53 protein-coding genes and 2 pseudogenes (2 of these 55 running past the window's edge) are annotated in these 55343 nt (G+C 73.8%); 19 read left to right on the top strand and 36 right to left on the bottom strand.

The window, feature by feature from the left end:
* Together AC067J_RS16530 and AC067J_RS16525 are read right to left on the bottom strand one after the other, a co-directional pair.
* A protein-coding gene (locus tag AC067J_RS16530; RefSeq protein WP_478300091.1) for an aldehyde dehydrogenase family protein crosses the window boundary here: on the bottom strand, nt 1-196 show its start. It extends 1121 nt beyond the left edge of the window; 196 of the gene's 1317 nt are visible here — the first part of the coding sequence; the start codon lies at nt 194-196; its stop codon lies off the left edge, out of view.
* Between the two features lie 125 nt (nt 197-321).
* Complete coding sequence (locus AC067J_RS16525; RefSeq protein ID WP_478299730.1) at nt 322-1743, bottom strand: glutamine synthetase family protein; 1422 nt, start codon at nt 1741-1743, stop codon at nt 322-324.
* Between the two features lie 153 nt (nt 1744-1896).
* Between AC067J_RS16525 and AC067J_RS16520 the strand changes: the two genes are divergently transcribed.
* Nucleotides 1897-2634 (top strand): gamma-glutamyl-gamma-aminobutyrate hydrolase family protein, encoded by a 738-nt coding sequence (locus AC067J_RS16520; RefSeq protein ID WP_478299728.1) that lies wholly within the window; start codon nt 1897-1899, stop codon nt 2632-2634.
* Nucleotides 2635-2724: 90 nt separating this feature from the next.
* Here AC067J_RS16520 and AC067J_RS16515 read toward each other — a convergent pair whose 3' ends face one another.
* The 7 genes from AC067J_RS16515 to chrA form a co-directional block, all read right to left on the bottom strand.
* A complete protein-coding gene (locus tag AC067J_RS16515) occupies nt 2725-3588 on the bottom strand; it encodes an SGNH/GDSL hydrolase family protein (RefSeq protein ID WP_478299726.1) in 864 nt (287 codons plus the stop codon).
* A gap of 97 nt (nt 3589-3685) precedes the next feature.
* Nucleotides 3686-4924 carry a beta-ketoacyl-[acyl-carrier-protein] synthase family protein gene (locus AC067J_RS16510; RefSeq protein WP_478299724.1) on the bottom strand — a complete coding sequence of 413 codons (1239 nt, stop codon included), beginning with the start codon at nt 4922-4924 and terminating at the stop codon, nt 3686-3688.
* On the bottom strand, nt 4921-5295 hold the full coding sequence (locus tag AC067J_RS16505; protein WP_478299722.1) for an acyl carrier protein: 375 nt from the start codon (nt 5293-5295) through the stop codon (nt 4921-4923). Before AC067J_RS16505 ends, AC067J_RS16510 begins: the two co-directional genes overlap by 4 nt.
* Before the next feature lie 46 nt (nt 5296-5341).
* Nucleotides 5342-6793, bottom strand: a complete 1452-nt coding sequence (locus AC067J_RS16500) for an MFS transporter (protein WP_478299720.1) — start codon at nt 6791-6793, stop codon at nt 5342-5344.
* A 91-nt stretch (nt 6794-6884) separates the two neighbouring features.
* Nucleotides 6885-7790 carry a class I SAM-dependent methyltransferase gene (locus tag AC067J_RS16495; RefSeq protein WP_478299718.1) on the bottom strand — a complete coding sequence of 302 codons (906 nt, stop codon included), beginning with the start codon at nt 7788-7790 and terminating at the stop codon, nt 6885-6887.
* Nucleotides 7791-7916: 126 nt separating this feature from the next.
* Nucleotides 7917-8870: an acyl-ACP desaturase gene (locus AC067J_RS16490; RefSeq protein WP_478299716.1), complete on the bottom strand. Its 954-nt coding sequence runs from the start codon at nt 8868-8870 to the stop codon at nt 7917-7919.
* A gap of 77 nt (nt 8871-8947) precedes the next feature.
* Entirely contained in the window at nt 8948-10108 is a 1161-nt protein-coding gene (gene chrA, locus AC067J_RS16485; protein ID WP_478299715.1) for a chromate efflux transporter, read from the bottom strand.
* 173 nt (nt 10109-10281) lie between these two features.
* Here chrA and AC067J_RS16480 point away from each other — a divergent pair, with 173 nt between their 5' ends.
* The 5 genes from AC067J_RS16480 (at nt 10282) to AC067J_RS16460 (ending at nt 14174) form a co-directional block, all read left to right on the top strand.
* Nucleotides 10282-11319 (top strand): cation diffusion facilitator family transporter, encoded by a 1038-nt coding sequence (locus AC067J_RS16480; protein WP_478299713.1) that lies wholly within the window; start codon nt 10282-10284, stop codon nt 11317-11319.
* Nucleotides 11320-11433: 114 nt separating this feature from the next.
* A complete protein-coding gene (locus AC067J_RS16475; RefSeq protein ID WP_478300089.1) occupies nt 11434-12339 on the top strand; it encodes a 5'-3' exonuclease in 906 nt (301 codons plus the stop codon).
* A gap of 147 nt (nt 12340-12486) precedes the next feature.
* Nucleotides 12487-13281 carry a hypothetical protein gene (locus AC067J_RS16470; protein ID WP_478299711.1) on the top strand — a complete coding sequence of 265 codons (795 nt, stop codon included), beginning with the start codon at nt 12487-12489 and terminating at the stop codon, nt 13279-13281.
* Entirely contained in the window at nt 13278-13682 is a 405-nt protein-coding gene (locus tag AC067J_RS16465; protein ID WP_478299709.1) for a winged helix-turn-helix domain-containing protein, read from the top strand. Before AC067J_RS16470 ends, AC067J_RS16465 begins: the two co-directional genes overlap by 4 nt.
* Nucleotides 13683-13856: 174 nt before the next feature.
* Nucleotides 13857-14174, top strand: a complete 318-nt coding sequence (locus tag AC067J_RS16460; RefSeq protein WP_478299707.1) for a hypothetical protein — start codon at nt 13857-13859, stop codon at nt 14172-14174.
* Between the two features lie 210 nt (nt 14175-14384).
* On the opposite strand, the gene AC067J_RS16455 is transcribed toward AC067J_RS16460, so the two are convergent.
* The 3 genes from AC067J_RS16455 to AC067J_RS16445 all read right to left on the bottom strand — a co-directional run bounded on the left by AC067J_RS16455 (nt 14385) and on the right by AC067J_RS16445 (nt 15709).
* Nucleotides 14385-14576, bottom strand: coding sequence for a DUF397 domain-containing protein (locus AC067J_RS16455; RefSeq protein WP_478299705.1), 192 nt, complete (start codon nt 14574-14576; stop codon nt 14385-14387).
* Nucleotides 14577-14661: 85 nt separating this feature from the next.
* Nucleotides 14662-14853, bottom strand: coding sequence for a DUF397 domain-containing protein (locus AC067J_RS16450; RefSeq protein WP_478299703.1), 192 nt, complete (start codon nt 14851-14853; stop codon nt 14662-14664).
* On the bottom strand, nt 14846-15709 hold the full coding sequence (locus AC067J_RS16445; RefSeq protein WP_478299701.1) for a helix-turn-helix domain-containing protein: 864 nt from the start codon (nt 15707-15709) through the stop codon (nt 14846-14848). The genes AC067J_RS16450 and AC067J_RS16445 overlap by 8 nt, the downstream gene beginning before the upstream one ends.
* 294 nt (nt 15710-16003) lie before the next feature.
* Here AC067J_RS16445 and AC067J_RS16440 point away from each other — a divergent pair, with 294 nt between their 5' ends.
* The 3 genes from AC067J_RS16440 to AC067J_RS16430 are packed head-to-tail and all read left to right on the top strand — an operon-like array spanning nt 16004 to nt 16886.
* Nucleotides 16004-16369: an ATP-binding protein gene (locus AC067J_RS16440; RefSeq protein WP_478299699.1), complete on the top strand. Its 366-nt coding sequence runs from the start codon at nt 16004-16006 to the stop codon at nt 16367-16369.
* Nucleotides 16366-16614 (top strand): hypothetical protein, encoded by a 249-nt coding sequence (locus AC067J_RS16435; RefSeq protein ID WP_478299697.1) that lies wholly within the window; start codon nt 16366-16368, stop codon nt 16612-16614. The genes AC067J_RS16440 and AC067J_RS16435 overlap by 4 nt, the downstream gene beginning before the upstream one ends.
* The gene (locus AC067J_RS16430) at nt 16611-16886 is read left to right on the top strand and encodes a hypothetical protein (RefSeq protein ID WP_478299695.1); all 276 of its coding nucleotides are present in this window, start codon (nt 16611-16613) and stop codon (nt 16884-16886) included. The genes AC067J_RS16435 and AC067J_RS16430 overlap by 4 nt, the downstream gene beginning before the upstream one ends.
* Before the next feature lie 266 nt (nt 16887-17152).
* Here the strand turns inward: AC067J_RS16430 and AC067J_RS16425 are convergent, their stop codons facing one another.
* A complete protein-coding gene (locus tag AC067J_RS16425; RefSeq protein WP_478300087.1) occupies nt 17153-20008 on the bottom strand; it encodes a DEAD/DEAH box helicase in 2856 nt (951 codons plus the stop codon).
* Between the two features lie 262 nt (nt 20009-20270).
* Here AC067J_RS16425 and AC067J_RS16420 point away from each other — a divergent pair, with 262 nt between their 5' ends.
* Together AC067J_RS16420 and AC067J_RS16415 are read left to right on the top strand one after the other, a co-directional pair.
* On the top strand, nt 20271-20645 hold the full coding sequence (locus AC067J_RS16420) for a hypothetical protein (protein ID WP_327675891.1): 375 nt from the start codon (nt 20271-20273) through the stop codon (nt 20643-20645).
* 37 nt (nt 20646-20682) lie between these two features.
* A pseudogene (locus tag AC067J_RS16415) lies at nt 20683-21006 on the top strand (ArsR/SmtB family transcription factor); the annotation flags it as partial.
* 226 nt (nt 21007-21232) lie between these two features.
* Here AC067J_RS16415 and AC067J_RS16410 read toward each other — a convergent pair.
* The gene (locus AC067J_RS16410; RefSeq protein WP_478299693.1) at nt 21233-22402 is read right to left on the bottom strand and encodes an aminotransferase class V-fold PLP-dependent enzyme; all 1170 of its coding nucleotides are present in this window, start codon (nt 22400-22402) and stop codon (nt 21233-21235) included.
* A 93-nt stretch (nt 22403-22495) separates the two neighbouring features.
* Here AC067J_RS16410 and AC067J_RS16405 point away from each other — a divergent pair, with 93 nt between their 5' ends.
* Nucleotides 22496-24583, top strand: a complete 2088-nt coding sequence (locus AC067J_RS16405; RefSeq protein ID WP_478299691.1) for a S9 family peptidase — start codon at nt 22496-22498, stop codon at nt 24581-24583.
* A gap of 24 nt (nt 24584-24607) precedes the next feature.
* Here the strand turns inward: AC067J_RS16405 and AC067J_RS16400 are convergent, their stop codons facing one another.
* Nucleotides 24608-25768 (bottom strand): LLM class flavin-dependent oxidoreductase, encoded by a 1161-nt coding sequence (locus AC067J_RS16400; protein ID WP_478299689.1) that lies wholly within the window; start codon nt 25766-25768, stop codon nt 24608-24610.
* 85 nt (nt 25769-25853) lie between these two features.
* Entirely contained in the window at nt 25854-26447 is a 594-nt protein-coding gene (locus tag AC067J_RS16395) for a MarR family winged helix-turn-helix transcriptional regulator (RefSeq protein WP_478299687.1), read from the bottom strand.
* A 117-nt stretch (nt 26448-26564) separates the two neighbouring features.
* On the opposite strand from AC067J_RS16395, the gene AC067J_RS16390 reads away from it, so the two are divergent.
* Nucleotides 26565-28940: an immune inhibitor A domain-containing protein gene (locus tag AC067J_RS16390; RefSeq protein ID WP_478299685.1), complete on the top strand. Its 2376-nt coding sequence runs from the start codon at nt 26565-26567 to the stop codon at nt 28938-28940.
* A gap of 91 nt (nt 28941-29031) precedes the next feature.
* On the opposite strand, the gene AC067J_RS16385 is transcribed toward AC067J_RS16390, so the two are convergent.
* Entirely contained in the window at nt 29032-30486 is a 1455-nt protein-coding gene (locus tag AC067J_RS16385; protein ID WP_478299683.1) for an MFS transporter, read from the bottom strand.
* A 176-nt stretch (nt 30487-30662) separates the two neighbouring features.
* Between AC067J_RS16385 and soxR the strand changes: the two genes are divergently transcribed.
* Nucleotides 30663-31145, top strand: coding sequence for a redox-sensitive transcriptional activator SoxR (gene soxR / locus AC067J_RS16380; RefSeq protein WP_478300085.1), 483 nt, complete (start codon nt 30663-30665; stop codon nt 31143-31145).
* A gap of 347 nt (nt 31146-31492) precedes the next feature.
* Here soxR and AC067J_RS16375 read toward each other — a convergent pair whose 3' ends face one another.
* From AC067J_RS16375 to AC067J_RS16355, 5 genes are read right to left on the bottom strand one after another with little or no spacing between them, the layout of a single operon-like run.
* A complete protein-coding gene (locus AC067J_RS16375) occupies nt 31493-32470 on the bottom strand; it encodes an ABC transporter ATP-binding protein (RefSeq protein ID WP_478299681.1) in 978 nt (325 codons plus the stop codon).
* Nucleotides 32467-33468, bottom strand: a complete 1002-nt coding sequence (locus AC067J_RS16370) for an ABC transporter ATP-binding protein (RefSeq protein WP_478299679.1) — start codon at nt 33466-33468, stop codon at nt 32467-32469. The genes AC067J_RS16375 and AC067J_RS16370 overlap by 4 nt, the downstream gene beginning before the upstream one ends.
* Nucleotides 33468-34454 carry an ABC transporter permease gene (locus tag AC067J_RS16365; protein ID WP_478299677.1) on the bottom strand — a complete coding sequence of 329 codons (987 nt, stop codon included), beginning with the start codon at nt 34452-34454 and terminating at the stop codon, nt 33468-33470. Before AC067J_RS16365 ends, AC067J_RS16370 begins: the two co-directional genes overlap by 1 nt.
* Entirely contained in the window at nt 34451-35413 is a 963-nt protein-coding gene (locus AC067J_RS16360; protein WP_478299675.1) for an ABC transporter permease, read from the bottom strand. Before AC067J_RS16360 ends, AC067J_RS16365 begins: the two co-directional genes overlap by 4 nt.
* Nucleotides 35414-35426: 13 nt before the next feature.
* Nucleotides 35427-37181 (bottom strand): ABC transporter substrate-binding protein, encoded by a 1755-nt coding sequence (locus AC067J_RS16355; RefSeq protein WP_478299673.1) that lies wholly within the window; start codon nt 37179-37181, stop codon nt 35427-35429.
* A gap of 274 nt (nt 37182-37455) precedes the next feature.
* Here AC067J_RS16355 and AC067J_RS16350 point away from each other — a divergent pair, with 274 nt between their 5' ends.
* The gene (locus tag AC067J_RS16350; RefSeq protein WP_478299672.1) at nt 37456-38931 is read left to right on the top strand and encodes an aminopeptidase P family protein; all 1476 of its coding nucleotides are present in this window, start codon (nt 37456-37458) and stop codon (nt 38929-38931) included.
* A 31-nt stretch (nt 38932-38962) separates the two neighbouring features.
* Here AC067J_RS16350 and AC067J_RS16345 read toward each other — a convergent pair whose 3' ends face one another.
* Both AC067J_RS16345 and AC067J_RS16340 read right to left on the bottom strand, forming a co-directional pair.
* A complete protein-coding gene (locus tag AC067J_RS16345; RefSeq protein ID WP_478299670.1) occupies nt 38963-39292 on the bottom strand; it encodes a helix-turn-helix domain-containing protein in 330 nt (109 codons plus the stop codon).
* Complete coding sequence (locus tag AC067J_RS16340; protein WP_478299668.1) at nt 39289-39633, bottom strand: type II toxin-antitoxin system RelE/ParE family toxin; 345 nt, start codon at nt 39631-39633, stop codon at nt 39289-39291. The genes AC067J_RS16345 and AC067J_RS16340 overlap by 4 nt, the downstream gene beginning before the upstream one ends.
* 144 nt (nt 39634-39777) lie before the next feature.
* Between AC067J_RS16340 and AC067J_RS16335 the strand changes: the two are divergent.
* A pseudogene (locus tag AC067J_RS16335) lies at nt 39778-40119 on the top strand (MerR family transcriptional regulator); the annotation flags it as partial.
* Between the two features lie 40 nt (nt 40120-40159).
* On the opposite strand, the gene AC067J_RS16330 reads toward AC067J_RS16335, so the two are convergent.
* The 3 genes from AC067J_RS16330 to AC067J_RS16320 form a co-directional block, all read right to left on the bottom strand.
* Nucleotides 40160-41224, bottom strand: a complete 1065-nt coding sequence (locus tag AC067J_RS16330) for an NAD(P)H-dependent flavin oxidoreductase (RefSeq protein WP_478299666.1) — start codon at nt 41222-41224, stop codon at nt 40160-40162.
* A gap of 66 nt (nt 41225-41290) precedes the next feature.
* Complete coding sequence (locus AC067J_RS16325) at nt 41291-41941, bottom strand: response regulator (RefSeq protein WP_478299665.1); 651 nt, start codon at nt 41939-41941, stop codon at nt 41291-41293.
* Entirely contained in the window at nt 41938-43185 is a 1248-nt protein-coding gene (locus AC067J_RS16320; protein ID WP_478299663.1) for a sensor histidine kinase, read from the bottom strand. Before AC067J_RS16320 ends, AC067J_RS16325 begins: the two co-directional genes overlap by 4 nt.
* A 164-nt stretch (nt 43186-43349) precedes the next feature.
* Between AC067J_RS16320 and AC067J_RS16315 the strand changes: the two genes are divergently transcribed.
* Entirely contained in the window at nt 43350-44426 is a 1077-nt protein-coding gene (locus tag AC067J_RS16315) for an ABC transporter permease (RefSeq protein ID WP_478299662.1), read from the top strand.
* Nucleotides 44423-45103 carry an ABC transporter ATP-binding protein gene (locus AC067J_RS16310; protein WP_478299660.1) on the top strand — a complete coding sequence of 227 codons (681 nt, stop codon included), beginning with the start codon at nt 44423-44425 and terminating at the stop codon, nt 45101-45103. The genes AC067J_RS16315 and AC067J_RS16310 overlap by 4 nt, the downstream gene beginning before the upstream one ends.
* A 12-nt stretch (nt 45104-45115) precedes the next feature.
* Here AC067J_RS16310 and AC067J_RS16305 read toward each other — a convergent pair whose 3' ends face one another.
* The 3 genes from AC067J_RS16305 to AC067J_RS16295 form a co-directional block, all read right to left on the bottom strand.
* Nucleotides 45116-45712, bottom strand: coding sequence for a Uma2 family endonuclease (locus tag AC067J_RS16305; protein ID WP_478299658.1), 597 nt, complete (start codon nt 45710-45712; stop codon nt 45116-45118).
* A gap of 97 nt (nt 45713-45809) precedes the next feature.
* Nucleotides 45810-46523, bottom strand: a complete 714-nt coding sequence (locus tag AC067J_RS16300; protein ID WP_478299656.1) for a GntR family transcriptional regulator — start codon at nt 46521-46523, stop codon at nt 45810-45812.
* Nucleotides 46524-46687: 164 nt separating this feature from the next.
* Complete coding sequence (locus AC067J_RS16295) at nt 46688-47686, bottom strand: NAD(P)-dependent oxidoreductase (protein WP_478299654.1); 999 nt, start codon at nt 47684-47686, stop codon at nt 46688-46690.
* Nucleotides 47687-47792: 106 nt separating this feature from the next.
* On the opposite strand from AC067J_RS16295, the gene AC067J_RS16290 reads away from it, so the two are divergent.
* Nucleotides 47793-48371 (top strand): TetR/AcrR family transcriptional regulator, encoded by a 579-nt coding sequence (locus tag AC067J_RS16290; protein WP_478299652.1) that lies wholly within the window; start codon nt 47793-47795, stop codon nt 48369-48371.
* Nucleotides 48372-48719: 348 nt separating this feature from the next.
* Here the strand turns inward: AC067J_RS16290 and AC067J_RS16285 are convergent, their stop codons facing one another.
* The 6 genes from AC067J_RS16285 to AC067J_RS16260 all read right to left on the bottom strand — a co-directional run.
* Nucleotides 48720-49751 (bottom strand): ornithine cyclodeaminase family protein, encoded by a 1032-nt coding sequence (locus tag AC067J_RS16285; RefSeq protein ID WP_478299650.1) that lies wholly within the window; start codon nt 49749-49751, stop codon nt 48720-48722.
* Complete coding sequence (locus AC067J_RS16280; RefSeq protein WP_478299648.1) at nt 49748-50785, bottom strand: proline racemase family protein; 1038 nt, start codon at nt 50783-50785, stop codon at nt 49748-49750. Before AC067J_RS16280 ends, AC067J_RS16285 begins: the two co-directional genes overlap by 4 nt.
* On the bottom strand, nt 50785-52158 hold the full coding sequence (locus tag AC067J_RS16275) for an aldehyde dehydrogenase family protein (protein ID WP_478300083.1): 1374 nt from the start codon (nt 52156-52158) through the stop codon (nt 50785-50787). Before AC067J_RS16275 ends, AC067J_RS16280 begins: the two co-directional genes overlap by 1 nt.
* A 34-nt stretch (nt 52159-52192) precedes the next feature.
* Complete coding sequence (locus AC067J_RS16270) at nt 52193-53197, bottom strand: proline racemase family protein (protein WP_478299647.1); 1005 nt, start codon at nt 53195-53197, stop codon at nt 52193-52195.
* A gap of 93 nt (nt 53198-53290) precedes the next feature.
* Nucleotides 53291-54154, bottom strand: coding sequence for a dihydrodipicolinate synthase family protein (locus AC067J_RS16265; RefSeq protein WP_478300081.1), 864 nt, complete (start codon nt 54152-54154; stop codon nt 53291-53293).
* A gap of 118 nt (nt 54155-54272) precedes the next feature.
* Nucleotides 54273-55343 carry the 3' portion of an FAD/NAD(P)-dependent oxidoreductase gene (locus AC067J_RS16260; RefSeq protein ID WP_478299645.1) on the bottom strand. The gene runs 456 nt beyond the window's last position, so 1071 of the gene's 1527 nt are visible here — the last part of the coding sequence; the start codon falls outside the window, past its right edge — the gene reads right to left on this strand; the stop codon is at nt 54273-54275.

The raw sequence follows: 55343 nt of genomic DNA, 5'->3' as shown, positions 1-55343 counted from the left end.
TGCCGGTGGTGTGGCCGGCCTCGGCGACCTCCAGGGCGGCGAGTTCGGGGATGTGCACCTCGACCTGGTCGGCGAAGCGCCGCAGCAGGCGGGCCCGTTCGCCGGGGGCGAGGGCGGCCCAGCCCTGCTGCGCCTTGACGGCCCGCTGGACGGCGGCGTCCAGCCGGTCGGGGGTGGTGTCCGGGAGGGTGGCCAGGGTCTCGCCGGTGGCGGGGTTGAGGACGGTGGAGGTGGCGGGCCCGGTGCTCGGGCCCGCGGGGTCGGCGGTCTCGGTGGTGGTGCCGGTGGTGCCGGCGGTGCCGTTGGTGGTCTCGATGGTGGTCACATCCGCTCGAAGGATCGGTAGCGCTCCCAGTCGGTGATGGCGCTGTCGTACGCGGCCTGTTCGACCCTGGCCATGTGCAGGTAGTGCTCGACCACGTCGTCCCCGAACGCGGCCCGGGCCGTCTCGCCGGCGCCCCACAGGTCGGCCGCCTCGCGGAGCGAGCCGGGCACCCGGGCGTAGTCGTCGACGGCGTAGGCGTTGCCCAGGCAGGGTGCGGGCAGCTCCAGCTTCTGCTGTACCCCGTGCAGCCCCGCGGCGATCATGCCGGCCACCGCGAGGTAGGGGTTGACGTCCCCGCCGGGCACCCGGTTCTCCATCCGCAGGCCCGGGCCGTGGCCGACCACCCGGTACGCGCAGGTGCGGTTGTCCCGGCCCCAGGCGACCGCCGTCGGGGCGAAGGAACCCGGGCGGTACCGCTTGTAGGAGTTGATGTTGGGCGCGTACAGCAGGGTGAACTCGCGCAGGGCGAGCAGCTGCCCGGCCAGGAAGTGCCGCATGGTGTCGGTCATCCGCCCGTCGGCGTCGGCGAAGGCCGGCGCGCCGACGGCGTCGCGCAGCGAGAGGTGGATGTGGCAGCTGTTGCCCTCGCGCTCGTCGTACTTGGCCATGAAGGTGAGCGCGCAGCCGAGTTGGGCGGCGATCTCCTTGGCGCCGGTCTTGTAGACGCTGTGCTGGTCGCAGGTGGTGAGGGCGTCGGCGTAGCGGAAGGCGATCTCGTGCTGGCCGAGGTTGCACTCGCCCTTGGCGGACTCCACGACCAAGCCGGCGCCGGCCATCTCGGTGCGGATCCGGGAGAGCAGCGGCTCGACCCGGGCGGTGCCGAGCAGCGAGTAGTCGACGTTGTAGAGGTTGGCCGGGGTCAGGCTGCGGTAACCGCCCTGCCAGGCCTGCTCGTAGGTGTCGCGGAAGACCAGGAACTCCAGCTCGGTGCCGATGTCGGCGGCCAGGCCGTGCTCGGCCAGCCGCTCGATCTGGCGGCGCAGCAGTTGGCGGGGTGCGGCCTCGACCGGGCGGCCGCCGTGCCGGGCGAGGTCGGCGGTGACCTGGGCGGTGCCGGGCTGCCAGGGGGTGAGCCGGAGGGTGGCGAGGTCGGGGCGCATCGTGAAGTCGCCGTAGCCGGTCTCCCAGGAGGAGAGCGCGTAGCCGTCCACCGTGTTGAGGTCGACGTCGACGGCGAGCAGGTAGTCGCAGGCCTCCGCGCCGTTCTCGGCCACTTCGTCGAGGAAGAATCGGGCGGCGAAGCGTTTGCCCTGGAGCCGGCCCTGCATGTCGGTGAAGGCGAGGGCGACGGTGTGGATCTCGCCCGCGTCGACCAGGGCGCGCAGCTCGTCCAGGGGGAGCGGGGCGCGGGGCGGCGCACCCGGGGTGGCTCCTGCGGGCGCGGCGGCGCTGCCGGGCGCGGCGGCGTGGTCGGACATGGCCGGCCTCCTCCTCCATCACGCTGCGAGATCGTTCGGTCACAGCGAACCGTACGGCCTGCCACTGACAGCACGGAAGAGGGCGGGCGGGTGTGGCGCGCCGATATGCGTGGTTGGCGGTGTATCGGGTGGTGCGGGAGGAGAATGCCCGCCATGGATCGCAGGCCTTTTGTCGGCGTCAGCACCTATCTGGTGGACGCGAGTTGGAGCGACTGGAGGGACCGCCGGGTGGCCCTGGTGCCCGAGCGGTACACCTCGTACGTACGGGAGTCGGGCGGGATCGCGGTGCTGCTGCCGCCGGACGCCCCGGAGCGGGCGCCGGAGGTGCTGGCCCGGCTGGACGCCCTGGTCATCGCGGGCGGGCCGGACATCGACCCGGCCTACTACGGGCAGCGGCCGCACCCGCTCACCGATGTGGACACGGGCGAGCGGGACGTCTGGGAGTGCGCGCTGCTGCGGGCGGCGCTCGCGGCCGGCATGCCGCTGCTGGGCATCTGCCGGGGCATGCAGGTGTTGAACGTGGTCTGCGGCGGGACGCTGGTGCAGCACCTGCCGGACGTCGTCGCGGTGGACGTGCACACCGGCTCGCCCGGCAAGTACGGGACGCACGTGGTGCGGCCGGTGCCCGGGACGCTGCTCGGCGGGCTGCTTCCGGAGCCCGAGCTGACCGTGCCCACCTTCCACCACCAGGCGGTGGACCGGCTCGGTGCGGGCCTGCGGGTCGGCGCGCACGCGCCGGACGGGACGGTGGAGGCGGTGGAGGGGCCGGGGTTCACGCTGGGCGTGCAGTGGCACCCGGAGCAGGGCGACGACCTCCGGGTGATGCAGGCGCTGGTCCGGGCGGCCACCGCGGCGCGGGCGGTGCAGCTGGAGGCCGTCGAGGTCGGGTAGCCGCCGCCCGTCCGCCCGCGCCCGCGCCGGCTCCCCCGACGGGTGCGGGCGCGGGCGCGGGTGTGCGGACGGCTGACGCCCCACCGGCGCTCAGGCGGTGGCCGTCGCCGGGCCGCCCGCGGCCGCGGTCGCCGTCGCCCCGGCCGCGGGCAGCCGGGCGGCGGCGGCGAGGAGGGCGGGGAGCATGCGGGCGGCGTGCTCTGCGTAGCCCCGGGGGCTGGGGTGGACCCCGTCGGGGCCGAGCAGGTCCGCGCGGTCCCGGAACTCGGGGCCGGAGGACGGGGCGAGCTGCGTGCCGGAGCGCTCGGCGGCGCGGGTCTGCCGGCGGGCGAGGCGCCGGGAGCGGTGCCCGCCGAGCAGGCGGGCGGGGATGCGGAAGCCGGGCGCGTGGCCGGGGTCGGGGCAGGGCACGACGACCGGCTGCCAACCGGTCTCGCGGAGCCGCCCGAGCAGCAGGGCGAAGCGGCGGGCCGAGCGGCCGAGGGGCAGCGGGAGGAGGACGTCGTTGCCCCCGACGATCACCACCGCGAGCCCGGGCCGCAACCGCGCCGCCCTGGCCACCTGGTGGCTCAGGCCGGTCGTGGTGGCGCCGACCCGGGCGAGGACGCGCAGCTCGACCGGCCGGTCGAGCCGTTCGCCGAGGGCCTGGGCGAGCCGGGCGCCGAGCGTCTCCTCGGGGCGGCCGGCGCCGAGGCTCCGGGCGAGCGAGTCGCCCAGCATGAGCAGGGTGACGGGCCGCTCGTCGGCGGGTTCGGCCGGGCCGTAGCGGCCGTCGGCGAGCGGCGCCGACCAGTCGGCGGGCGGGCGGCGCATCAGCAGCCGGCTGTAGAGCCGGGTGGCGGCGAGCCGGGCCCGTACCAGGGGGCGTCGGGCGGCGGGGGCGGTCCGGCGGGCGGCGGGGGCGGCTGCGGCGTCCGGGGTGGTCGGGGTGACCGGTGCGGTCGGGGCGGGCATGGCGGGGCTCCGGGGCAGGCGGACAGGCGGACAGGCGGACAGGCGCGAGGCGAGAGGCAGGAAGACGGGCAGACGGGCAGGGGCGTTCGGACGGAGGTCAGCCGGAGGTCAGGACGACGGCCGCGTTCTGGCCGCCGAACCCGCTGGAGACCGAGACGGCGGCCTGGAGCCGCACGCGCCTCGGCACCTTGGTGACCACGTCGAGGTCGATCGCGTCGTCCGGCCGGTCGAGGTTGGCGGTGGGCGGGATCAGTCCGTGCTGCAGGGTCAGGACGGTGACCGCCGCCTCGATGGCGCCGGCCGCGCCCAGGCAGTGCCCGATCACGCTCTTGACCGCCGTGACCGGGGGCGGCTCGCGGAAGACCTGCCGCAGGGCGGCCGCCTCCGCGAGGTCGTTGAGCGTGGTGCCGGTGCCGTGCGCGTTGACGTGCCCGATCTCGTGCGGGGCCAGTCCGGCGTCGGCGAGCGCGACCCGGACGGCGCGCGCCAGGCCCGCACCGTCGGGGCGGGGCGCCGTGAAGTGGTGGGCGTCGGCGGCGGAGCCGTGGCCGGCCAGGTGGGCGTGCGGGCGGGCACCGCGGGCCCGGGCGTCCGCGGCGCGTTCCAGCACCAGGACGCCCGCGCCCTCGCCGAGCACGAAGCCGTCCCGGTCCGCGTCGAACGGCCGGGAGGCGCCGGCCGGGTCGTGCCGGCGGCGGGAGAGCGCGCCGAGCCGGTCGAAGGAGGTCGCGACCATCGGGGTGCGGCCGCTCTCCGCGCCGCCGGCCAGCACCACGTCGCAGGTGCCGGCCCGGAGCAGGTCGCAGGCGATGCCGAGGGCGGTGGTGCCGGACGCGCAGGCCGTGCTGGTGACCAGGTTGGGCCCGCGCGCGCCGAGGTCCAGACCGACCTCGCCGGCGGCCATGTTGGGGATGGAGCGCGGCACCATCAGCGGGGAGACCCGGTCCGGCCGGCCGTCCGCGAGCCGTCCGTACTCGGTGGCGTGGGTGTCCGTGCTGCTGGCGCTCACCCCGAGCACCACGCCGACCCGGTCCGCGTCCCATCCGGCCGGGTCGAGTCCGGCGTCGGCGACGGCCTCCCGGGCGGCCAGGACGGCGAGTTGGGCGAACCGGTCGAGCCGCCGGGCCAGCCGTCCGCCGAGCAGCGCGACCGGGTCGAAGTCTCCGGCCTGGCAGGAGAAGTCGACGTTCAGCCCGGCGAGGCGCGGGTCGGCCCGGGCGGTCGGCCCGCCGCCGAGCAGGTGCTCCCAGCCGGCCGCCACGCCGAAGCCGGCGGGGGTGACCAGGCCGAGCCCGGTCACCGCCACCGACCGGGCGGCCGCCGTGTGAGCGCTCAACTGACGGCGCCCGCGGTCAGATCGGCGCCGGCCAGCGGGACGCCACCGGGAGCCGGCACCGTTCCCGCGGCCGTCCCCGCAGCCCTTCCCGCGGCCGTTTCCGCAGCCGTCCCGGAGGGCGGGCCGGACGGCGGGACGGCGCCGACGGTCAGGACGCCGTCGGCGTGGGCGAGCAGCCCGCCGAGCGTGGAGTCCGGCCGGATGTCGCTGACCGTGACGCCGATCCGCTCCTCGACCAGCAGGGAGAGTTCGACCAGCGCGAGGCTGTCCAGCTCCAGCGAGGCCGCCGTCGCGTCGGGCGTGACCAGCTCGGCCGGGACGTCAAACTCCTCGACCAGGCAGTCGCGCAGGACGGTGAAGGCATCGGACATGGGGCGTTCCTTTCGATGGCGAGGAAGGTGTGAACGGCCGGGCCGTTCAGTCCGGTTCGGGGACGAGGACGGGCCCGGGCACGGGGTGGCGGCCCGGCAGCCGGAACCAGGCGAGCGGGACGGCGACCGCGGCCACGGCCCCGCCGACCCGGGCGGCGGCGGTGAGCCCGGTGGTGAACGCGGCCGGATCACCGGTCGCCGCGTCGGCCGTGCCGGGAGCGACGGTCGCGGCGGTGGCCAGCACGGAACCGAGCACCGCCACGCCGAGGGTCGAACCGACCTGCCGGGTCGCGTCGTTGAGGGCCGATCCGACCCCGGCCATGGCGGCCGGCACGGCGCTCATCACCAGCTCGGTGGCGACCGGCGCCAGCAGCCCGGCGCCGAACCCGGAGACGGCCTCGAAGGCGAACACCGGCGCGTCCCCCGACTCCACGCCGAGGCGGCCGAGTTGGACGAACCCGGCGGCGATCAGCAGCTGCCCGGCGGCCACCGGGACGCGCGCGCCGGCATGCCGGGCGACCACCGGGCCGAGGACGGCGCCGACCGCCAGGCCCAGCGAGAGCGGGACCATCCGCACCCCGGCCTGCCAGGCCGAGAGGCCGCGGACCTGCTGGAGGTAGAGGGTCAGCAGGAACATCGCGCCGAACATCGCGAAGGACATCAGCGCCAGGCAGAGCGTGGCCGGCCAGACCGGCCCGTCGCGCAGCAGCCGGACCGGCACCATCGGCGCGGCGCAGCGGAGTTGGCGCAGCACGAAGAGGGCGAGCAGCAGCCCGGCGGCGGCGAGTGCGGCGAGCACCTCGGGGCTGGTCCAGCCGCGCCCGGGCGCCTCGATGATCCCCCAGACCAGGGCGAGCAGGGCGGCGCAGGAGAGCGGTGCGCCGAGCCGGTCCAGCGGCCGCGCCTCGGGGTCGCGCGACTCGGGGACCACCGGGGTGGCCGCCAGGATCGCCGCCACCACGGGGACGTTGAGCCAGAACGCGGCCTGCCAGCCGTGCCGTTCGACCAGCCAGCCGCCGACCACCGGGCCGAACAGCGCGCCGACGCCGGCCACCGCCGCCCAGAGCCCGATCGCCCGCCGCCGGTCGTCCGCCCCGGGCAGGACGTGCACGACGGTGGAGAGCGTGGCGGGCATGAACAGGGCGGCGCCGACGCCCATCGCGCAGCGGGCGGCGACCAGCGGGGCCGGGCCGTCGCCGAGCGCGCCCGCCACCGAGGCGAGCGCGCACACGGCGAGCCCGGTGGCGAAGGCCCTCCGGCGGCCGTACCGGTCGCCGAGTGCTCCGGCGGCGAGCACGCAGCCGCCGAGCGCGAGCGCGTAGCCGTCGACGATCCACTGGGTCTCGGCCAGGGTCGGGCCGAGGTCGGCGCGCAGGCCGGGGATCGCCACGTTGAGGACGGTGAAGTCGAGTCCGAGGAGGAAGAGGGCGGCGCAGACGACGGCCACCGCCGCCCACGCCCGCGGCCTGGCCACCGGCCCGGCCGACGGCGCGGTCACCGGGTCGGCCGACGATCCGGCCGACGGCGCGGCTTCCGGTCCGGGCCCGCCTTCTCCGGTTCCGGTTCCGGTCGAGGGGTCCACGGGGGCCTCAGACCGGCAGCCGGAGCGGTTCGTCGCGCCGCCGGAAGCCGATCCGGTAGAGCGTGGCGGCGCCGCGCAGGAAGGTGACCTCGCAGGCGCGCAGGTAGCGGCGGTAGCGGCGGAAGCCGTCCGGGCCGACCAGTTCCTCGGCCTCGGCGCGGGCCCGCAGCAGCCGGGCGGACCAGGCGCCCAGGGTGCGGGCGTAGTCCTCGGCCGAGGCGCGGACGGCGGTGACCGCGAAGTACGGGTCGCAGGCGGTGACGATCTCGCCGAGCCGGGGCAGCACCGCGCCGGGGAAGATCTCGGCGGCGACGAAGGAGCCGACCGGGCCGTCGCCCCCGGCCACGCCGTCGTACGCGATGGTCTGCAGCGACATCCGGGCGCCGGGGCGCAGCCAGCCGTGGCAGCGTTCGAAGTAGCCGCGGTAGGCGGCGAGCCGTTCGGCGGCGTCCATGTCGGCGGTGGCGAAGTGCTCGAAGGCGCCGATCGAGACGATGCCGTCGTAGGGCCGCTCGGGGCGGTGGCCGTCCCAGCTCTCCAGCCGGACGTCGACGCCGGGCAGGCCGAGCGCCCGCACGTGGGCGTGCTGGGCGCGGGAGAGGGTGAGCCCGGCGGCCTCGCCGGCCCGGCCGGTGAGGACGGCGTGGGTGAGCAGGCCGCCCCAGCCGCAGCCGACGTCGAGCAGGCGGAACCCGGCGTCGGAGGTGGCGCCGGCCAGGTCGAGGTGGAGGTCGAGCTTGGCGCGCTGGGCGCGGGGCAGTGCGGTGGTGTCGGGCTCGCCGGGGGCGATGCCGTCCCAGACGGCGGCGGAGTAGCTGAGCGTCTCGTCGAGCCAGAGGGCGTAGAACTCGTTGCCGAGGTCGTAGTGGAACTCGATGTCGGCGGCGCTGGTGCCGACGGTGGTGGTGGTCATGCCTCTCCTGTTCGGGGTCGGGCGGGCGGCACCGGGAGGGCGACGCGGGACGGGCGGCGCGTGGGCCGGCGCCGCGTGGGCTGGACGGAACGGCGGCCGGGCGGCCCGGCGGTGCGGCTGGACGCCTCAGGCGGTGGCGGCCTGCTCACGGCGGGCCCGGACGGCGAGCGCGTGGTCGCGGCGTTCGACGAACCGGGCGGCCCGGGCGTCGAGCCCCTCCAGGTGCGCGGCGATCCGCTCGCGGGCCTGCTCACCGTCGGGGCCGAGGCCGGTCAGTTCGAGGACCTTGAGCGAGCGGAGCAGCGGGACGAGCACCTCGTCGTGGTGGACCCGCAGGTCGTACACGCCCGCGACGGCGATCTCCCCGGCCAGGCGGGCGAAGCCTGGCATGCCCTGGCCGGGCATGGCGAAGCCGCGGACGGTGGCGTCGAGGGTGACGAGCACCCGGTCCGCGTCCAGTTCCAGTGCGGCCCGCAGCAGTTCGCGGTAGAAGACCATGTGCAGGTTCTCGTCCTGGGCGACCCTGGCGAGCAGGCGGTCGCAGACCGGGTCGCCGCTGAGCCGGCCGGTGTTGCGGTGGCTGACCCGGGTGGCGAGCTCCTGGACGGCCGCGTAGGCGACGATGCCGAGCACGCCGGCCGGTTCGGGGACGGCGCCGGCGGCGACCTGGGCCATCCGGGCGCGTTCCAGGGCGATCGGGTCGACGGCGCGGGAGGCGTGCAGGTAGGCGCGGATGGCGGCGGCGTGCCGGTCCTCCTCGGCGGTCCAGTGGTGCAGCCAGGCTCCCCAGGCGCCGTCGCGGGAGGTCTGCGAGGCGATGGTCCAGTGGTAGCCGGGGAGGTTGTCCTCGGTGAGCAGGTTGACCACCAGGGCGGAGCGGACGGCGGGGGCGAGTGCGGAGTGCTCGGGCCGCCAGGGTTCGCCGTCGAGCGGGCCGTCGAAGTCCCGGCCGAGGCTCCACGGCACGTACTGGTGCGGGAACCACTCGCGCGCCGAGTCGATGTGACGATTCATCAGTTCTTCGGCGGCGGGCTCCAGCTCGACGAGCCAGTGGACGGCTTCCGCCGTGGTGATCTTCACGGGCGCCGATCGTTGCGCAGGCGCACGGGGGCGCGCAAACCGGCTTCACCCGGTCGGGTGAGCCCCTTCCGGAGGATTCACGCCACTGGCAGACCGGCCGCCGAGGCGAGCGCGCCGGCCGCTCCGGCGGCCAGCAGGGCGAGCACGACTCCGCGCCGGGCCGCGACCAGCCAGAGCAGTGCCCCGGCCAGGACGCCCCACTGCCAGGCGTGGTCCAGCGCGGCGGCCAGCGGCACGGCCGATCCGGCGATGGCGCCGATCACGGCCGGCCCCGCGCCGGTGAGGAAGTCCTGCACCCGCCGGTCGGCGCGGAGCCGGTCGAAGTGCCGGCCGCCGAGGATCACGAAGAGGAAGGACGGTGCGAAGGCGACCGCCGCCGCCAGCAGTCCTCCGACGATCCCGGCGGCCGCGTAGCCGACCACGGCGACGGTCTGCACCACCGGGCCGGGGGTGACCTGGCCGAGGGCGACGGCGTTGAGGAACTGTCCGTCGGTCATCCAGTGGTAGCGGTTGACCGCGTCGTCCCGCATCAGCGGGATGATCACGAAGCCGCCCCCGTAGGAGAGCGCCCCCACCTTGAACGCCACCCAGGCGACCGCGCCCAGCCCGCCCAGCGCGGGCAGCCCGACGGCGAGTGGCAGTCCGGCGGCCGCTCCGGGCCGCAGACCGCCGGCCCGGGACCGGACGGCGGCCTCGGCCAGCCCCGACGCGACCAGGACCAGCACCAGCCAGGGCCCGGTCGCGATCGCGGCCACGGCGCCCGCCAGCGCGTACCCGGTCCAGCGGGCCCGGGCGGCCCGCCCCCGCCCGGCCCGGCCGAAGCTCGCGGGGATCAGCGAGGTGGCGGCCTGGGCGGCTACCGCCGGGACCGCCGCCCCGGCGCCGGCCGCCGCACCGAGCACCGGGAGCGGCGGGTCGCCGGCCAGGAAGAGCACCGCCAGCGCGAGGATCAGCGCCAGCCCGGGGGCGATGAAGCAGACCCCGCCGACCAGCGCGCCGGGCGTGCCGCGCAGCCGCCAGGCGGTGAACACCGCCAGCTGGGTGGAGGCCGGCCCGGGCAGCAGGTTGGTCGCCGCGATGCCGTCCTCGAACTCGGCGGGGGTCAGCCAACCGCGCCGCTCCACGCAGAGCCGCCGCAGCAGCAGGATGTGCGCGGGCGGCCCGCCGAAGCCGAGCACCCCGATCCGGCCCCACTCCCGGGCCACCACGCCCAGACTCACCCGACCGGTCCGGTCCATGCGCGACTCCCCTGTTCGACGGCGGCGCGAGGATACCGGGCGGGGGTTACGGCACGGCAATGACAACGGTCTCCAGTGCAGCCTTTGGATCTTCGTTCGATCTGAGGTTCACTTTCGGAGGCAGGGCAGTTGCGCCCCCTTCCCCACCCCCGCACGTCCAGGAGAGGACTTCGATGGCCGGGCACGAGCACTCCCATGATGATCATGCTCATGACCACAAGCAGGCGCACGGCGGCCACGGCGGCCACTCGCACGGCGTGGCCGCCGACGCCGACCGCCGCTGGCTGCTCAGCGCACTCGCACTGATCGTGGTGTTCATGGCCGGCGAGGTGGCGGTCGGCTTCGCCGCCGACTCGCTGGCACTGATCTCCGACGCCGCGCACATGCTCACCGACGCCGCCTCGATCGTGCTCGCCCTGATCGCCATGCGGCTCTCCGCCCGCCCGGCCCGCGGCGGCTACACCTACGGACTCAAGCGCGCGGAGATCCTCTCCGCGCAGGCCAACGGCGTCACGCTGCTGGTCCTCTCCGCCTGGCTCGGCTACGAGGCGATCACCCGGCTGTTCGAGCCCCCGGAGGTGGCCGGCACGCTGGTGCTGGTCACCGCGCTGATCGGGATCGTCGTCAACATCGCCGCCACCTGGTGCATGTCCAAGGCCAACCGCAGCTCGCTCAACGTCGAGGGCGCCTTCCAGCACGTACTGACCGACCTGTACGCGTTCATCGCGACCGCCGTCGCCGGTGTGGTCATGGTGACCACCGGCTTCGCCCGGGCCGACTCGATCGCCTCGCTGATCGTGGTGGCGCTGATGCTCAAAGCCGGCATCGGCCTGGTGCGCGACTCCGGGCGGATCTTCCTGGAGGCCGCCCCGGCGGGCATCGACCCGGACGCGGTGGCGGACCGGCTGGTCGCCCAGCCGCTGGTCGAGGAGATCCACGACCTGCACATCTGGGAGATCACCTCCAACCAGCCGGCCCTCTCCGCGCACATCCTGGTCACCCCCGGCGGGGACTGCCACGCCGTCCGCCGCGAGCTGCAGCGCAAGCTCTCCAAGGAGTACGGGATCTCGCACAGCACCCTCCAGGTCGACCACGTCGGCGAGGACGAGGCCGGCGCACTGCTCCAGATCACCACCCCGGGCGACCTCTCCCCCGAGCACTGCGCCGACTCCCACGGCCCCGTCCACCGGGCCGGTCCGCACGAGCACTGAGACCGCCCGGGCCGACGGCCCGCCGGTTCCGGTCCACGCGCCCGGCCCGCGCACCGGAACCGGCGGGCTGTCCGCCCGGTACGGCATGATCGGAGGGTGACCGCACCGCGACTGATGCTGCTCGACTCCGCCAGCCTCTACTTCCGCGCCTACTTCGGCGTCCCGGACACCCTGCGCTCCCCGCAGGGCGAGCCGGTCAACGCCGTCCGGGGCCTGCTGGACTTCATCGCCCGGCTGGTCCACGACCACCGGCCCGACCAGTTGGTCGCCTGCATGGACGCCGACTGGCGCCCGCAGTGGCGGGTGGACCTGATCCCCTCCTACAAGACGCACCGGCTCGCCGAGGCGGCCGAGGACGGCGAGGAGGAGGTGCCCGACACGCTCGCCCCGCAGGTCCCCGTGATCGAGCAGGTGCTGGACGCCCTCGGCATCGCCCGGATCGGCTCCCCCGGCTACGAGGCGGACGACGTGATCGGCACGCTCACCGCCCGCGCCACCGGCCCGGTCCAGATCGTCACCGGCGACCGCGACCTGTTCCAGCTGGTCGACGACGCACGGGAGATCACCGTGCTCTACCCGGTCAAGGGCATGGGCAACCTGCAGGTCACCGACGACGCCCTGCTGGTGGAGAAGTACGGCGTGAACGGCGCGCAGTACGCGGACATGGCCGCCCTGCGCGGGGACGCCAGCGACGGCCTGCCGGGCGTCAAGGGCATCGGCGAGAAGACGGCGGCCCAGCTGATCCACGAGTACGGCGACCTGGCCGGCATCCGCGCCGCCGCGCTCGACGTGGGCTCGCGGCTCACCCCGGCCCGGCGCCGCAACCTGGTCGAGGGCTCGGCCTACCTGGACGTCGCCCCGACCGTGGTCCGGGTCGCCTCCGACGCGCCGCTCCCGGACTTCGACCCCGCCCTCCCGTCCGAGCCGCTCGACCCGATGACCCTGGAGGAGCTCTCCGCCCGCTGGGGCCTCGGCACCTCGCTGGAGCGCGTCCTGGAGACCCTGGCCGCCACCCGCTGAACCCGTCCGAAGGGGCCCGCCGCACCTGCGGCGGGCCCCTTCGGCGTTCCCGGACACCTCATGGCTTTGCCCTGGCGTGAACTCTTGACCGCAATGCACTTTGCGATGCAAAGTGACTCTCACGATCAAGCACACCAGGGGTGGATCATGGAAACACTGCACCGGGGCGACCCGGCCGAACTGCTGGCCGCCACCGAAGGGCTGCGGTCCCGCACCCGCACCCGGCTACGCGGCGCCGGGGTGCCGCTGCTGGGCTTCGGCCTGCTCTCACTGGCGGCCGTACCGTTCGCCCGCGAGGCCTACAACTTCGGCGCAAACGGCCGGAGCATCGAGTCGTATCCCGCCTTCGCCTACGCGCAGCTGACCGACCTCTGCGTGGTCCACGCGCCGGACGCCCCCTGCGACGCCCACGAGTTCGACGGGGCGGTCCTGCGCTTCCTCGGCTGGGGGATCTGGTTCGCGCTGCTCCCGCTGGCCTGGCTGGTGCTGGCCCGCTGGTACAAGCGGCGCGGCGAGGCACGCGGCATCGTCCCGCACCGCAACGCCTGGCTCGGCGCAACGGCCGGTGCCGGCGTCCTGGTCACCGCCGTGCTGCTCGCGCTGCTCTTCTCCGACCGGACGCCGTTCACGCTCTCCCTGCTCGCGAACAGCTACGCCTCGCCCTGGTACGTGGTCGGCATCGGTCTGCTCGTCCTCGGCCTGACCGAGCGCAGCCCGCTCGTGGCCGGCGCCGGCCTCGCCCACACCGCGCTGCTGACCGGCTACCTCTCGGCGGCTTGGGACAGCGGCTGGCTGCCGTGGCTCGACCGCGGCGACGGCGGCTGGACCGACGGCGCGCAGCCCAAGGCACTGCTGCTGGCCGCGATCCTGCTGGCCGGCGGGCTGGCCCAGTGGGCCGCGGCCCGGCGCGAACCGGCACCGTCCCGTACGGTCACCCCATGAGCGTTGCGCAGGTGCCCGGTGGAACGGGCGACGAGGAACAGGACGAGGCCGAGCGGCCGCACCCGACCCTGGAGCTGGACGACACCGTCCACCAGCGGGTCCGGCTCGGGGTCCTGACCGTCGCCCGCGAGGCCGAGAGCGTCGAGTTCGGCTTCCTCAAGCAGGAACTGGGCCTCACCGACGGCAATCTGTCCCGGCACCTGAAGGTCCTGGAGGACTCCGGCCTGATCGTGGTGAACAAGGGCTACGCCGGCCGCCGGCCGCGCACCTGGATCACCCTCACCACGCAGGGCGCGCAGGCCCTGGACCGCGAGCTCCGCGCCCTGCGCGAACTGGTCCGCCGCCTCGAAGCCGCCGGCGCGGCAAAACCCGCCGAGGCACCGGGCCAACTCCCCGCATAGGAAGTCGGATCGGCCGACTTCCTGTGCACCCGGCGCCTTTCAGGCCGATGCTTCGAAAGGACTCGCTGCGCAATGCACTTCAGGGCACTCGGATTCTGGTCCTCGCCGGAGTCCCCCGACCTTCCGAATCCGTCGGCTCTGATCGACCCGGACTGGAGCGAGTCGGAGCGACTGATGGTTTTCGACTACCTGGCGGGCGGACAGCCGACCCGCCAGTTCATGGGCGTTTCACGGTGTCGGATCTGCGGAATCGCCAATGGCAGCGCAGAACTGACCGATGGCGAGTTCATCTGGCCCGAAGGCCTCGGACACTACGTGCTCAAGCATTCCGTGAGACTCCCCCTGGGCTTTCTCGCCCACGCTCTCGCGCGTCTCGCCGATCTGGAGGAGGCGAGCGTGGATCGGCCCTGGTGGCTGGCCAACGCACAGGATGTCCACCACCGAGACGCCCGCCTCGACGAACAGCATCGGCGACAGCGGCCAAGGACCTGAACAGCGTTGGCGAGCCCCCTCCGAAAGCGCGAGAACCTAGGGGCCGCTCGAACGCCACGAGCCGAAGCCATCGTGCACAGGAAGTCGGACCGGTCGACTTCCTGTGCACGCTTCACTTTCACACGGGGGTTCAGAGGATCCTGAGAGTGAGGGGCGGGAGGTCGAAGGACAGGCGGCGCCTCGCTCCGGGAGAGCGAGGCGCCGCAGAAGTCACGCCTGGTGGTCGAGTTCGCCGGCCTTGATCGCTCGCAGGAGATCGGCGAAGGCACCCGGAGTGGTGCGGATGATGACGTCGCCGTCGTCGGACTCCCGGAGTTCGACCAGCCCGGCTCCTCCACGGACCTCGATGCAGTTGGCTTGGTCTCCGCTGAAGCTGGACTTCTGCCAATTCCGATCAGACATCGTTCCCCTCCACAACTCGGCTACTGAGCGGCCCTTGAAGGTTCGTTCGGTGGCCCGGGCTCGATTCGAGCGCGGGCCACAAAGACTACGCGTGGTGGTCGAGTTCGCCGGCCTTGATCGCTCGCAGGAGATCGGCGAAGGCACCCGGAGTGGTGCGGATGATGATGTCGCCGTCGTCGGACTCCCGGAGCTCGACCAACCCACCGCTCGTACGGACCTCCACACACTCGTTACTCGAAGCGCTGAAGCTGGACTTCCGCCACGTGGACTCAGACATTGGTGGGCTTCACTTCCTTCATGACAGCCAGGATGAACTCGCGTGACTCATCTTCGGCGAGGGCCGTGGAGTCGAGGCGCGAGAAGATCGCTCGATGGTTGGCCAGATCGGTTGGCGAATCGAGGAACAACGCGCCCTGGGAGACATCCATCTCGATGGTGTCCAGTTCAGGAATCGGCCCTTCGGCGAAGGTGAGGTTCTCGCCGGCTCCCGGGAAGGTGTCGACGGTGAACGGCACGACGCGCACAGAGATCCCGGGCCGCTCGGTATCGGCCAGGAGTACCCCGAGTTGCTCCACGAGCACCTTGGGTCCGCCGAACTGCATGCGCAGCGCAGCTTCGTGGATGAACGTTCGCAGCGGGGTGACACCGGAGCGAACGATCTCCTGGCGCCTGATTCGAAACGTGGTCCTGGTGTCGATCTCGTGCGAGGAAAGTGGGGGAAACAACCGAGCGAAGACCGCCGACGCGTAGGCGCTCGTCTGGAGCAGGCCCGGCATGTAGGCAGTGGTGCAGAACGTCAGCCGTGTGGCATGGGCCTCAAGCTCGGCGACCTCCAGGAAGTCGGTCGTCAGGACTCCGCGGAACTCCTCCCACCACCCCTTGCCCCGTTCCGTCGCCATGTGCGCCAGGGCGTCGATCAGCGGCTCATTGGCGCAGTTGCACGCCGAAGCGACCAGTCGGAGACGTTCCGGACTGACGCCGATCTTAGCCATCTCCATCTGATTCACCTGGGCAGGACTGATGCCGAGGATTCGAGCGAGCTGGCTACCGCCGAGACCCGCCTGCTCGCGCATCCGTCTCAGCTCGGCTCCGAGCCGTCGTTGACGGAGGGTCGGGTTGGAGCGAAGGGCCATGACGTCCTCTCTACCGGTGCTCGATCAGTGTGCCGCCCTGGCAGCGGGCAGGTCCATCCCGGCTCGGAGTACACGGTAGAGGGAACTTCCTCCCATGGACCTATAAATAAAGGTCCTGTCGGCTATGGCCTGTCTCACAGTGATCCGACGGATCGTCAGTACCGCTCGTTCATCCGGGCGGCAGGCGCCTGCTGCCCTCCTGCCCCGCAGTGCAGCCGGCTTCAGTCCGCCCCGACTTACGACGGCGTGCCCGCCCACCACTCCCCCTCACCCCACCTTCCTCGGAGGTCTCCTATGCGTGCCTTCAACCCGCCCGACTGGTCCGCCGCCCGTGACCAACTGCGTGGTGCCCTCACCTCCTCCGGGTGGCACCCCGACGCCATCCACGACGCCGAACTCGCCCTCCACGAGCTGTACTTCAACGCCTGGCGGCACGCCGGATGCCAAGCTCCGCTGGTCATCGTCGTCGTCCTCCACCGCACCCTGCGCGTTTCGGTGTGTGACGACAGCCCCACCCTCCCCGAACCCCGCCTCTCCGCCGACCCGTACGAGGCGTCCGGGCGAGGGCTCCACCTCGTACGTTCCCTCACCCACCGTTTCGGCGCCGACCCCACCAAGAACGGCAAGGTCGTCTGGTACGAGCTGGACGCCGCCGCGTGAGCCGGGAACCCATCGCCCCCGACGACCCCGTCCTCCGCACCTACACCGACCCCGAGGTCACCGCGCTCCTCCGCGAACTCCACGAAGCGGGCCGCCCGTTCGGCATCCAGTGGGGATCCGCCGCCACCAACGGCACCACCGTCGAGGGCCGCCCCCTCGTCGACTTCGGCAACGCGCCCGTCTCGACCCTCCTGAACCTCCTCGACCTCCTCCGCGACACCGAGAGGCGCGACCGCCCCCGATGAGCAGCTTCCTCGTCGGCACCGCCTTCGCCGTCCTCCTCGCGCTCGCCATCACGACCGTCGTCGTCGGCGTGGTCACCAGCCTGCGGATCGAGGACACCCCTCCTCCCCCTCCCATCACCCGCCACGGCCGCTGGGAACTGCGCCGCCTCCCCGACGGCACCACCGAGTACACCTGGATCGCCCGCCCGGCCGGCCACTTCAGCCCCGAGACCAACCCCACCCCCGACCAGCGGCAACGCCCGGGCCGCCACCGCATACCCCGCAGCCGTTGACCTCCTGCCTCGTCGGACCGACCCGACGAGGCAGGAGGCCGTCTCCGCACGGTGGCGGGATGAGGAAGTCGTGGTCGGTGGCCCTCGCCCGGGTCGCGCGAGGGCCACCGGGAGAAAGGCCCATCAGTCCGGGCGTTCCTGGGTGGCGGCCTGTGGCCGTGGAGTGGGAAGGGCGGCCTGAGCGCAGGAACCCTTCCCCGAACGCACGGTGCCGGGCTTCGAGAGGAGTCTCGAAGGCCGGCACCGCCGTGCATGAGATGCCGGGCTCAGCTCACCGAGGAGTAGGCGATGATGCCGCGGCGCAGGCCGTCGACCGCCTTGCGGGCGGTCTTGCGCAGCTCGGCGTCCTCGCCCGCCGCGTCCTGGATCTGGCCGAGCACGTCGATCAGCTGCTTGGTCCACCGGACGAAGTCGCCGGCCGGCATGTCGGCGTCGCGCAGGACCTGGTCCAGCGAGTGGCCGAGCGCCCAGCGGTAGGCGGCCCAGGCGAAGCCGAGGTCCGGCTCGCGCTGGCCGACGCCCTCCGCGGTGTTGATCCGGTGCTGCTCCTCCAGGGCGTCGAGGTGGCCCCAGATCCGGACCATCTGGCCGAGCGCCTCCTTGGCGCCGCCCTCGGGCACCCGGGGGGCGGTGGCGTCGTCGGACTGGCGGGACTCGTAGACCAGCGCCGAGGCGCAGGCGGCGAGTTCGGCGGCGGCGAGGCCGCTCCAGACGCCCTCGCGGATGCACTCGGAGGCGAGCAGGTCGAGCTCGCCGTACAGCCGGCCGAGCCGCTTGCCGTCGTCGGTGACGGTGTCGCCGCTGAGGTAGCCGAGGTCGGTGAGCAGCCCGCAGACGCGGTCGAAGGTGCGCGCGATGGTGTGGGTGCGGGAGCGCATCTTGCGTTCCAGCAGCTCGGTGTCCCGGTGCAGCCGGTGGTAGCGCTCGGACCAGCGGGCGTGGTCCTCGCGCTCGTCGCAGCCGTGGCAGGGGTGCTGGCGCAGGGCGGCGCGGAGCCGGGTGATCTCGGGGTCGTCGGCGGCGGCCGCGCGGCCCTTGCGGAACCGCTCGGGCTCCAGGTGTCCGGCCTTGGTGCGCAGCGCGGAGGCGAGGTCGCGCCGGGACTGCGGGCTGCGCGGGTTGAAGGACTTGGGGATGCGCAGCCGGTCCATGGCGACGACCGGGTGCGGGAAGTCGATCATGGCGAGCCGCTTGACCTGCCGCTCGGCGGTGAGCACCACCGGGCGCGGCCCGTCCTGGTAGTCGGGGTGGCGGGGGCCGCCCCGGGGCGAGCGGCTGACCGGCGGCAGGCCCGGGTCGAGGACGAGGGCGAGACCGGCGAACTTGCCGGTGGGGACGTGGATGACGTCGCCCGGCTTGAGCTGCTCGATCGACTCGACGGCGGCCGCGCGGCGCTGGCTGCTGCCCTCGCGGGCCAGCTCGTTCTCCCGGTCCTTGAGCTGCCGGCGCAGGGCCATGTACTCGTCGAAGTCGCCGAGGTGGCAGGTCATGGACTCGCGGTAGCCGTCCAGGCCCTCCTCGTTGCGCTGGACCTGGCGGGCGATGCCGACCACCGAGCGGTCGGCCTGGAACTGCGCGAAGGACGTCTCCAGCAGTTCGCGGGAGCGGTGCCGGCCGAACTGGGAGACCAGGTTGACGGCCATGTTGTAGGACGGCCGGAACGAGGACTTCAGCGGGTAGGTGCGGGTGCCGGCCAGGCCGGCGAGCGCCTCCGGGTCGAGGCCGCGCTGCCAGAGCACGACGGCGTGGCCCTCGATGTCGATGCCGCGGCGGCCCGCGCGGCCGGTGAGCTGGGTGTACTCGCCGGGGGTGATGTCGGCGTGGGTCTCGCCGTTCCACTTGACCAGCTTCTCCATGACCACCGAGCGGGCGGGCATGTTGATGCCGAGCGCCAGGGTCTCGGTCGCGAAGACGGCCTTGACGAGGCCCTTCACGAAGAGCTCCTCGACGACCTCCTTGAACCGGGGCAGCATGCCGGCGTGGTGGGCGGCGATGCCGCGCTCCAGCCCGTCCAGCCACTCGAAGTAGCCGAGGACGTGCAGGTCCTCGTCCGGGATGTCGGCGCAGCGCTCCTCGACGATGGCGCGGACCCGGGCGCGGTCGCCGTCCTTGTTGAGCCGCAGGCCGGAGGAGAGGCACTGCTGGACGGCGGCCTCGCAGCCGGCCCGGCTGAAGATGAAGGTGATGGCGGGCAGCAGGCCCTCGGCGTCGAGCCGGTCGATGACGTCGACGCGGCCGGGGGTCCAGACCTTGCCCGGGCGGCCGTTGGGCATGGAGCGGCCGCGGCCGCGGCCGAACCGGTCGCGGGGGTTGCGGTCCAGCTCGGAGCGGGCGAGGCGGACCAGCTCGGGGTTGACGGCCTTGGCCGGGTTGCGCGGGGCGTCCTTGGGGCGGCCGTCGCGGTCCGGGTTGGCGAACAGGTCGTACATCCGGTTGCCGGCCATCACGTGCTGCCAGAGCGGGACGGGCCGGGTCTCGGAGACGATGACCTTGGTGCCGCCGCGCACGGTGTCCAGCCAGTCGCCGAACTCCTCGGCGTTGGAGACGGTGGCGGAGAGGGAGACCAGGGTCACCGACTCGGGGAGGTGGATGATGACCTCCTCCCAGACGGCGCCGCGGAAGCGGTCGGCGAGGTAGTGGACCTCGTCCATGACCACGTAGCCGAGGCCGTCGAGGGTGCTGGAGCCCGCGTAGAGCATGTTGCGGAGCACCTCGGTGGTCATCACCACGACCGGGGCGTCGCCGTTGACGGTGTTGTCGCCGGTGAGCAGGCCGACCTTGGCCGCGCCGTAGCGCTTGACCAGGTCCCCGTACTTCTGGTTGGAGAGCGCCTTGATCGGCGTGGTGTAGAAGCACTTGCGCCCGCCCTGGAGGGCGAGGTGGACGGCGAACTCGCCGACGATGGTCTTGCCGGAGCCGGTGGGCGCGGCGACCAGGACGCCCTCGCCCGCCTCCAGGGTCCGGCAGGCCTCCAGCTGGAAGTCGTCCAGCGGGAAGTCGTAGAGCTGCTGGAAGCCGTACAGGGCGGTGGCCTGCTCCTTGGTCCGGGCGCGGAAGGCCGCGTACGCCTCGGCAGGATTGAGCTCCCGGTCGTCGGAGGGCTCGGGCTCAGGGTTGTTCATCGCCGTCCGGGGGTCGTTGGTGTGATCTCGCATCTCAGCGAGAGGTTACCCGGCAGGACTGACATCGATAGCACCGTTTTTCCCGGCCGTCGGATCAGATCTCTCTCACATCCATAGTTGCAAATGTCTTCAAGTGGTCGGAACGTCGCCGGCTTCGGTCACCTCCGGTCATCCCCGGTGGCAGGCCGTCCAACCTGCCTACATTCGGTGTCGCGGTCGGCACCCACCGTCCGCACCCACCTGACCCACGGGAGGAAAGACGATGGCGAACCTGGAGACGTCGCTCAAGGAGGCCATGGCGATCGACGGCGCGATCGGCGTCGCCCTGGTCGACTACGGCAGCGGCATGGCGCTCGGCACCCTCGGCGACGGCGGTGAGCTCGACCTCAACGTCGCCGCCGCCGGCAACACCGACGTGGTGCGGGCCAAGATGCGGGCGATGGAGCTGCTCAACCTGCACGACAACGAGATCGAGGACATCCTGGTCAGCCTCACCAGCCAGTACCACCTGGTCCGCCCGCTCACCACGCAGAGCGGCCGGGGGCTATTCCTCTTCCTCGCGCTCAACCGCAACCGCGCCAACCTGGCCATGGCCCGCCACCAGCTGAAGCGGATCGAGGTCACGCTGGAGATCTGAGGGACCGGGACGGACGGCACACCAGGGAGGGAGCGCTGTGGCGGTCGCGCTGTACCAGGCCAAGGCCGAGTTCTTCCGGATGCTCGGCCATCCCGTCCGGATCCGGGTGCTGGAGCTGTTGCAGGCCGGACCGACGCCCGTCCGCGACCTGCTCGCCGAGCTGGCGGTCGAACCGTCCAGCCTCTCCCAGCAGCTCGCGGTACTGCGCCGGTCCGGCATCGTCACCGCCACCCGCGAGGGCAGCACGGTGGTGTACGCGCTGGCCGGCGGCGAGGTCGCCGACCTGCTCCGGACGGCCCGGCGGATCCTCACCGGCCTGATCTCGGACCAGAGCGTGCTGCTCGCCGAGCTCCGCGCCGCCGCCGACCCGCCCGACCGGGCCGACGGGGCCGACGGGACCGCCCCGACCGGCCCGACCGGGACGGCCGACGAGAGCGGCCGGCCCACCGAGCACGACCGGGACGACCAGGGCGACCGGGACGGCCCGGCCGACCGAGGCGACCGGCAGGGCCTGCCCGTCGGCCAGGCAGCCGGCCGGCCCGACTAGCCCGACCGCCCCGCCCGCCAGCGCCACCGGGCGGCCCCGCTCAGCCCAGCAGCCCCGCCACCGCCGACGCCAGGAGCTCGTACTCGTGCGCCCGGTTGTACACCTGCGCGCTCACCCGCATCACCCCGCCGCCGGGCCAGGGGCGCGCCACCGTACGGACGGCGTGCCGCCGCCACAGCTCGGCCATCAGCTCCTGCGCCGCCGGGAGCGTCTCGGCCACGCCCGGCGGCAGCCGCAGCGCACGCATCGACAGGCCGGCCGAGACCGGCAGCGGGGTCAGTCCGGCCCGCTCGGCGAGCAGCGCGCCGCCGTACGCGGCGAGCTGCTCGTTGTGCCGGCGGACCCGGTCGGCGCCGAGCCCGTGCAGCAGGTCGAGGCCGGCCGGGGCGGCCAGGTAGGGCGTGTAGTCGCAGGTGCCGCGCCACTCGACGTTGTACGGGAAGCCCCGGTGGTCCTCCCAGGAGAGGATCAGCGGGCGGATCTTGCCGGCCCACTCCGGGCCGACCACCAGGGCGCCGGTGGCGCGCGGGGCGAAGGCCCACTTGTGCAGGTTGCCGAACCAGAAGTCGGCCTCCGCGGGGACCGGGCCGGCCAGCATGCCGGGCTCGTGCGCGGCGTCCACCACGGTGGTCACGCCGCGCCCGCGCAGCTCCGCGAGCAGCTCCGGGGTGGCGATCCGGCGGGCGGTGGGCGAGGTGATGCCGTCGAGCACGGCGAGCACCGTGCGGTCGGTGACCTCGGCCAGGACGGCCTCCCGGACGGCCTCCCCGTCCGGGGTCTCCAGCGGCAGGGCGACGGTGCGCAGCTCGGCGCCGGCCTCCTCGGCGCGCCGCCGGACGGCCTCGGTGACGGTGCCGTAGCCGTGGTCGGTGACCAGGACCCGGTCGCCGGGGGCGAGCGGGACGTTGGCCAGGGTGACGGCGATCGCGTCGGTCACGTTGGGGACGAGGGCGAGCCGGTCGGGCTCGGTGCCCAGGGTGGCGGCGATCCTGGCGCGGGCGTCGGCGACGCGCTCGGGCAGGTCGGCGAAGAAGCCGTCGGGGTCGGCCTCCTGCTCCTCGTGAAGCCGCCGCTGGAGCTGCTGGACCGGGACGGGCACGGAGCCGAAGGAGCCGTGGTTGAGGTGGGCCACCGCCCGGTCCAGTGAGAACAACTCGTCGGTTCCGGGCAGCGGTTCGGGGGGTAGGACGGTCCTCGGGTGCTCGGTCACTGCGTCTCCTCTTGCTTACGCATCGATGTGGTGTGTGACATTTCACATGTCGCCCTACTGGTCCGCGAGCCTCCGCACGGCGACCATCGGGCGGTGACCATCACCGACCCCTACCTTTCCCTCAGCGCCCGGACCGGCCGCTTCGGCTTCGGTGCCCCGCGAGCGATCTCGCTCAACCAGGACGGTACCCGGCTCCTGCTGCTCCGCTCCACCGGTCCCGAGGACCCGGTCGACCGGCTCCACCTCCTCGACCTGACCACCGGTGAGGAGCGCGAGGTCGCCGACCCGGCCGCGCTCGCCCCCGGCCGGACCGGGGACCGGGACGACCTGCCGGCCGTCGAGCGCCGGCTGCGCGAGCGGACCAGGCTCACCGCCGCCGGCATCGGCACCTACGCGGCCACCGCCGACCTGGCCGTCGCCGTCTTCGCCCTGGACGGCCGGCTCTTCCGCACCGACACCGCCACCGGCCGGACCGACGAGCTCCCCACCGCCGGTCCCGCCTTCGACCCCCGCCCCGCGCCGGCCGGCGAGCGCGTCGCGTACGTCGCCGACGACGCCCTCTACGTCACCGCCGCGCCCGGGCAGCCGGCCGAGCCGCTGCGGCTCAGCCCGGCCGACGGCGCCCGCTGGGGCGTCGCCGAGTTCGCCGCCGCCGAGGAGCTGGGTCGCGCCCGCGGCCACTGGTGGCGCCCGGACGGCGGCGCGCTGCTCGCCGCCCGGGTGGACGAGTCCGCCCTGCCGGTGCTGCACTTCGCCGACCCGGCCCGCCCGACGCACGAGCCCGAGCACTTCGCCTACCCGCAGGCCGGCGGCCCCAACGCCGACGTCCGGCTCTGGGTGCTCGGCCTGGACGGCTCCCGCACCCGCCTGGAGTGGGACACCGAGGCCTTCCCCTACGTCTGCGACGCCGAGTGGGACGGCGAGGACGAGCTGCTGCTCACCGTCGCCGACCGGCTCCAGCAGCACGTCCTGCTGCTGAGCGCCGACCCGGCCACCGGCACCACCCGCGAACTCTCCCGCACCACGGACGAGTTCTGGGTCGACGACCTGCCCGGCACTCCCGCCCGGCTGGCCGACGGCCGGCTGCTCACCGTGCACGACACCCCCGAGGCCCGGGGCCTGGCCCTCGACGGCAAGCCGCTGGACACCACCGGCCTGCAGATCCGCCGGGTGGTCGGCCGGCTGCGCGGCCGACTGCTCTGCGAGACCGGCGAGGGCGACCCGTTCGACCAGCACGTCCACCTGGTCGACCCGGACGGCGGGGCACCCGAGCGGCTCTCCGACGGCCCGGGCCTGCACTCCGCGGTGGCCGCCGGCGAGACCGTGCTGCTCACCTCGGCCGGACCGGACGGCGTCCGTCGCCGGACGCTCGGCCCCGGCGGCGGGCTCACCCTGGACGACCGCTCCGCCGCACTGCCGTTCCGGGTCGAGCCGCAGCTCGCCCGCGTCACCGAGCGCCGCCTGCCCACCGCCGTGGTGTACCCGCGCGACCACGTCCCCGGCCGCCGGCTCCCGGTGCTGCTGGACGTCTACGGCGGGCCCGGCTACCAGGCGGTGGCCAACGAGCCGCGCCGCTGGCAGCTCAAGCAGTGGTGGGCCGACCAGGGCTTCGCCGTGGTCACCACCGACAACGGCGGCACCCCGTTCGTCTCCCCCGCCTTCTCCCGGACGATCTTCCGCCGGTTCTCCCAGGTGGCCCTGGACGACCAGGTGGACGCGCTGCACGCGCTCGCCGAGCACCACCCCGACCTCGACCTCGACCGGGTCGGCGTGCGCGGCTGGTCGTACGGCGGCTACTTCGCGGCACTGGCCGTGCTGCGCCGCCCGGACGTCTTCCACGCCGCCTGCGCGGGAGCGCCGCCCACCGACTTCCGCCACTACGACACCGCGTACACCGAGCGCTACCTCGGCCTGCCCCAGGAGAACCCGGACGGCTACGCGGCGGACGCCCTGGTGGACGACGCCCCCGCGCTCAGCCGCCCCCTGCTGCTGATCCACGGTCTGGCGGACGACAACGTGCACCCCTCGCACACCCTGCTGCTCTCCCAGGCGCTCACCCGGGCGGGCCGGTCGCACAACCTGCTCGCCCTCCCGGGCATCACCCACATGACGCCGGGTGGCGTCAACGAGCAGCTCTCGCAGGCCGAACTCGCCTTCCTGCGGGGTTCGCTGGGGCTCTGACGCCGACGCCGCTGCGGCCGGGGCTCAGCTTCGCGCCGGCCCCGCCGCAGCCCGGTCCTCCGCAGCCCGGTCCGCCCCGACCCCGTCCGGTCGGACGGCCGGACCGCCGCCCGGCGAAGCACCATCCGCCGGACCGCCGCCCGCCGGACCACCGCCCGGTGCGGTGTCCAGCGGGCGGCTCGGCAGCTCGCGGCGGAGCACCGGGGCGATCTCGGCGAAGAACAGCTCCAGGGTGCCGAGGTAGTCGGCGTGGTCCAGCACCTCGCCGTCCACGTGCAGGTGCAGCAGCTCGTGGCCGAACCGCGCATGCTGGCCGAGCACCTTCTCGATGATCTGCTGCGGGCTGCCGACCAGCACCGAGCCGCGCTCGACGAAGTCCTCGACCTCGTCGAACCGGAGCGAGCCGCCGTCGAAGGCCCGGTTGACCTTCAACCGGGCCTCGAAGACCGGGCGGTAGCGCTCGACGGCCTCCTGCGAGGTCCGGGCACCGAAGTAGCCGGCCGTCCCCGCACCGACCAGGGCGCGGGCCGGGTCGTGCCCGTACGCCGCCCAGCGCTCCCGGTAGTGCCGCACGATCGCCGCGTACGGGTCGATCGGGCCGGCGCCGTTGGGCGTGAAGACCGGGTCGCCGTGGCGGGCGGCGAAGTCGGCGGAGTCCGGGTTGTGCCCGGCCCCGTGCCAGATCCGGATCTCCGGCTGGTACGGGCGGGGCAGCGGTTCGGCGTCGGTCAGCGAGCGGCCGAGCCGGCCCTCCCAGCTGACCTTCTCCTCGCGCCAGAGGGCGCGGAACAGCCGGTAGTTCTCCTGGAGCAGCTCCCACTGGTTCTCCTTGGTCACCCCGAACAGCTGCGAGGAGCGCGGGTAGGCACCCTTGGCGACGATCAGGTCGAGCCGCCCCTCGGCGAGGTTGTCCAGCGTGGCGTAGTCCTCGTAGGCGCGCAGCGGGTCGAGCATGCCGAGCGTGGTGACGGCGGTGAAGAGCCGGATCCGCTTGGTGACGGCGGCGATGTGGGAGAGCAGGACGGGCGGTGCGCTGGAGACGGCGGGGCGGTCGTGGCGCTCGCCGATGCCGTAGGCGTCGAACCCCAGCTCCTCGGCGAACACGGCGTAGTCGACGAGCTCGCGGAGCTGTTCACGGTCCGGCTTGGACTGGTCGGGGAGGTGGGGCAGGAGCAGGAAGCGCATGGCGGTCCCCCCGGGGTGCCATCGGGTTGATGTGTCAACCCCAGCATGGGCGCGCGGAGTTGACGCGTCAACCCGCTCGGGGGTCTCAGCAGGCCGGCCCCTCGCCCGTCGGCCCGGCCGACGCGCCACCCTCCGACCCGACCGACTCCTCACCCTCCGACCCGACCGGGTCATCGCCCTCCGGCCCGACCGACTCCTCACCCTCCGACCCGACCGGGCCATCACCCTTCAGGCCGGCCAGCAGTGCGGCCGATATCCCGACCAGTTCCGTCTGCTGACGACCGGTCAGCGGATCGGTGAGCCAGCGCCGGATGTGCGCCGCACGGCGCGGCAGGGCGGCGGTGACGGCGGCCCTGCCCTGCTCGGTGAGCACGATAACGGCGCCGCGGCCCCCTCCCGGACAGGGCTCGCGGGAGACCAGCCCGCGCCCGGCCATCCTCCCGAGGTGATGGTGCAGCCGGCTCTTCTCGAACTGGGTGACCCCGCTCAGCCGGTAGGGCCGCAACCGGCCCCCGGGGGCGGCCAGCAAGGCCTGGAGGATCGCGAGGTCGGGCTCGGAGAGGCCGGTCTCCTGCTGCAACTGCTGGGCGAGGCGGCGCCAGAACAGCATCTGGGTCTCGAAGAACCCGCTCCAGACCTCGTCCTCGCGCTCGTCCAGCCACCCCGCCCGCTCACTCATGCGGCCGATGCTACCGATCGGCCGGCGTCACCCTCCGACATCTTCCGTGTGACCCATGACATGTGAAATATTACCTGCGCTCACCAGACCACCCACCGTCCGGAAAGGACCGGTCAGTTGCGCAGACTGTCCGCGGTACTCGCGGCCGCGCTCACCACGAGCGCGATAGCGGCCACGCTCCTCGGCTCCCCAGCCCAGGCCGCTCCCCCCACCCCCTCCTTCACCATCTCCGCCGAGAACGGCGACAGCGCCGAGGCCGGCGGCGCCGAGGCCCCGTCCGGCCCGCTCGCACCGCAGGAGCGCGAGCGCCAGTCGCTCCGCACCAAGGCCCTGGAGCAGGTCAACAAGGGCGTCGTGGCGAAGACCTCGGACCGGCGGGCACCCGCCAAGGTCCGGATCGGCAACGACTACGTCCAGCTCGCGCAGCAGCGCAAGGACAAGGTCTTCGTCATCCTCGCCCAGTTCGGCGACGAGGTCGACAACACCACCCAGCACAACGGCCAGCCGCGCTACGGCGGCACCCCCGGCCCGAAGCACAACACCATCCCGAAGCCCGGCAAGAGCGACAACCACACGCTCTGGACCGAGGACTTCAGCCGCAACTACTACCAGAAGATGTTCTTCGACGACTCGCCCGGCGCGGTCTCGATGCGCAACTACTACCGCACCCAGTCGTCCGGCCGGTACGACATCGAGGGCACCGTCAGCAACTGGGTCACCCTCCCGTACAACGAGGCCCGGTACGGCAGCAACAAGGGCCCGCAGGGCTCCGGCGCCTGGACCCAGGGCCAGGAGTTCATCCGGGACGCGGTCAAGGCCTGGTACGACAGCCAGATCGCCACGGGCCGGTCGGCCGCCGACGTCAAGGCCGAGCTGGCCCAGTACGACGTCTACGACCGCTACGACCACGACAAGAACGGCGAGTTCAGCCAGCCCGACGGCTACCTCGACAACGTGATCGTCGTGCACGCCGGCGTCGACGAGACCTGGGGCGGCGGCGCCCAGGGCGCCGACGCGCTGTGGGCGCACCGCAGCTGGACCTTCCCGGACCCGACCGGCCAGGTCGGCCCGGCGGGCAACAAGATCGGCGGCGCCCCGGTCGGCGACAGCGGCCTGTTCGTCTACGACTACGTCCAGGCCGGCGAGAACAGCGGCGTCGGCCTCTTCGCCCACGAGTTCGGCCACAACCTCGGCCTGCCCGACCTGTACAGCACGAACGGCGGCGACAACAGCGTCAACTTCTGGTCGCTGATGTCCTCCGGCTCGTACCTGGGCAAGGGCAGGAACACCACCGGCGGCTACCCCGGTGACCTCGACGCCTGGAGCAAGCTGCAGTTCGGCTGGCTCAACTACGACGAGGCGCAGGCCGCCACCCGCTCCAGCCACGCGCTCGGCGTCAGCGGCTACAACACCGACCAGGCCCAGGCCGTCCTGGTCCACCTGCCGGACGGCACCACCAGCACCGACCTCGCCGACCCGCGCGAGGGCGCCAAGCAGTGGTGGAGCGACACCGGCGACAACCTGGACAACGCGCTGGCCCGCGAGGTCGACCTGCGTTCGGTGAGCGGCCCGGCCGCCCTCGACGCGGCGGTCTGGTACGACATCGAGCAGGACTACGACTTCCTCTCGGTCGAGGCCTCCACCGACGGCGGCAAGACCTGGAAGTCGCTCGGCGGCACCGTGGACGGCGCCCCGATCGGCAACACCACCGCCAACACCCCCGGGCTGAGCGGCACTTCGGGCGCGTTCCGGCAGCTGCACATCCCGCTCGACGGCTACGCCGGGCAGAACGTCCGCCTGCGCTTCCACGTCACCTCGGACGGCAACACGCACGGCAAGGGCGTGCTGGTCGACGCGGTGAAGATCACCGCCGGCGGCACCGAGCTGTTCGCCGACGGCGCCGAGAACGGCCTCAACGGCTGGACCGCCACCGGCTTCAACGTCGTCACCGGCCGCACCGCGGTCAAGCAGCACCCGCGTGCCTACCTCGTCGAGAACCGCCGGTACACCGGCTACGGCGCCTTCCTCAAGACCGGCCCGTACAACTTCGGCTACACCGGCGTCGAGGGCAAGAAGGACATCGTCGACAACTACCCGTACCAGGAGGGCGTGCTCATCTGGCTCTGGGACACCGGGTACGGCGACAACAACACCAAGGACCACCTGGGCGGCGGCCTGATCCTGCCGATCGACGCCCACCCGGCGCCGATCCGCTTCGCCGACGGCACGCTGGTCAACGGCCGCGCGCAGACCTACGACGCGACCTTCTCGCTCCAGCCGACCAGCGCGTTCACCCTGCACAAGGCCGGTGTCCAGGTCCGGATCGGCTCCAAGCCGGCCGTCCCGGCCTTCAACGACCGGACCGGCGTCTACAGCGACCCGGCCACCCCGCAGCTCGGGGTGAAGGTCCCGGACACCAACACCAAGATCGAGGTGGTCCGCGAGTCCCAGGGCGGAAAGATCACCACCGTCCGGGTGGGCCCGGCGTCCTGACCCCGGCGCTCTGACGCCGGCTCCCGCGAAAGACAGGTAGGCCGCCCCGGCTCTCCCCCACACGGAGAACCGGGGCGGCTCCGCGCGTGTACTACCGCGCCTTCCGGAGGCTGAGTGCGGCGGTGACCACACCGAACACGGTGAGCCCGCCGAGACCGAAGACCATGTACCGGGCCGCGTCCAGCCGCGAGTCGCCGCCGATGCTCACCAGGGTGCCGGCCAGCGCCGAACTCACCGAGTAGGCGATCAGCTGGGTGGTGTTGAGGCCCGCGGCGGCCTTGGAGCCCTCCACCTCGTCGTCGGTGCTGCGCATCGCCGAGACGCTCAGGTGCGGGAAGGCGATGCCGATGCCCGTGCCGCCGACGATCAGCACCGCGGCCCAGAGCAGGATCCGGCCGGTCGACGCCGAGCCCGTCTGGAGCAGCCCGTAGGCCAGCAGCCCGGCGGTGAGCACCGCGGGACCGATCCGGATCGCCAGCTCACGGGCCCGGGTCGAGTCCATGTTCACGCTGAACAGCTGGGCGGACGTCCAGCCGGCCGACACGGTCGCCCCGAGGAACCCGGCCGCCAGCGGGCTCAGCCCGCCCAGCTCCTGGCCGAACAGCGGGATGAAGGTCTCGGTCATCACGCCCGCGCAGTACACCGCGACGGTCAGGTAGATCCACTTCAGGTGGTTGCCGCGCCGGTAGGTGAGCTTCGGCAGGACGGTCGCCGAACCGCCGCGCTCGACCAGCACGAAGGCGGCGAGCAGCACCAGGCCCGCGCCGATGCAGAGGGCCGTCGCCCAGCCGCGCGGCACGGTCGAACTGATGCTGAACGCGGCCGCCGAGAGGGTCAGCAGCACCAGCGAGGGCAGCGGCAGCGGCTCGGTGTGCTGCCCCGTGCCGGTCGGCCCCGGCAGCGAGCGGCGGGCCAGCACCGCCAGGACCAGCGCGGCGACCAGCAGCAGCAGGTACGCCCCGCGCCAGGCCCCCAGCTCGGCGAAGAGCCCCCCGAGCGACGGGCCGACCAGCGTGCCGACCCCCCACATCGCCGAGACCAGCCCGGCCGCGCGGGTCCAGAGCCGCTCGGGCAGCGCGGTGCGGATCACCGCGTAGCCCAGACCGGCCACCAGCCCGCCGCCGAACCCCTGGACCACCCGCCCGATGATCAGCGTCTCCATCGAGGGGCTGGCCGCGGTCAGCGCCGCACCGGCACCGAAGACCAGGAACCCGGTCAGGTAGGCGCGGGAGGCGCCCAGCCGCGCCAGCAGCCGGCTGACCAGCATCGCGGCGATCACGGCGGCCATCAGGAAGCCGGTGGCGACCCAGGCGTAGTACTTGGCGCCGCCGATGTCCTCGACGATCGAGGGCAGCAGGGCGGCGGTGAAGTAGAGGTTCATCGCGTACAGGGCGACGCCGCCGGCGAGGATCGACGCCGAGGAGGCGAACCGACGCGAGAACAGTTCGCCCCAGCCGCCGGAGGACTCCGGCGGTCCCGCCTCCGGAGAGTAACTTCCCTGCTCGGAGGGGGCGGAGGCGGTCTGCGCTTGCGGGGATTCGGTCACGCTTCGGTACGCTAGTAGTTCAAGAGAACTTGAAGTCAAGGGTTCGACACGCGCAGCAGCACCGAGAGGTCGCCGTGACCCCCACACCCGCCACGCCCCCCGCGTCCCCCACGACCGGCACGCCCCCCGCGACGGGGACCGCGCCCGCGGCCGGCCCGACCCGGCGGCCCGGCGACCTGCTGAGCGTGGGCGAGGTGGCCCGCCGGAGCGGCGTGGCGCCCTCGGCCGTGCGGTTCTACGAGGAACAGGGGCTGATCGTCTCCGAGCGGTCCGCCGGCAACCAGCGGCGCTACCACCGGCACGTCCTGCGCCGGCTCTCGCTGGTCCTGGTCGCCAAGCGGCTCGGCATCCCGCTGGCCGAGGTCGCCGAGGTGTTCGAGGGCCTGCCCGCCGACCGGATGCCGGACAAACGCGACTGGGAGCGGATCTCCCGCCGCTGGGCGGCCCTGCTCGCGGCCCGGCGGCGGGAGATCGAGCGGCTGGAGCAGGAACTGACCGGCTGCATCGGCTGCGGCTGCCTCTCGCTGCGCCGCTGCCGGGTGCTCAACCCGCAGGATTCGCTCGGCACCGACGGTCCCGGCCCGCGCCGTCTGCTGGACGACGAGTTCGACCCCGACGAGCCCGATGACCCCGACGAGCCGGCCGAGCCGGAGGCGTAGCCCCCGACGCGCAGAACCCGCCGAGCAGGACCCGCCGGGCAACGCCGAGCGGCAGCGCCGAACGGCGGCACCGACCGGCGCAACGCCGACGGGCCCGACGGATCCGCCGATCCCGTCGGGCCCGAGGGCGCCGGCACCGGTCCCGACGAGCGGTGACCGGCGTGGACCCGGCCGGGCGCGGCCCTCGTGAGGTTCCCCGCCGCGCCCGACCGGGGGCTTGGACGCGCGAGGACCGGGCCTCGCGCGGGTGGTGCCGTACCGTCCTCCGTGGGGGTGGCCGGACGGTACGGCGGCTTTCGGAGGACCGGGGCGCACGTCGGCGCCCCGGTCCGGTCCCGGAGGCTCTCTCAGTTCTCCGGGAAGTGGCAGGCCGCCTCGCGCCCGCCGGTCCCGGCGATCTGCAGCAGCGGACGCTCGGTCCGGCAGATCTCCTGGGCCTTCGGGCAGCGCGGGTGGAAGGTGCACCCGGGCGGCGGGGCGGCCGGGCTCGGCGGGTCGCCGAGCAGCACGATCCGCTCGCGCGCCCGCTCCGCCGCCGGGTCCGGCAGCGGGACGGCGGAGAGCAGCGCCTTCGTGTACGGGTGCGCCGGGTTGCCGTAGACCTGCTGCTTGTCGCCGATCTCGACGATCCGGCCGAGGTACATCACCGCGACCCGGTCGCAGACCCGCTTGACCACCGAGAGGTCGTGCGCGATGAAGATGTACGCCAGCCCCAGCTCCTTCTGGAGCTGCTCCATCAGGTTGACGACCTGTGCCTGGATGGAGACGTCCAGGGCGGAGACCGGCTCGTCGGCGACGACCAGCCGGGGCGAGGTGGCCAGCGAGCGGGCGATGCCGATCCGCTGGGCCTGGCCGCCGGAGAACTCGTGCGGGTAGCGGTCCAGGTGCTCGGGGATCAGCCCGACCAGCTCCATCAGCTCGCCGGCGCGCTTGCGTGCGTCGGCCGCGCCGGAGCCCTGGACCAGCAGCGGCTCGGAGATGATCCGGGCCACCGTCTGCCGGGGGTTGAGCGAGGAGTACGGGTCCTGGAACACCATCTGCAGGTCCCGCCGGTGCGGGCGCAGCTGGGCCTGGCTCATGCCGCCGATCTCGGTGCCGTCGAAGTTGACGGTGCCGGAGGTCGGGTCGATCAGCCGGACGATCATGCGCCCGGTGGTGGACTTGCCGCAGCCGGACTCGCCGACCAGGCCGAGGGTCTCGCCGGCGCCGACGTCGAAGCTGACGCCGTCCACGGCGCGGACCGGCGCACCGGGCCGGCCGGTGCGGGACCGCCGCCCGGGGAAGGTCTTGACCAGGTCCCGGACGGACAGCAGGGGCTCGGTCATCCGAGGGCTCCTTCCGGCACCAGCGGCAGATGGCAGGCGGCCTGGTGGCCGGGGACGAGCGGCCCGAACTCCGGGCGCTCGGCCAGGCAGCGGGCGTGTTCCTCGGCGGTGGCGGCGGTGGTGCGGACGCAGCGCGGGGCGAAGGAGCAGCCGGGGGCGGGGGCGATCAGCGACGGCGGGCTGCCGGGGATCGCCCGCAGCGGTGCGTCGTCGGTGTCGTCGAGGCGGGGCAGCGAGTCGAGCAGCCCCCGGGTGTACGGGTGCGCGGGAGCTCCGAACAGCCGGTCCACGGTGGCCTGTTCGGCGGCCCGGCCGCCGTACATGACCATGACCTCGTGGGCGACCCGGGCGACGACGCCGAGGTCGTGGGTGATCATCACGACGCCGAGGCCGCGCTCCTGCTGGATCCGGGCGATCAGGTCGAGGATCTGGGCCTGGACGGTGACGTCGAGCGCCGTGGTGGGCTCGTCGGCGATCAGGAGTTCCGGTTCGCAGGCGAGCGCCATGGCGATCATCACGCGCTGGCGCATGCCGCCGGAGAACTGGTGCGGGTACTCGTCGACCCGGCGGGCCGGCTCGGGGATGCCGACCTCGGCCAGCATCTCGATCGCCCGTTGCCGGCCGGCCTTGCGGGAGGCCTTGAAGTGCACCCGGTAGTGCTCGGCGATCTGCTCCCCGACGGTGTAGAAGGGGTGCAGGCTGGACAGCGGGTCCTGGAAGATCATGGCGATCCGCCGGCCCCGGACGGTGCCGAGCTCCTTCTCGCCCAGGCCGTTGAGCTCCTGCCCGTGCAGCCGGATCGAGCCGGTGACGGCGGCGCCGCGGTGCAGGCCCATGACGGCCAGCGAGGTGACGGACTTGCCGCTGCCGGACTCGCCGACCAGGCCGAGGGTCTGCCCGGCCTCGACGGCGAAGGAGATGCCGTCGACGGCCCGGACGGTGCCGCGCGGGGTGTTGAAGGAGACCCTGAGGTCGTCGACCTCCAGAAGGACGGTCATCAGTACCTCACTCTCGGGTCGACGTACGCGTAGAGCACGTCGACCAGCAGGTTCGCGACGACGATGAAGAAGGCCGCGAGCAGGGTGACGCCGAGGATGACGGGCTGGTCGGAGCGGAGCAGCCCGTCGTAGAAGAGCCGTCCGATGCCGGGCAGACCGAAGATCGACTCGGTGATGACGGCGCCGGCGAGCAGGCCGCCGAGGTCCATGCCGAAGATGGTGAGGATCGGCGTCATGCCCGAGCGCAGCCCGTGCTTGACGGTGACGGTCCGAGCCGGCATGCCCTTGGCGCGGGCCGTGCGGATGTACGGCTCGGCCATCGCCTCGATCATCGAGTTGCGGCTCTGCCGCGCGTACTGGGCCGCGTACAGCAGGGCCAGCGCGATCCAGGGCAGCAGCAGGTTGGAGCCCCACTCGATCGGGTTGTCGGTGAAGTTGTGGTACGAGGGGTAGGGCAGCAGTCCGCCGGTGCGGACGATGCCCCAGATCAGCATGATCGAGGTGAAGTAGACCGGCAGCGAGGCGGTGCCGACGGAGAGCACCATCAGGATCTTGTCGGCCGGCCGGCCCTTGCGCAGCGCCGAGGTGACGCCGGCGCCGAGGCCGAGGAGCAGCCAGAGCACGGCCGCGCCGAGGGCGAGCGAGACGGAGACCGGCAGGCGGTCGACGAGCAGGTCCCAGACCGGCAGCGAGTACTCGTAGGAGTAGCCGAGGCAGGGGAAGCCGCAGTGCACGGCGCTGGGGCCGCTGCCGTAGTCGCGGCCTGCCACGATGCCGGTGAGGTACGTGCCGAACTGTTCCCAGACCGGCGCGTCCAGGCCCATCGCGATCTTGACCTCGGCGAGCCGCTCGGGGCTGCAGGTCTTGCCGCACGCGGCCGAGGCCGGGTCGTTGGGCAGCAGGTAGAAGATGGTGAAGGTGATGGCGCAGATGGCCAGCAGGATGCCGGCCATGCCGATCAGCCGGCGGCCGAGGTAGAGGATCACGACCGGCCTCCCCGGGGGTCGAGGATGTCCCGCAGCGCGTCGCCGAGCAGGGTGAAGGCGAGCACGGCGACGAACAGGAAGGTCGTCGGGATCAGGAAGTACGTCGGGTCGGTCTCGTAGTGGACGATCGACTCGGCGATCATCTGGCCCCAGGAGGCCGTGGGCGGGCGGACGCCGACGCCGAGGTAGGAGAGCGCCGCCTCGGTGGCGATCATCCCGGGGATCAGCAGCGTGGTGTACGCGATGATCGGGCCGGAGACGTTCGGCAGGATCTCCCGGGTGAGGATGCGCCAGGAGCGCGCGCCGCCGACCTTGGCGGCCTCGACGTACTCGCGGTGCTTGAGCGACAGGGTCTGGCCGCGGACCACGCGGGCGATGCCGGGCCAGCCGAACAGGCCGATCACCGTGGTCATCAGCAGGATCCGGTTGACGTCCTTGGCCACCGACATCATCGCGATCATGAAGATCAGCGACGGGAAGGACATGGTGAGGTCCATCAGTCGGGACAGGACGCCGTCGACCCGGCCGCCGAAGTAGCCGGCGGCGATGCCGGCCAGGGTGCCGGAGACCACGACCAGGGCGGTGGCGATGAAGGCGATCATCAGCGACACCTGGCCGCCGTGCAGGACCCGGGCGAACAGGTCTCGGCCGGTGACCGGCTCGACGCCGAGCCAGTGCCGGGCGCCGATGCCGCCGAAGTCGCCGATCGGCACGCCGCCGAGGTACGGGTCGATGGCTCGCTTGTCGAACTCCTCGGGGGTCCAGCCGCCGAGGGCGCTCAACGGGCCGGCCAGGGCTGCCAGCAGCACCAGGAGGCCGACCGTGATCAGGCCGAACCGCGCCGACCCCTTGGCCCAGAGCTGGTCCCAGACCAGCCGCCAGGGCCCGCGGCCCGCGGTCTTCGCGGGGCCCGCCGCCGCGACGGGCGCGGCGGCGGGCTCAGTGGTAGTACTACTCATTCCGGACGATCCCTCAGCCCTGGCTCTTCGAGGGGTCCTTGAGACCGATCGAGGCCATGTCGAGCATGCCGGCGTAACCGGCGTTGCCGAACGCGCCGGCCACGTTGGTGCCGACCAGCAGTGCGCGGCGCTGCCACATCAGCGGGACGGCCGGGGCCTTCTTCATGAGGTCCTCGTCCAGCTGCTTCCAGGCCTTGTTGGCCTCGTTGACGTCCGTCATGGCCGCGATCTGGTCCATCCGGTCCATCGTGGCCTGGTCGCGGAACTGGCTGTAGTTGCCCTGGTTGCCCTTCTCCTTGATGGTGCGGCCGTCGAAGATGAAGGGCAGGAAGGTCGCGCCGGACGGGTAGTCCGGGCACCAGCCGTTGATGGTCAGCTCGGGCGCGTTCTTGGTGTCGCCGAGGGTGTCGGTGAAGGCCGACGGGTCGACGGTGTTGACGGTGACCTGGACGCCCGCCTTGCCCAGCGACTGCTGGATGGCCTCACCGCGGGTCTTGTCACCGAGCGAGACGGTGAGCGAGACCTTGAGGTCCGTCTTGCCGGCCGCCTTCAGCAGCTCCTTGGCCTTCGCCGGGTCGCCGGCGGCCGGGATCTTCAGCGGGTCGGCCTTCTCGCCGCCGGTCAGCGAGGGCGGCAGGTAGGAGGTGGCGACCTCCGCGAGCGCCGGACCGCCCCACGCGGTGACCTGGGCCTCGCGGTCGACGGCCCACATGATCGCCTCGCGGACCTTCGGGTCGTCGAAGGGCGCCTTGGCGGTGTTCATGTACAGGTTGTCGGTACAGCCGGTGCGCTCGGCCACCATGCGGGCCTTGACGTCCGGCTTGGGCAGCACCTTCGGCACCGACTCCGGGCGCATCCACGGCATCTCGATCGAGGAGGCGTCGGGGCCCTCGCTCGCGATGATCCGGTCGTCGACCTGGCCGCCCTTGAGGCCCTGGGTCACCACGATCTTGTCCGGGTAGGCCTTGCGGACCGTGTCGGAGGCCGCGTCCCAGTTGCTGTTGCGGACCAGCACCAGCTGCTTGCCGCGGTCGTAGCTCTCGATCTTGTACGGGCCGGAGGAGAACGGCCGGGTGTCGTACTGGGTGCCCTTCTCCTGGGCCGGCGGCACCGGTGCGAAGGTCGGCAGGGTGGCGGTGTAGGAGAACTCGGCGACCGGGCGCTTGAGGTGGAAGACGATCGTCTTGTCGTCCGGCGTCTCGATGCTCGGCAGGTGCTCGCCGGACAGCGGGCCCTTGTAGTTCTCGCCGCCGGCCAGGTACTGGACGGCGTAGTCGGGGCCGCCGGTGAGGTCCGGGGAGAACGAGCGCTCGACGTTGTACTTGATGTCGGAGGACTTGATCGGGGTGCCGTCCTCGTACTTGAGGCCGTCCTTCAGGGTGAAGGTCCAGGTCTTGCCGCCGTCGGACGGGCGGCCGACGTCGGTGGCCAGGTCCGGCACGATCTCGCTGCCGGCGGCGCCCGGCTCGGCCTTGAAGGTGACCAGGGTGCGGTAGATCAGGCGGGTGCCGAAGTCCATCTGCGGCAGCGTCCAGTTGCGGGCCGGGTCGAGGTGGGCGAAGTCCTGGTTGGTCAGCACCGTGAGGGTGCCGCCCTTGACCGGCGAACCGCCGACGATCGTCCCGGCCTCGGCCCCCGGGCCCTTCGTGGAGCCCTGTGCGGCCTCCCCGCCGGTGTCGCTCTTGTCCTTGCTGCCGCAGGCCCCGAGGCCGAGGGTCAGTGTCGCCGCAATGGCCGCCGCGAGGGCCGCCTGGGTACGCCTGGTCATGTGCAACTCCGCTGTGGGGGGGCCAGCCGTGACGGCCCGTCGTCCGCCCCGGGGTGATCCGGGGCCCTGCCGGGAGGGCGACCTCAAGGGGTCTAGCCGCTCCGTGGTGTGACCCGTAACATAGTAATGTGAAATTGCACTGCACAAGAGGTGGCGCGACCCGTTACCGAGCTGTGTCCGTGCCGCCCCCGCGCCCCGATCGGCCGACGCCCGACCCGCAAGGCCCCGATCAGGGAAACCCCGTTCCAGGAAGCCCCGCTTAGGAGTACCCCCGGTGACCCTCCGTCAGACCAGCCTCAACACCGGCAGCCACGACCTCCCCGTGTCCCCCGCCCTCAACGCCTTCATGGGCACCTCCTGGGCCCCGACCCCGCTCCCCGCCGAGAACCGGGTCCCCGCCCACGCCGCGCTGCCCGGCCGCCACGCCCGGCTCTCCGCCGCCTTCCCCGGCGAGCGCCTGATCGTCCCGGCCGGCCGGCTCAAGATCCGCAGCAACGACTGCGACTACCGCTTCCGCCCGCACAGCGCCTACGCCTGGCTCACCGGCCTCACCGGCGAGGACCAGGTCGGCCACGTCCTCGTCCTGGAGCCCACCGGCCCCGAGGGCCACGAGCCCGTCCTCTACCTGCGCCCCCGCTCCGTCCGCGGCGGCGACCCGGTCCGCGGCGCCGAGTTCTTCCGGGACCGCCGCTACGGCGAGTTCTGGGTCGGCCGGCGCCCCGACCTCGACGAGGCCGCCCGGCTCACCGGCGTGCGCGCCGAGCACCTCGACGACCTCGACAAGCTGCTCGCCGGCCCCCAGCCCGCCACCCGCGTCCTCGCCGGCGTCGACGCCGAGCTCGACACCGCCACCGGCCGCCCCGGCGCCATCGCCCGGATCGACTCCGACGCCACCCTGGCCGCCGTCCTCTCCGAACTGCGCCTGGTCAAGGACGCCTGGGAGGTGGAGCAGCTCCAGCTCTCCGTCGACCACACCGTGCTCGGCTTCGAGGACGTCGTCCGCGCGCTGCCCGCCGCGTTCCGCCACCACCGCGGCGAGCGCTGGATCGAGGGCGTCTTCAACCTGCGCGCCCGCGCCGAGGGCAACGGCACCGGCTACGAGACCATCGCCGCCTCCGGCGCGCACGCCTGCGTGCTGCACTGGATCCGCAACGACGGCGCCCTCGACCCGAACTCGCTGCTGCTGCTGGACGCCGGCGTGGAGACCGACACCCTCTACACCGCCGACATCACCCGCACCCTCCCGCTGAACGGCACCTTCACCTCGGTCCAGCGCCAGGCCTACGAGCTGGTCCTGGCCGCCCAGCAGGCCGGCATCGACACCCTGCGCCCGGGCGCCCGCTTCCGCGACTTCCACACCGCCGCCGCGCGCGTCATCGCCGAGGGCCTCGCCGACTGGGGCATCCTCCCGGTCTCCGCCGAGGAGGCCCTGGCCGACGACAGCGGCCTCTACCGCCGCTACACCCTCTGCGGCACCGGCCACATGCTCGGCCTCGACGTCCACGACTGCGCCAAGGCCCGCGCCGAGACCTACCTCGACGGCGTCCTGGAGGAGGGCCACGTCCTCACCGTCGAGCCCGGCCTCTACCTGCAGCCCGACGACGAGACCCTCCCGGCGGAGCTGCGCGGCATCGGCATCCGGGTCGAGGACGACCTCGTCATCACCGCCGACGGGGCCCGCCTGATGTCCGGCGCCCTGCCGCGCACGGTCGACGGCATCGAGTCCTGGATGGCCGGCCTGCTCGCCTGACCGGCACCCGACCCGGCTCGCGGCAGGGGGATCAGGCGACCTTGATCGTCCGGTCCCCCTGCCGCACGGTGACCTCCACCTCGCCCCCGATCGCGGCGGCGTACGCCCGGAGGTTGTCCAGGCTGTCCACCTGCCCGTGCTCGATCTGCGACACCCGCGCCTGGCTCACCCCCAGCACCCCGGCCACCTCCTTCTGCGTCAGCCCCGCCTTCCGTCGCAGCTCGGCCAGCTCGTACCCGCGGATCCGCGCCAGCGTCTCCCGCCGGATCCGCGCCCGGTCCACCACCGCCTCCGGCGAAGCCAGCGCGGGGTTGATCCGCTGCGCCTCCGCCCACACCTCGGTCCAGCTCCGGCCCTTCATGCCCGCTCTCCCTTGTCCAGCTCGCTCACGTACTGCTCGTACCGGGCCTCCGCCAACGGGATGCCGGTGCCGTACCACTGCGACCACTGCCCGTTCTTGTCACCGGCAACGAGAAAGATCGCCTCACGCTCCGCGTCGAACACGAAGAGCATGCGAACTTCCGACCTCCCAGCCGATCCCGGCCGCAACTCCTTGAGGTTGTGAAGCCTGCTCCCCTGGATCCGGTCCACCAGTGGTCTACCGAGCAACGGCCCCCTCCGCGCGAGGATGTCGATGGCGTCCGCGATCTGGTTGGCGGTGTCAGGGTCGTTGACGCAGATGTCCAGGAACCAGTCATTCACCGGACCTACGAGTGTGATCCCCCACACGTGCGCACGTTAAGTTTTGCCTTATACGTTACCGCGCCGCTTTCATCCTGAACCACCCCTGCGGGGGATGATGTGACCGCTGCTGCACGCCCCGGTGGTGCGCCCCGGCGCGATGGGATGATCGACTGCATCACTGGAGCCGGTACGGAGATGCCGACGCCCGCGGAGGCGGTGGAGCGGTCGGGGTTCAGCCTCGACACGCTGCGGTACTACGAGCGGATCGGCCTGCTGGACGCCGTGCAGCGGGACCGCACCGGACGCCGGCGGTTCAGCGCGCACGACCTCGCCTGGCTCGGCATGCTGCGGTGCCTGCGGGACACCGGCATGCCGATCGCGGGCATGCTGCGGTTCACCGAACTCGCGCGCGGCGGGGACACCACGGTCACCGAGCGGCTCGCCGTGCTGGAGGAGCACGACGCCCGGGTCGAGGCGCGGATCGCCCACCTGCGGCAGCAGCAGGGCCACATCCGCGCCGAGATCGGCCACTACCGCTCGGTGCTCACCGACCGGCCGCGCGAGCCTGCTGCCACAGCTCCTCGACGAGTTCCGCCGCCGGCCCGCCGCGTGCCGCCCGGTGGCCCGTCCCGGCCCACAGGTGCATCGCCCCGGTGTCCCCCCGGCGGGTCGCCGCCGCGCGCAGCGGCGAGGTGAGGTGGTGCACCTCCGGGTAGGCGGCCGGGGCGTACGGCTCGTACCGGTCGATGAACGCGTTGCGCAGGCCGCGCGCCGGGCGTCCGGTGAACGCCCTGGTCACCGCCGTCTCCTCGAACTCCGTCAGTGCCGCCCGGTGCGCCGCCGACGCCCCGGACTCGTCCGCGCGCAGCAGCGCCGTCCCGAGCTGGACGGCCACCGCCCCGGCCCGCAGCGCGCCCGCGACCGCCGGACCGTCCGCCAGCCCGCCGGCGGCGATCAGCGGCAGCCCGGTCACCGCCCGTACGGCGGCGAGCAGTTCGAGCAGCGGCAGGTCCCCCGGCCGGTCCGCCGTCCGGTGGGTGGCCCGGTGACCGCCGGCCTCCGGCCCCTGCACGCAGAGCGCGTCCATCCCGGCCGCCTCGGCCCGCCGCGCCTCCTCGGGGGTGGTCACGGTGCCGACCTGGAACGTTCCCGCCGACCGCAGCGCCCGTGCCTCCTCGGCGGAGGGCAGCCCGAAGGTGTAGGACACCACCGGTACCGGGACGGGTTCGGCGAGCAGTGCGGCGATCTTGGCGTCCCAGTCGTCCCGGTCGGGCGCGATCTCCTCCGGCAGCGTGACGCCGTGCCGTTCGGCCTCCGGCCGGAGCCGGTCGCGGTAGGCGGCGACGGCCGCCGGGCCCCCCGGTCCGACGGGGTCGCCCGGCCCGGCGGGCACGAAGAGGTTGACGCCGAAGGGGCGGTCCGTCGTCTCCCGGACGCCGCGGACCTGTTCGATCATCGCGGCGGCGCTCTTGTAGCCGGCGGCCAGGAAGCCGAGCCCGCCGGCGCCGTTCACCGCGGCGACCAGCTCCGGCGTGGACGCCCCGCCCGCCATCGGTGCGGCGATCACGGGCACGGCGAGTCGGTCGAGTTCGTCGGGTCGGACGGCCATCCGGGGATCCTCCACCCACGTGTCACAGAGCGGTTCGAACGGCCACCACCCTACGCCCCGGCCGGTCTACGCCCCCCGCCGGATCAGCCCCCTGGCCCGCGCCTCCCGCACCGCCGCCGTGCGCGACTCGACCCCCAGCTTGGTGTAGACGTGCACCAGGTGCGACTTCACCGTGGCCTGGCTCAGGTGCAGCTGCCGGCTGATCTGCTGGTTGGTGAGCCCGTCCGCGACCAGCCCCAGGACCTCCGTCTCGCGCGCGCTCAGCGCCGCCGCGGGCGTCCGCATCCGCTCCAGCAGCCGGTCCGCCACGGTGGCCGCCAGCGCCGTCCGCCCGGCCGCCGCGGCGCGGACCGCCCGGGCCAGTTCCTCCGGCGGCGCGTCCTTCAGCAGGTACCCGGTGGCCCCGGCCTCCAGCGCCGGCAGGGTGTCCGCGTCGGTGTCGTACGTGGTGACGACCAGGACCCGCGGCGCCCCCTCGCCCCGGGCGGTGATCGCGGCGGTGGCCTGGGCGCCGTTCATCGCCGAGCCGGGCCCGAACTGGAGGTCCATCAGCACCACGTCGACGCCGGGTTCCGCCGCCAGTTCGACGGCCCGCTCGGCGGTGGCCGCCTCCGCCACGATGACGAAGTCCGGTTCGGTCTCCAGGACGGCCCGCAGCCCGGCCCGGACCACCGGGTGGTCGTCGGCGAGCAGCAGGCGGATCGCGCCGTCGGTCATGCGGGTTCCTCCGTGGTGGCGGTGGGCACCGGCAACAGTACGGCCAGTGCCGTGCCCTCCCCGGGCGCGGACTCCACCGCGAAGGTGCCGCCGAGTGCCCGGGCGCGGGCCCGCATCGACGGCAGCCCGAACCCGCCGCCGTCCCCGGACCCGTCCCCGGCCCCGGAGGACCCGGCCCCGGACCCGCCGTTGGCCACGGCCTCCGGGTCGAAGCCCGCCCCGTCGTCCACCACGTCCAGCGCGACCTCCCCGGCCGTGAAGCTGAGCGTCATCTCCGCGTGGCCGGCCCCGGCGTGCCGCACGGTGTTGCCGAGCGCCGACTGCGCGATCCGCAGCAGCGCCACCTCGTGCGGCACCGGCAGCCGGACCCGTTCCCCGGAGACGTGCAGCCGCACCGGCAGCCCGCTGCGCGCCGTCGTCGTGGCGCAGAGCCGCTCCAGGGCGTCGGGCAGCGAACCGCTCTCCAGGTCCGGCGGGGTGAGCGCGCGGACGAAGCGGCGCGCCTCGGCGAGGTTGTCCTGGGCGGCCTGCCGGGCCTGTTCGACGTACTCGGCGGCCGGCCCGCTCCCCGCGGGCAGGGCCCGCTGCGCGGCCCTGAGCAGCAGCTGGATGCTGGAGAGGCTCTGCGCGAGGGTGTCGTGGATCTCCCGGGCGAGCCGTTCGCGTTCGGCGAGGACGCCGGCCGCGTGGTGGGCGGCGGCGAGGTCCGCGCGGGCGGCGGTGAGTTCGTCGATGAGCCGGCGCCGTTCCTCGCTCTCCCGGTAGAGCGCCTGGTAGCCGAGGACGGTCGCGGTGGCGACGGCGGCCCCCAGCAGCGGGCCGATGGCGGCGGCGACGCTGGCGGCGTGCTGGTGCGCCGAGTACGCGGTGATGGCGGCGACGGCGGTGAGCAGCACGGCGGCCGGCCCGGCCCGGCGGCCGAGCAGGTGGAGTTCGAGGAAGTACAGCGGGAAGGCCAGCCAGACCCCGTCCGGGGTGGCGACGAGCACGCCCGCCCAGGTGACGCCGAGCAGCGCGAGCCAGAGCGCGGCGGCCCGCCGGGAGCGGCGGACGGCGCCGATCAGCGGTCCGGCCGCGTAGACGGCGGCCATCGCGGTGGCCGCCGCGGTCACGGCCGCGACGTCGCCGCCCCGGCCGACGGCGGTCCGCGCCACGGCGAGCGCGAGCAGGCCCGCCACCAGCAGGTGCAGGCAGACCTGGAGTACGCGGGCGACGGGGGTGGTTCGTGGTCGTTCGGTCGCCATCCGTCCAGCGTAGGGTCCCCGGCCCCGAACGGCATCAATCAAAAGGTTGAACTCCGCTTCGACCCTTCGATGCGGAGGATGCAATCCCCGGTGCGATGCCCGGGAGCCCCCGTCTCGGCCAGGCTCGTCAGCATCGGGAAACGCGTCTGGAAGAGGGGCCGAAGGTGTTCGTCGCCTGGAGGGATCTTGGGTTCGCCAAGGGGCGGTTCGCCCTGATGGGAACCGTCATCGTACTGATCACCGTGCTGGTCGGCCTGCTGTCCGGGCTGACGGCCGGCCTGGGCCGGCAGAACACCTCGGCGGTCACCGGACTGCCCGCCGACCACCTGGCCTTCGCCAGGCCGGCCGACGGGCAGAAGCTCTCGTTCACCGACTCCCAGCTGACCGCCGAGCAGTGGCAGGGCTGGGCCCGGACCCCGGGCGTCACCTCCGCGGAGCCGCTCGGCATCGCCATCACCAAGGCGGCGGCCGGGCCGCGCACCGCCGCGCTCTCCGTGTTCGGCGTGCCGGACGGCTCGGCGCTGGCCCCGCAGGGCGCGCTGCTCGGCCCCGGCCGGGCGGTGCTGTCGGAGACGGCCGCGAAGGACCTCGGCGGGCTCCGCCCGGGTGACGCGTTCACCCTCGCGGGCCGGTCGCTGACGGTCGCGGCGGTGGCGGGCGACGCCTCGTACAGCCACACCCCGGTCGTCTGGGCGAGCCTCGCCGACTGGCAGCAGGCCGCCCCGGGCGGCACCGGCCACGCCACCGTGGTCGCGCTCACCACCACCCCGGGAACCGACCTGGCCGGCGCCGACGCCCTCCTCGGCACCGAGACCCGCAGCCGGGCGGACGCGCTCGCCGCGATCGGCTCCTACACCTCCGAGAACGGCTCGCTCCAGCTGATGCGCGGCTTCCTGTTCGCCATCTCGGCCCTGGTGATCGGCGCCTTCTTCACCGTCTGGACGATCCAGCGCAGCGGCGACATCGCCGTCCTGAAGGCGCTCGGCGCCTCCACCCGCTACCTGCTGCGGGACGCCCTCGGCCAGGCGGTGGTGCTGCTGGTGCTGGGAACCGCCGCAGGCACCGCGATCGCGGCCGCGCTCGGCGCGCTGATCGGCCCGGCGGTGCCGTTCGTCCTGGACGCGCCGACCGTGCTCGTCCCGGCCGCCGTGATGATCGCGCTCGGCGCGGTCGGCGCGGCCCTGTCCGTCCGCCGGATCACCTCCGTCGACCCGCTGACCGCCCTGGGAAGTGCCCGATGAGCCTGCACCTCGACCGCGTCACCCTCACCTACCCGGACGGCGACGGCCGGCTGACCGCCCTGGACGAGGTCTCGCTGACCGTCCCGAAGGGCACGGTCACGGCGGTGGTGGGCCCGTCCGGCTCCGGCAAGTCCAGCCTGCTGGCGGTCGCCGCGACGCTGATCGCCCCGGACTCCGGCCGGGTGGTGGTGGACGGCGTGGAGACGGCCGGGCTGGACCGCGCCGCGCTCACCGCCCTGCGGCGGGACCGGATCGGGATCGTCTTCCAGCAGCCCAACCTGCTGCCCTCGCTCACCGCCGCCGAGCAGCTGCAGGTGATGGCCCACCTGGACGGCCGCTCCCCGCGTGCCGCCCTCCCCCGGGCGCTGGAGCTGCTGGACGCGGTCGGCCTGGGCGGGCAGGCGGCCCGCCGGCCGCACCAGCTCTCCGGCGGCCAGCGCCAACGCGTCAACATCGCCCGCGCGCTGATGAACGACCCCACCGTGCTGCTGGTGGACGAGCCGACCAGCGCCCTCGACCACGAACGCGGGGCCGCCGTCCTGGACCTGCTGACCGCCCTCACCCACCGGCGCGCCACGGCCACCGTCCTGGTCACCCACGACCGGACCCACCTGACGGCGGTCGACCAGGTCGCCGAGGTCCGCGACGGCCGGCTGACCGTCCCGGCGGCGGTCTGACCCCGGCCGCCGCTACTTCTTCGCCGCGAGCACGTCGTCCACCGAGAGCGTCACCGGGGCCCCGACCGACTCGGGCAGCGTGAACGACTGCCCGGGGTGGTGGACGGCGTGCACCCGGTAGTCGCCGCCCTGCGGGTCGGTGAGCACCATGACCCGCTGGTTCGTCCGGTCCACGATCACGTAGACGGGCACCCCGGCGGACGCGTAGGCGGCGGGCTTCTTCTTGAGGTCGTCCCCCAGGTTCGACGACGTGACCTCGACGACGAGCCTGAAGACCACCGGGTCGTAGCAGTTGTGCTCGACGAGATGGTCGTCGCTGTTCGCGTCGAGGACCGCCAGGTCGGGCACGGCGAAGTCCGACGGCCCGTCCGGCAGCCAGATCCCGACGTTCTGGAAGACCTCGGTCTCCTCGCCGTCCAGGCCTGCCGCGAACAGCCGGCGCATGAGCCGGGTCAGTGATCGGCCGTGCTGCATGTCGGGCGGCGGGGTCACGGTGATCTGGCTCCCGATGATCTCGACCCGGTAGCCGGTGAACTGGTCGGAGATCAGCTCGGCCACTTCGAGCAGGCTCGGCTGCTCCACGGGTCCTTCCACGGTGGCGGCGGACACGGAGTTCCTCCTCGCTGCCGATGTAGGGAACATCATCGTAGGACCGGGGCCCGTCCCCCGGCCCGATCACCGCAACTCACCCGAACGGGCGACTCCCCTACCGCGCCCGCAGCCGCAACGCCGGACGGGCCTCCTCCGCCGCCTCCTCCTGGCCCTCCGCCCACAGCGAGCGGACGTGGCTGAGGTGGCGGGACATGCAGTCCTCGGCGGCGGGGGCGTCGCCGGCGATCATCAGGTCGAGCAGGGCCAGGTGCTCCTCCGCCGAGGACACCAGCTCGCCGCGCTCGGCGAGGCGGTTGAGCCCGTAGAGGCGGGAGCGCTTGCGCAGGTCGCCGACGACCTCCACCAGGCGGGCGTTGCCGGCCAGCCCGAGCAGGTCGAGGTGGAACTGGCGGTCGGCCTCCAGGTAGCCGATCAGGTCGTGCTTGCCGGCCGCGACGACGATCGCCTCGGCCTGCGGGCGCAGCGCCTCCAGCTGCTCGGCGGTGGCGGTGCGGGTGACCCGGCCGACCGTCGGGACCTCGATCAGGGCGCGGATCTCGGTGAAGTCGTCGAGGTCCCGCTCGGTCAGCTCGGTGACCCGGAAGCCCTTGTTGCGGACGGCCTCGACCAGGCCCTCGCGGGCGAGGTCGAGCATGGCCTCGCGGACGGGGGTGGCGGAGACGCCGAAGTCGGCGGCGAGCGCGGGCGCGGAGTAGACCACTCCGGGGCGGAGTTCACCGGAGATCAGGGCGGCGCGGAGCGCGTGGGCGACCTGGTCGCGCAGCCGCTCCTGGACGGAGATCAGGGTGCGGGGTTTGAGGTCGGCCATGGTGTTCCTCCGGGTGGGTGCAGAACACCAGCGTACAATGTCACGTTACGTTGAGTGTGCAACAGTCCGTGATTCGGAGGTTCCGTCAGCGACCGGAGCCCGCGCCGGACCCCATGGTGGCAGGGCCGCCGACCGGTGGCAACGGTCGGCGGCCCCGAACCGCGTCATGCTCCGGCCGGCTCCCCCGCCCCGGCCCCCTTGAAGAGGCCGATCAGGCTGGTCGCGCTGGACGCGCCGTGCCCGGCCTCGACGCCCCGCCGGAAGGTGTCCGCCAGCAGCCGGGGCAGGGCGTCGTCCACGCCGGAGGCCTCCACCGTGTGCCGGACGTGTTCGAGGCTGGCGAGGCCCATGGTGAGCCGGTCGACGTCGCCCTCGTGGTGCCCGGCGGCGATCCGGGGCGCGTAGAAGGCCAGGAAGCCGGGCAGCGAGGCGGCGGTCGAGGCGGCGTAGGGGAGGAACTCCTCGGCCGAGATGCCGTTGGCCTCGGCGACGGCGGTGGCGTGCAGGTAGCCGACCAGCGAGGTCCAGAAGAGGTCCATCTGGATCTGGTAGTACAGCTGGGCCAGCCCGGGGTCGTCGCCCCGGTAGTCGGCGCCGGTGAGCACCTCCAGGGCGGCCCGGTGCTCCCGGAAGAGCCCGACCGGCCCGCTGTAGAAGGTGGCCGACTCCGGCCGGCCGATGCCGGAGGGCGGCACCTGCACGCCGCCGGTGAGGTGGGCGGCGCCGCGTTCGGCGAGCCAGCGGGCGGCTTCCCGGGCGCGCTCGGGGGTGTCCGAGCTGAGGTTGACGACGGTCTTCCCGCGCAGTTCGGGCTCGGCGGCGGCCAGGACGGCGAACACCGCGTCGTAGTCGGTGAGGCTGAGTACGACGAGGTCGTTGGCGGCCACGGCCTCGGCCGCGCCCGGCGCGAGGACGGCTCCCCGGGCGACCAGGTCCCGGGCCCGCCCGGCGGTCCGGTTCCACACCGTGACGGCGTACCCGGCGTCCAGGTAGGCGGCGGCCATCGCCTGCCCCATCGGGCCGAGGCCGATCAGGGTGACAGCCCGCTCGCCCCCTTCCGCCCCGGCCCGGGCGTGCCCGGCGCGCTCGGTGAGATCGGCGCGCTCGGTGAGATCGGCGCGCTCGGCACCGTCGGCGTGCTCGGTGTGCTGTGCAGCAGGCATGGAAGTCCCCTCCGAAGGGCTCGCTAGAACGAACGCTCTATCCAGGAAGGAAGCTAGCACAGCAGTGGAACGAACGCTCTATTTATCGATCGGCTAGACTCGCGCCGTGAAGACGACCACCACCGGCACCCGCGAGCGGATCGTCCGGGCCACCTCCCGGCTGCTCCAGCGCCAGGGGTACGAGGGCACCGGCATCAAGCAGATCTCCCGCGAGGCGGAGGCCACCCTCGGCTCCGTCTACCACTTCTTCCCGGGCGGGAAGCAGGAACTGGCCGCCGAGGCGATCCGCCACGGCGACCAGGAGTTCGCCGAGCTGCTCCGCGCGGGGCTGGACAGCGCGGACGACCCGGCCGAGGCGGTCACCGCCTGCACCCGCCTGCTCGCCGACGCGCTGCGCGAGTCCGACTGGCAGGACGGCTGCCCGATCACCACCACCGCGCTGGAGACGGTCGGCCGGGCACCGGTCATCGAGGAGGCCGTCGCCGAGGCGTTCGCCCACTGGCGCGCCGTCGTCGAGGAGAAGCTGCACGGCTCCGGGATCGGCCTGACCGACGCCCGCGAACTCGCCGCCACCGTCATCAACACCCTGGAGGGCGCGGAGCTGGCCGCCCAGGTGGCCCGCAGCGAGGAACCGCTCCACCTCACCGGCCGCCACCTGGCCCGGCTGATCGCCACCTACCAGTAGCCGGCGCCTCCTCCCCGCCCCGCCACCACCCTCCACCGCCCGCACCGCCCGGTGCCCGGACAGGCGAAAGCGGCCGACGCGGCCGGGGATCCCTCCCGACACGTCGGCCGCAGCTCCGGCCACCCCTGAATCGACCGACCCGGTTCCGGGGAGAACCGGGTACGGAACCGGCACCGGCGCACCCGCCGGCCGGCACACCCGCCCCGGCGCCCCCGCCACCCTCACCGGACCCACCAGGGCGGTCCACCACCCCCGGTACGCCGAGCGCGCCGGCCGCACCGGGCACGCTCGGCATACCGGGTCCGGGCCCCCGGGGAGCGCCAGACCCCCGGGGACCCCGCCGGAGGATCAGCGCGGACCGCGCCGATGCACCTCCGCCGCCACCGCGAGGTCCTGCCAGGCCATCCCCACGCTCTTGAAGAACCGGGGACGGTCCGTCGGCACCGGCGCCTCGCCGCGCACCAGCTCGGCCAGGTTGGCCAGCGGGTCGGCGGCCGTGACGCCCGCCATCAGCAGGTCACCGGCCTCCCGCAGGGCGGCGGACCGCGCCTCCACGTACAGGGCGGACCGGCCGACCAGCACCTCGTCCACCTCCCGGGCGTCCACCTCGTGCGAGCCGACCGCCGCCACCGCCGCGCGGTCCGGCACCAGTGCGCCGTCGAACAGCGGGGTGCGCGCCGTGGTGCAGCAGACCACCACGTCGGCGTCGGCCACGTCGGCCGGCGTGCCGAGGACCGCGGCCAGGCCGCGCGCCCGGGCGTACTGGGCGAGCGCCTCGGCCGGCTGCTCGCTGCGGGCCACCACCGTGACCCGGGTCAGCGGCAGGACGCCGACCAGCGCGTCCAGGTGCCCGTACGCCTGCGGGCCGGCCCCGAACAGGACGAGGTGCGCGGCGTCCGGCGCGGCCAGCCGGCGCAGTGCGGCCGCCGTGACGGCGGGCGTGCGCAGCGCGGTGAGCGCGGCGCCGTCGAGCAGGGCGACGGGCTGCAGGGTTGGACCGTCGAGCAGCAGGTAGCTGCCGGTGATCCGGGGCAGTCCGACGGCCGGGTTGGCGGGTGCGACCCCGGCGATCTTGACGCCGGTGTACGCGGCGGAGGCGGCCGGCATCAGCAGCAGTTCGCCGGCCGGGACCGGCATCGCCGAGCGGGCGGGCCCGGCCTCCGGGTCCAGCCCGTCGAGCAGCACCTGTTCGATCGCGGCGACGGCCTGGGCGGGGGTCAGCTCGACGGCGCCCTGACCGACCGGATCGACCTGGCCCTCCCGGTCGGCCCGGCCGTCCCGGCCGACCCCGTCGGCCGGGGTGTGGCCCGGCGCGGCGGGCCGGAGCGGCTCGGCCTCCGCGCCGGGCGGTACGAGAGCCGCCCGGAGGTCGCCCGTCACAGCAGGAACCCCGTGCCGAGCTCGTCCTGCGGGTCGAGCAGGAACCGGTGCTCGCCCGTGCGGTGCGCGGTGCCGGTCACCTCGGTGACCACGCCGTCGCCCCACGGGTCGCCGCCGGCCAGGACCCGCCCGCCGAAGACCGTCCCGACGATCGACTCGTGCCGCAGCTCCTGCCCGGGCGCGAGCCTGCCCTCGGCGGCGAGCACGGCCAGCCGGGCCGAGGTGCCGGAGCCGCACGGCGAGCGGTCGATCTGCCCGTCCGCGAAGACGGTGACGTTCCGCTGGTTCAACCCGCCGTCCTCGCTCGGGAGTTCGTCGTACAGGATGACCCCGTAGACGCCCGAGAGCCGCGGGTCCACGGGGTGCCGCACGGCGGGCGAGTCGGCCAGTGCGGCCTGGATCTCCCGCCCGGCCGCGGTGAGTTCGGGCAGCTGCTCAAGGCTGACCGACAGCCCGAGCGCGGCCGCCGGAACCGAGGCGTAGCAGGCCCCGGCGTGCGCGACGGCCACCTCGACGGTGCCGCGCGAGGTCTCGACCGGGAGCTTGAGCTCGCCCACCCAGGCGGGCACGTTGCGGAAGGTCACCCCGGTGGTCCGCCCGCCGCTCCGGTGCACCAGCGCGGTGACCCGGCCGGACGGGACGTCGATCCGCACCCGCGCGACGCCGTACTCCGGCGCCGGGATGAGCCCGGAGTCCACCGCCCAGGCGCCGAGCGCGATGGTGCCGTGGCCGCAGGCCGTCGAGTAGCCGTCCTTGTGCCAGAAGAGCACGCCGAGGTCGGCCTCGTCGTCGTCCGGCGGCACCAGGAAGCCGCCGTACATCCCGGCGTGCCCGCGCGGTTCACGGGTGAGCAGCCGGCGCACCTCGTCCAGCGTGCTGGGCCGGGGCGAGGTGGCGGTGCCGCCCGCGCCGATGGCGATCGCCCGCCGCTCGGCGACGGTGTCGCCCGGGATCACCGGGGCTCCGCCGACCACGATCCGGAACGGCTCGCCGGCCGTGTGGTAGTCGACCGTGTCGACGTGGTCGACCGGCATCAGGCACCCCCGGCCGGCAACAGGGTGACCGTGCGGCCCTGGGTGTAGAAGTCGAGCGCCGCCTGGCCCTGCTCCCGCGCGCCGTGGCTGGCGCCCTTGGCACCGCCGAACGGCAGGTGGAAGTCGACGCCGCTGGACGGCGCGTTGACCCGGATCATGCCCGCGTCGAGCCGGTCGGCGACGGCGAGCGCGACGTCCAGGCTGCGGGTGTGCACCGAGGCGGCCAGCGTGTACGGGGTGTCGTTGGCGAGCGCGATCGCCTCGTCCAGGTCGGCCGCGGCGTGCAGCACGGCGATCGGGCCGAAGAACTCCTCGCGCCGCAGCGGGTGCCCGTCCGGCACGTCGGCGACCAGGGTCGGGTCGAGGTACCAGCCGGCCCGCTCCGGCACGCCGCCGCCGGCCAGCACCTCGGCGCCGGCCTCCCGGGCGGAGTCGAGGGCCTCGGTGATCTGGTCCCGCGAGGCGGCGTTGATGACCGGCCCGCAGGCCGTGTCGTCCACCTGCCCGAGGGCCTTGACCAGGGCGGCGCGCAGCGGCTCGTAGGCTTCGCCGACGGCGATCACCCGGCTGGTGGCGGTGCACTTCTGCCCGGCGTACCCGGCGATCGCCGCGGCCAGGTGGGCGGCGGCCTGGTCGAAGTCGGCGTCCGGCAGGACCAGCGCCGCGTTCAGCCCGCCGAGCTCGGCCTGGACCGGGATGCCGCGCTCGGTGGCGGTCCGGACGACCTGCTTGCCGACCCCGGTGGAGCCGGTGAACGAGACCACGTCCGCCGCGCCGACCAGCGTCCCGCCCTCGGCGCCGCCGCCGGGCAGCACGGTGAAGACGTCCGCCGGGAGCCCGGCCTCGGCGACCAGCTCGGCGAGGCGCCGGGCGCAGCCGATCGCCTCCGAGGAGGGCTTGAGCACCACGGTGTTGCCGACGGCCAGCGCCGGGGCGGCCTTCCAGGTGGGGATCGCCAGCGGGAAGTTCCACGGGGTGATCAGCCCGGCCACCCCGTACGGGCGGCGGCGGGTGAGCAGCAGGCCGGGGCCGCCGGCGGTCTCGTGCACGGCGCCGGACGCCGCGTACGGCGCCTGGGCGTAGTACCGCCAGATCGCGACGGTGCGGGCGACCTCGCCGCGCGCCTCGGCCAGGGGCTTGCCGACCTCGCGCACGACCAGCGCGGCCAGCTCCTCGGCGTGCGCCTCGACCGCGTCGGCGATCCGGTTGAGCGCGGCCGAGCGGCCGCCGGCGCCGGCCGCGACCCAGCCGGGCTGTGCCGCGCGGGCGCGGGCGACGGTGGCCTCGACGGCCTCGGCGCCGGGGGCGGGCGCCTCGGCGACGAGGTCCGCGGGGTCGGCGGGGTTGTACGAACGGATCGTCACAGCAGGCAGCCCTTCGGGTGGTTCAACGGGTGATGCGGCGGCTTCAGAGCAGGAAGCCGGCCGGGAACGGGTCGCTGGGGTCGAGGAAGTACTGGGCGGTGCCGGTGATCCAGGCCCGCCCGGTGACGGTGGGGACGACCGCCGGCCGTCCGGCCACCTCGGTCTCCTCGACCAGGCGGCCGGTGAAGGTCGTCCCGATGAAGGAGTCGTTGCGGAAGTCCCGGCCGAGCGGCAGCTCGCCGCGGGCGTGCAGCTGCGCCATCCGCGCCGAGGTGCCGGTGCCGCACGGCGAGCGGTCGAACCAGCCGGGGTGGATGGCCATGGCGTGCCGGGAGTGTTCGGCCGTGGAGCCGGGGGCGAGCAGCTGGACGTGGTGGCAGCTGTGGATGGACGGGTCCTCCGGGTGCACCGGCCGGTCCGGGCTCCCGTTGATCGCGTCCATCAGGGCCAGCCCGGCGTCCAGGATCTCCTGCTTGCGCTCGCGCTCGAACGGGATCCCGAACTCGGCGAGCGGCAGGATGGCGTAGAAGTTGCCGCCGTACGCGAGGTCGTAGCCGACGGTGCCGTAGCCGGGCACCTCGATCTTGCGGTCCAGCGCCTCCGAGTAGGACGGCACGTTGCGGATGGTGACCGCGGTGGCCGCGCCGTTCTCGACCGCCACGTCGGCGACGACCAGGCCGGCCGGGGTGTCCAGCCGGACGGTGGTGACCGGCTCGACCACCGGCACCATGCCGGTCTCGACCAGCACGGTGGCGACGCCGATGGTGCCGTGCCCGCACATCGGCAGCAGCCCGGAGACCTCGATGTAGAGCACCCCGAAGTCGGCGTCGGGCCGGGTCGGCGGCTGCAGGACGGCGCCGCTCATCGCGGCGTGGCCGCGCGGCTCGTACATCAGCAGGGTGCGGAAGTGGTCGAGGTGCTGCTGGAAGTGGACCCGGCGTTCGGCCATGGTGGCGCCGGGGATGACACCGAAGCCGCCGGTGACGACCCGGGTGGGCATGCCTTCGGTGTGCGAGTCGACGGCGTGGAAGACGTGACGGCTGCGCATCTGGTGACGCTCCGTGGGGTGGGGGTGGGTGGTGGGGCCGGAGGCCGGCTGCCCCCGCAGCCGGCCGTCCCGGACACCGGAACTGCGGAGTGGCTACGCGTGGCCCTCGGCCAGCGCCTTCTCGGTGGCCGCGCGGACGGCCGCCTCGATCTCCGGGGTCAGCGGCTGGCGCGGGGCGCGCACCGGGCCGCCGGGGCGGCCGGCGATGTCCATGGAGAGCTTGATCGCCTGGACGAACTCGGTCTTGGAGTCCCAGCGCAGCAGCGAGTGGAGCGACTTGTAGAGCGGCAGGGCCGTCTCCAGGTCCTTCTCGACGGCGGCCCGGTAGAGCGCCGCGCTCGCTGCGGGCAGCGCGTTCGGGTAGCCGGCGATCCAGCCGACGGCGCCGGCCAGGGCCAGCTCCAGCAGCACGTCGTCGGCGCCGATCAGCAGGTCGAGGCCCGGGGCGAGCTCGGCGATCTCGTAGGCCCGGCGGACGTCGCCGCTGAACTCCTTGACCGCGACGATCGAGCCCTCGGCGTGCAGCTGCGCGAGCAGCGCGGGGACGAGGTCGACCTTGGTGTCGATCGGGTTGTTGTAGGCCACGATCGGCACGCCGGCCTTGGCGACCTCCGCGTAGTGCGCCCGGACGGAGTCGTGGTCGGCCCGGTAGGCGTTCGGCGGCAGCAGCAGGACGGAGCCGGCGCCGGCCTCGGCGGCCTGCTCGGCCCAGCGGCGGGACTCGGCGCTGCCGTAGGCGGCCACGCCGGGCATGACGCGCGAGCCGTCACCGGCGGCCTCGACGGCGACCTCGACGACCTTGGCGCGCTCCTCGGCGGTCAGGGTCTGGTACTCGCCGAGCGAGCCGTTGGGGACGACGCCGTCGCAGCCCGACTCGATCAGCCAGCGGACGTGGTCGGCGTACGCGTCGTAGTCGACGGAGAGGTCCTCGCGCAGCGGGATCGTGGTGGCGACCATGATGCCGCGCCAGGGCCGGGTGGTGTCGTGCGGGGTGTGGGACACAGCTTCTCCTTGGTGAGGTGTGACATTTTATTAGGATTCGCGCGGCGGAGACAAGAGTCCCCGCCGTGCGAGTTCAGGGTCGGGACGTGCCTTCCGGCCCGTCCCGGTGCCGCTCGGCCGCGAGTTGCCCGAGCGGTACCGGGCAGGAGAACGGACGGCTGTCGGGCCGCACCTCCTCCGGACCGGCACCCGAACCGGAGCCGGAGCCGCCGTCGGCGCCGCCGGAACCGGCCAGACAGGCCACCGCCGGACCGCACATCCGGCCCTGGCACCAGCCCATCCCGGCCCTGGTCAGCAGCTTCACGGTGCGCGCGTCGCCCGCACCCAGCTCCTCCACCGCCTCCCGGATCCGGTCGACCGGAACCTCCTCGCAGCGGCAGACGTCGGTGTCCGGCCGCAGCCACTCGGTCCAGCCCGGACCGGGCCGGTGGGAGGCGGCCATCAGCTCGGCGAAGGCCCGCAGCCGGGACCGCCGGCGCAGCAGCGCGGTGCGCACCGGCCGGTCCGCCACCGCGTGCGCGGCCAGCTCGCCCTCGGCGATCGCCAGGTCGGCGCCGCCGACGCCGCAGGTCTCGCCGGCCGCCCAGAGTCCGGGCACGGTGGTCCGCAGCCGGGCGTCGACCCTGAGCGCGGCCGTCCCGTCGGGGGTGGTCCGGGTGGCCGCGCCCAGCTCGGTGGCCAGCTCGATCTGCGGCAGCAGGCCGTGCCCGACGGCGAGCGCGTCGCACGCGATCCGCCGCTCGGTGCCGGGCACCGGCCGCCACTCGGCGTCCAGCCGGGCCACCGTGACGGCGGTGACCCGGTCGGTGCCGTGCGCCTCGACCACCGCGCTGCTGCGGCGCAGCCGCACGCCGTGCCGCAGCAGCGCGCTGCCGTGCCCGGCGCCCTCGACCAGCTTGGCCGGGACGGCGGCCAGCACACCGGGGCGCCGGGCGTAGCCGAGGTAGTTCGTGGCCTCGACCACTGCGGGCACCTCGGCCCCGGCGGTGACCAGCGAGGACGCCGCCGCCAGCAGCAGCGGGCCGCTGCCGGCCACCACGATCCTGCGGCCGGGCAGCACCAGCCCGGCCTTGAGCATGGCCTGCGCGCCGCCCGCGGTGACCACACCGGGCAGCGTCCAGCCGGGGAACGGGAGCTGCCGCTC

The organism is Kitasatospora sp. NPDC042419, from assembly GCF_056437345.1.
This window is presented reverse-complemented; position numbering and strand designations above follow the sequence as displayed.

Excerpts from the sequence above, each read along its gene's own strand:
- AC067J_RS16525 (WP_478299730.1), bottom strand. The coding sequence starts at position 1,743 with ATGTCCGACCACGCCGCCGCGCCCGGCAGCGCCGCCGCGCCCGCAGGA.
- AC067J_RS16520 (WP_478299728.1), top strand. The coding sequence starts at position 1,897 with ATGGATCGCAGGCCTTTTGTCGGCGTCAGCACCTATCTGGTGGACGCG.
- AC067J_RS16515 (WP_478299726.1), bottom strand. The coding sequence starts at position 3,588 with ATGCCCGCCCCGACCGCACCGGTCACCCCGACCACCCCGGACGCCGCA.
- AC067J_RS16505 (WP_478299722.1), bottom strand. The coding sequence starts at position 5,295 with ATGTCCGATGCCTTCACCGTCCTGCGCGACTGCCTGGTCGAGGAGTTT.
- AC067J_RS16495 (WP_478299718.1), bottom strand. The coding sequence starts at position 7,790 with ATGACCACCACCACCGTCGGCACCAGCGCCGCCGACATCGAGTTCCAC.
- chrA (WP_478299715.1), bottom strand. The coding sequence starts at position 10,108 with ATGGACCGGACCGGTCGGGTGAGTCTGGGCGTGGTGGCCCGGGAGTGG.
- AC067J_RS16480 (WP_478299713.1), top strand. The coding sequence starts at position 10,282 with ATGGCCGGGCACGAGCACTCCCATGATGATCATGCTCATGACCACAAG.
- AC067J_RS16475 (WP_478300089.1), top strand. The coding sequence starts at position 11,434 with ATGCTGCTCGACTCCGCCAGCCTCTACTTCCGCGCCTACTTCGGCGTC.
- AC067J_RS16470 (WP_478299711.1), top strand. The coding sequence starts at position 12,487 with ATGGAAACACTGCACCGGGGCGACCCGGCCGAACTGCTGGCCGCCACC.
- AC067J_RS16465 (WP_478299709.1), top strand. The coding sequence starts at position 13,278 with ATGAGCGTTGCGCAGGTGCCCGGTGGAACGGGCGACGAGGAACAGGAC.
- AC067J_RS16460 (WP_478299707.1), top strand. The coding sequence starts at position 13,857 with ATGGTTTTCGACTACCTGGCGGGCGGACAGCCGACCCGCCAGTTCATG.
- AC067J_RS16455 (WP_478299705.1), bottom strand. The coding sequence starts at position 14,576 with ATGTCTGATCGGAATTGGCAGAAGTCCAGCTTCAGCGGAGACCAAGCC.
- AC067J_RS16450 (WP_478299703.1), bottom strand. The coding sequence starts at position 14,853 with ATGTCTGAGTCCACGTGGCGGAAGTCCAGCTTCAGCGCTTCGAGTAAC.
- AC067J_RS16445 (WP_478299701.1), bottom strand. The coding sequence starts at position 15,709 with ATGGCCCTTCGCTCCAACCCGACCCTCCGTCAACGACGGCTCGGAGCC.
- AC067J_RS16440 (WP_478299699.1), top strand. The coding sequence starts at position 16,004 with ATGCGTGCCTTCAACCCGCCCGACTGGTCCGCCGCCCGTGACCAACTG.
- AC067J_RS16430 (WP_478299695.1), top strand. The coding sequence starts at position 16,611 with ATGAGCAGCTTCCTCGTCGGCACCGCCTTCGCCGTCCTCCTCGCGCTC.
- AC067J_RS16425 (WP_478300087.1), bottom strand. The coding sequence starts at position 20,008 with ATGAACAACCCTGAGCCCGAGCCCTCCGACGACCGGGAGCTCAATCCT.
- AC067J_RS16420 (WP_327675891.1), top strand. The coding sequence starts at position 20,271 with ATGGCGAACCTGGAGACGTCGCTCAAGGAGGCCATGGCGATCGACGGC.
- AC067J_RS16400 (WP_478299689.1), bottom strand. The coding sequence starts at position 25,768 with ATGCGCTTCCTGCTCCTGCCCCACCTCCCCGACCAGTCCAAGCCGGAC.
- AC067J_RS16395 (WP_478299687.1), bottom strand. The coding sequence starts at position 26,447 with ATGAGTGAGCGGGCGGGGTGGCTGGACGAGCGCGAGGACGAGGTCTGG.
- AC067J_RS16375 (WP_478299681.1), bottom strand. The coding sequence starts at position 32,470 with ATGACCGAGCCCCTGCTGTCCGTCCGGGACCTGGTCAAGACCTTCCCC.
- AC067J_RS16370 (WP_478299679.1), bottom strand. The coding sequence starts at position 33,468 with ATGACCGTCCTTCTGGAGGTCGACGACCTCAGGGTCTCCTTCAACACC.
- AC067J_RS16360 (WP_478299675.1), bottom strand. The coding sequence starts at position 35,413 with ATGAGTAGTACTACCACTGAGCCCGCCGCCGCGCCCGTCGCGGCGGCG.
- AC067J_RS16355 (WP_478299673.1), bottom strand. The coding sequence starts at position 37,181 with ATGACCAGGCGTACCCAGGCGGCCCTCGCGGCGGCCATTGCGGCGACA.
- AC067J_RS16345 (WP_478299670.1), bottom strand. The coding sequence starts at position 39,292 with ATGAAGGGCCGGAGCTGGACCGAGGTGTGGGCGGAGGCGCAGCGGATC.
- AC067J_RS16330 (WP_478299666.1), bottom strand. The coding sequence starts at position 41,224 with ATGGCCGTCCGACCCGACGAACTCGACCGACTCGCCGTGCCCGTGATC.
- AC067J_RS16325 (WP_478299665.1), bottom strand. The coding sequence starts at position 41,941 with ATGACCGACGGCGCGATCCGCCTGCTGCTCGCCGACGACCACCCGGTG.
- AC067J_RS16320 (WP_478299663.1), bottom strand. The coding sequence starts at position 43,185 with ATGGCGACCGAACGACCACGAACCACCCCCGTCGCCCGCGTACTCCAG.
- AC067J_RS16310 (WP_478299660.1), top strand. The coding sequence starts at position 44,423 with ATGAGCCTGCACCTCGACCGCGTCACCCTCACCTACCCGGACGGCGAC.
- AC067J_RS16300 (WP_478299656.1), bottom strand. The coding sequence starts at position 46,523 with ATGGCCGACCTCAAACCCCGCACCCTGATCTCCGTCCAGGAGCGGCTG.
- AC067J_RS16295 (WP_478299654.1), bottom strand. The coding sequence starts at position 47,686 with ATGCCTGCTGCACAGCACACCGAGCACGCCGACGGTGCCGAGCGCGCC.
- AC067J_RS16280 (WP_478299648.1), bottom strand. The coding sequence starts at position 50,785 with ATGCCGGTCGACCACGTCGACACGGTCGACTACCACACGGCCGGCGAG.
- AC067J_RS16270 (WP_478299647.1), bottom strand. The coding sequence starts at position 53,197 with ATGCGCAGCCGTCACGTCTTCCACGCCGTCGACTCGCACACCGAAGGC.
- AC067J_RS16265 (WP_478300081.1), bottom strand. The coding sequence starts at position 54,154 with ATGGTCGCCACCACGATCCCGCTGCGCGAGGACCTCTCCGTCGACTAC.